The organism is Bizionia gelidisalsuginis (genome assembly GCF_008086185.1).
In the GTDB taxonomy this organism is placed as follows: domain Bacteria; phylum Bacteroidota; class Bacteroidia; order Flavobacteriales; family Flavobacteriaceae; genus Bizionia; species Bizionia saleffrena.
Genome location: NZ_VSKN01000006.1, coordinates 1 through 57,671, shown reverse-complemented (window position 1 = coordinate 57,671; position 57,671 = coordinate 1). Strand labels below are relative to the sequence as shown.

General features: G+C 34.2%; 60 protein-coding genes, 1 pseudogene and 1 riboswitch (1 of these 62 running past the window's edge). Of the genes and pseudogenes, 36 read left to right on the top strand and 25 right to left on the bottom strand.

Translation table 11 applies throughout. The features are described 5' to 3' along the window. From ES677_RS06235 to ES677_RS06220, 4 genes are all read right to left on the bottom strand, one after another. On the bottom strand, nucleotides 1-877 hold the 5' portion of the coding sequence (locus ES677_RS06235; protein WP_148380771.1) for an LLM class flavin-dependent oxidoreductase. Its footprint begins 131 nt before the window's first position; 877 of the gene's 1,008 nt are visible here — the first part of the coding sequence; the start codon lies at nucleotides 875-877; the stop codon falls past the left edge of the window. 239 nt (nucleotides 878-1,116) lie between these two features. Beyond that, nucleotides 1,117-2,307 carry a CynX/NimT family MFS transporter gene (locus tag ES677_RS06230; RefSeq protein WP_148380770.1) on the bottom strand — a complete coding sequence of 397 codons (1,191 nt, stop codon included), beginning with the start codon at nucleotides 2,305-2,307 and terminating at the stop codon, nucleotides 1,117-1,119. Nucleotides 2,308-3,032: 725 nt separating this feature from the next. Beyond that, nucleotides 3,033-5,141 (bottom strand): TonB-dependent receptor domain-containing protein, encoded by a 2,109-nt coding sequence (locus ES677_RS06225; RefSeq protein ID WP_148380769.1) that lies wholly within the window; start codon nucleotides 5,139-5,141, stop codon nucleotides 3,033-3,035. An 83-nt stretch (nucleotides 5,142-5,224) separates the two neighbouring features. Continuing rightward, nucleotides 5,225-5,590 (bottom strand): hypothetical protein, encoded by a 366-nt coding sequence (locus ES677_RS06220; protein ID WP_148380768.1) that lies wholly within the window; start codon nucleotides 5,588-5,590, stop codon nucleotides 5,225-5,227. A 337-nt stretch (nucleotides 5,591-5,927) separates the two neighbouring features. On the opposite strand from ES677_RS06220, the gene ES677_RS06215 reads away from it, so the two are divergent. The 15 genes from ES677_RS06215 to ES677_RS06145 all read left to right on the top strand — a co-directional run bounded on the left by ES677_RS06215 (nucleotide 5,928) and on the right by ES677_RS06145 (nucleotide 18,122). After that, entirely contained in the window at nucleotides 5,928-6,542 is a 615-nt protein-coding gene (locus ES677_RS06215; RefSeq protein ID WP_148368925.1) for a TetR/AcrR family transcriptional regulator, read from the top strand. Between the two features lies 1 nt (nucleotide 6,543). Next, nucleotides 6,544-7,794 carry a TolC family protein gene (locus tag ES677_RS06210; protein WP_148380767.1) on the top strand — a complete coding sequence of 417 codons (1,251 nt, stop codon included), beginning with the start codon at nucleotides 6,544-6,546 and terminating at the stop codon, nucleotides 7,792-7,794. Between the two features lie 73 nt (nucleotides 7,795-7,867). Then, on the top strand, nucleotides 7,868-8,776 hold the full coding sequence (locus tag ES677_RS06205; protein ID WP_148368929.1) for an HlyD family secretion protein: 909 nt from the start codon (nucleotides 7,868-7,870) through the stop codon (nucleotides 8,774-8,776). Between the two features lie 12 nt (nucleotides 8,777-8,788). Continuing rightward, nucleotides 8,789-9,283: a hypothetical protein gene (locus ES677_RS06200; RefSeq protein ID WP_148380766.1), complete on the top strand. Its 495-nt coding sequence runs from the start codon at nucleotides 8,789-8,791 to the stop codon at nucleotides 9,281-9,283. Between the two features lie 16 nt (nucleotides 9,284-9,299). Continuing rightward, on the top strand, nucleotides 9,300-9,758 hold the full coding sequence (locus ES677_RS06195; protein ID WP_148368931.1) for an OsmC family protein: 459 nt from the start codon (nucleotides 9,300-9,302) through the stop codon (nucleotides 9,756-9,758). A gap of 7 nt (nucleotides 9,759-9,765) precedes the next feature. Beyond that, nucleotides 9,766-10,668 carry an ABC transporter ATP-binding protein gene (locus tag ES677_RS06190; RefSeq protein ID WP_148380765.1) on the top strand — a complete coding sequence of 301 codons (903 nt, stop codon included), beginning with the start codon at nucleotides 9,766-9,768 and terminating at the stop codon, nucleotides 10,666-10,668. 80 nt (nucleotides 10,669-10,748) lie between these two features. Further along, entirely contained in the window at nucleotides 10,749-11,480 is a 732-nt protein-coding gene (locus ES677_RS06185; RefSeq protein WP_148368935.1) for an ABC transporter ATP-binding protein, read from the top strand. Nucleotides 11,481-11,662: 182 nt separating this feature from the next. Continuing rightward, complete coding sequence (locus tag ES677_RS06180) at nucleotides 11,663-12,769, top strand: ABC transporter permease (RefSeq protein ID WP_148368936.1); 1,107 nt, start codon at nucleotides 11,663-11,665, stop codon at nucleotides 12,767-12,769. 100 nt (nucleotides 12,770-12,869) lie between these two features. Then, nucleotides 12,870-13,991: an ABC transporter permease gene (locus ES677_RS06175; protein WP_148380764.1), complete on the top strand. Its 1,122-nt coding sequence runs from the start codon at nucleotides 12,870-12,872 to the stop codon at nucleotides 13,989-13,991. A gap of 10 nt (nucleotides 13,992-14,001) precedes the next feature. After that, complete coding sequence (locus ES677_RS06170) at nucleotides 14,002-14,766, top strand: LOG family protein (RefSeq protein ID WP_148380763.1); 765 nt, start codon at nucleotides 14,002-14,004, stop codon at nucleotides 14,764-14,766. Beyond that, a complete protein-coding gene (locus ES677_RS06165) occupies nucleotides 14,756-15,169 on the top strand; it encodes a hypothetical protein (protein ID WP_148380762.1) in 414 nt (137 codons plus the stop codon). The genes ES677_RS06170 and ES677_RS06165 overlap by 11 nt, the downstream gene beginning before the upstream one ends. Before the next feature lie 42 nt (nucleotides 15,170-15,211). Next, nucleotides 15,212-15,790: a cytochrome b/b6 domain-containing protein gene (locus tag ES677_RS06160; RefSeq protein ID WP_148368943.1), complete on the top strand. Its 579-nt coding sequence runs from the start codon at nucleotides 15,212-15,214 to the stop codon at nucleotides 15,788-15,790. A gap of 41 nt (nucleotides 15,791-15,831) precedes the next feature. Further along, entirely contained in the window at nucleotides 15,832-16,725 is an 894-nt protein-coding gene (locus ES677_RS06155; protein ID WP_246124384.1) for a hypothetical protein, read from the top strand. A gap of 13 nt (nucleotides 16,726-16,738) precedes the next feature. Then, complete coding sequence (locus tag ES677_RS06150; protein ID WP_148380761.1) at nucleotides 16,739-17,578, top strand: restriction endonuclease; 840 nt, start codon at nucleotides 16,739-16,741, stop codon at nucleotides 17,576-17,578. Between the two features lie 97 nt (nucleotides 17,579-17,675). Next, nucleotides 17,676-18,122, top strand: a complete 447-nt coding sequence (locus ES677_RS06145) for a TlpA family protein disulfide reductase (protein WP_148380760.1) — start codon at nucleotides 17,676-17,678, stop codon at nucleotides 18,120-18,122. 36 nt (nucleotides 18,123-18,158) lie between these two features. Here the strand turns inward: ES677_RS06145 and ES677_RS06140 are convergent, their stop codons facing one another. The 4 genes from ES677_RS06140 to ES677_RS06125 all read right to left on the bottom strand — a co-directional run bounded on the left by ES677_RS06140 (nucleotide 18,159) and on the right by ES677_RS06125 (nucleotide 21,740). Beyond that, nucleotides 18,159-18,668: a nucleoside deaminase gene (locus ES677_RS06140; RefSeq protein WP_148380759.1), complete on the bottom strand. Its 510-nt coding sequence runs from the start codon at nucleotides 18,666-18,668 to the stop codon at nucleotides 18,159-18,161. 2 nt (nucleotides 18,669-18,670) lie between these two features. After that, nucleotides 18,671-19,894 carry an amidohydrolase family protein gene (locus tag ES677_RS06135; protein WP_148380758.1) on the bottom strand — a complete coding sequence of 408 codons (1,224 nt, stop codon included), beginning with the start codon at nucleotides 19,892-19,894 and terminating at the stop codon, nucleotides 18,671-18,673. Nucleotides 19,895-19,907: 13 nt separating this feature from the next. After that, a complete protein-coding gene (uraH, locus tag ES677_RS06130; RefSeq protein ID WP_148380757.1) occupies nucleotides 19,908-20,324 on the bottom strand; it encodes a hydroxyisourate hydrolase in 417 nt (138 codons plus the stop codon). Nucleotides 20,325-20,468: 144 nt separating this feature from the next. Then, nucleotides 20,469-21,740: a DUF2130 domain-containing protein gene (locus tag ES677_RS06125; protein ID WP_148380756.1), complete on the bottom strand. Its 1,272-nt coding sequence runs from the start codon at nucleotides 21,738-21,740 to the stop codon at nucleotides 20,469-20,471. A 212-nt stretch (nucleotides 21,741-21,952) separates the two neighbouring features. Here ES677_RS06125 and ES677_RS06120 point away from each other — a divergent pair, with 212 nt between their 5' ends. The 4 genes from ES677_RS06120 to ES677_RS06105 all read left to right on the top strand — a co-directional run bounded on the left by ES677_RS06120 (nucleotide 21,953) and on the right by ES677_RS06105 (nucleotide 26,943). Further along, a complete protein-coding gene (locus ES677_RS06120; RefSeq protein WP_148368956.1) occupies nucleotides 21,953-22,387 on the top strand; it encodes an RrF2 family transcriptional regulator in 435 nt (144 codons plus the stop codon). Between the two features lie 68 nt (nucleotides 22,388-22,455). Continuing rightward, the gene (locus tag ES677_RS06115) at nucleotides 22,456-22,794 is read left to right on the top strand and encodes a cupin domain-containing protein (protein ID WP_148368958.1); all 339 of its coding nucleotides are present in this window, start codon (nucleotides 22,456-22,458) and stop codon (nucleotides 22,792-22,794) included. Between the two features lie 36 nt (nucleotides 22,795-22,830). Beyond that, nucleotides 22,831-25,056 (top strand): nitric-oxide reductase large subunit, encoded by a 2,226-nt coding sequence (locus ES677_RS06110; protein ID WP_148368959.1) that lies wholly within the window; start codon nucleotides 22,831-22,833, stop codon nucleotides 25,054-25,056. A 443-nt stretch (nucleotides 25,057-25,499) separates the two neighbouring features. Next, nucleotides 25,500-25,597, top strand: a riboswitch (SAM-I-IV-variant riboswitch). A 53-nt stretch (nucleotides 25,598-25,650) separates the two neighbouring features. Continuing rightward, a complete protein-coding gene (locus tag ES677_RS06105) occupies nucleotides 25,651-26,943 on the top strand; it encodes a Na+/H+ antiporter NhaC family protein (RefSeq protein ID WP_148380755.1) in 1,293 nt (430 codons plus the stop codon). Between the two features lie 17 nt (nucleotides 26,944-26,960). Here the strand turns inward: ES677_RS06105 and ES677_RS06100 are convergent, their stop codons facing one another. The 4 genes and pseudogenes from ES677_RS06100 to ES677_RS06085 form a co-directional block, all read right to left on the bottom strand. Beyond that, nucleotides 26,961-27,614 (bottom strand): SCO family protein, encoded by a 654-nt coding sequence (locus ES677_RS06100; RefSeq protein WP_211357864.1) that lies wholly within the window; start codon nucleotides 27,612-27,614, stop codon nucleotides 26,961-26,963. Next, the gene (locus ES677_RS06095; RefSeq protein ID WP_246124383.1) at nucleotides 27,601-28,110 is read right to left on the bottom strand and encodes a toxin-antitoxin system YwqK family antitoxin; all 510 of its coding nucleotides are present in this window, start codon (nucleotides 28,108-28,110) and stop codon (nucleotides 27,601-27,603) included. Before ES677_RS06095 ends, ES677_RS06100 begins: the two co-directional genes overlap by 14 nt. A 61-nt stretch (nucleotides 28,111-28,171) precedes the next feature. Further along, complete coding sequence (locus ES677_RS06090; RefSeq protein WP_148380753.1) at nucleotides 28,172-29,014, bottom strand: YHYH protein; 843 nt, start codon at nucleotides 29,012-29,014, stop codon at nucleotides 28,172-28,174. A gap of 22 nt (nucleotides 29,015-29,036) precedes the next feature. Continuing rightward, nucleotides 29,037-29,210, bottom strand: a pseudogene (locus ES677_RS06085) (EF-hand domain-containing protein); the annotation flags it as partial. Between the two features lie 314 nt (nucleotides 29,211-29,524). Between ES677_RS06085 and ES677_RS06080 the strand changes: the two are divergent. From ES677_RS06080 to ES677_RS06045, 8 genes are all read left to right on the top strand, one after another. After that, the gene (locus ES677_RS06080) at nucleotides 29,525-30,535 is read left to right on the top strand and encodes a sensor histidine kinase (protein WP_148380751.1); all 1,011 of its coding nucleotides are present in this window, start codon (nucleotides 29,525-29,527) and stop codon (nucleotides 30,533-30,535) included. Then, nucleotides 30,528-31,202, top strand: coding sequence for a LytR/AlgR family response regulator transcription factor (locus tag ES677_RS06075; RefSeq protein WP_148380750.1), 675 nt, complete (start codon nucleotides 30,528-30,530; stop codon nucleotides 31,200-31,202). The genes ES677_RS06080 and ES677_RS06075 overlap by 8 nt, the downstream gene beginning before the upstream one ends. Before the next feature lie 188 nt (nucleotides 31,203-31,390). Further along, nucleotides 31,391-31,975 carry a TetR/AcrR family transcriptional regulator gene (locus ES677_RS06070; protein ID WP_148380749.1) on the top strand — a complete coding sequence of 195 codons (585 nt, stop codon included), beginning with the start codon at nucleotides 31,391-31,393 and terminating at the stop codon, nucleotides 31,973-31,975. Between the two features lie 2 nt (nucleotides 31,976-31,977). Then, a complete protein-coding gene (locus ES677_RS06065; RefSeq protein WP_148380748.1) occupies nucleotides 31,978-32,640 on the top strand; it encodes an NAD(P)H-binding protein in 663 nt (220 codons plus the stop codon). 4 nt (nucleotides 32,641-32,644) lie between these two features. After that, a complete protein-coding gene (locus ES677_RS06060; RefSeq protein WP_148380747.1) occupies nucleotides 32,645-33,277 on the top strand; it encodes an NAD(P)H-dependent oxidoreductase in 633 nt (210 codons plus the stop codon). 11 nt (nucleotides 33,278-33,288) lie between these two features. Continuing rightward, nucleotides 33,289-34,287: an NADP-dependent oxidoreductase gene (locus ES677_RS06055; RefSeq protein ID WP_148380746.1), complete on the top strand. Its 999-nt coding sequence runs from the start codon at nucleotides 33,289-33,291 to the stop codon at nucleotides 34,285-34,287. Nucleotides 34,288-34,298: 11 nt separating this feature from the next. Next, on the top strand, nucleotides 34,299-35,459 hold the full coding sequence (locus ES677_RS06050) for an iron-containing alcohol dehydrogenase (RefSeq protein WP_148380745.1): 1,161 nt from the start codon (nucleotides 34,299-34,301) through the stop codon (nucleotides 35,457-35,459). Between the two features lie 2 nt (nucleotides 35,460-35,461). Next, complete coding sequence (locus ES677_RS06045) at nucleotides 35,462-36,268, top strand: type 1 glutamine amidotransferase domain-containing protein (protein WP_211357863.1); 807 nt, start codon at nucleotides 35,462-35,464, stop codon at nucleotides 36,266-36,268. A gap of 95 nt (nucleotides 36,269-36,363) precedes the next feature. On the opposite strand, the gene ES677_RS06040 is transcribed toward ES677_RS06045, so the two are convergent. From ES677_RS06040 to ES677_RS06015, 6 genes are all read right to left on the bottom strand, one after another. Then, entirely contained in the window at nucleotides 36,364-37,767 is a 1,404-nt protein-coding gene (locus tag ES677_RS06040; RefSeq protein ID WP_148380744.1) for an NAD-dependent succinate-semialdehyde dehydrogenase, read from the bottom strand. Nucleotides 37,768-38,494: 727 nt separating this feature from the next. Then, nucleotides 38,495-39,124, bottom strand: a complete 630-nt coding sequence (locus ES677_RS06035) for an NADPH-dependent F420 reductase (protein ID WP_148368977.1) — start codon at nucleotides 39,122-39,124, stop codon at nucleotides 38,495-38,497. 52 nt (nucleotides 39,125-39,176) lie between these two features. Further along, on the bottom strand, nucleotides 39,177-39,683 hold the full coding sequence (locus tag ES677_RS06030) for a peroxiredoxin-like family protein (protein ID WP_148380823.1): 507 nt from the start codon (nucleotides 39,681-39,683) through the stop codon (nucleotides 39,177-39,179). Nucleotides 39,684-39,735: 52 nt separating this feature from the next. After that, nucleotides 39,736-40,782: an NAD(P)-dependent alcohol dehydrogenase gene (locus ES677_RS06025; RefSeq protein ID WP_148380743.1), complete on the bottom strand. Its 1,047-nt coding sequence runs from the start codon at nucleotides 40,780-40,782 to the stop codon at nucleotides 39,736-39,738. 150 nt (nucleotides 40,783-40,932) lie between these two features. Next, nucleotides 40,933-41,877 (bottom strand): pyridoxal-phosphate dependent enzyme, encoded by a 945-nt coding sequence (locus ES677_RS06020; RefSeq protein ID WP_148380742.1) that lies wholly within the window; start codon nucleotides 41,875-41,877, stop codon nucleotides 40,933-40,935. Continuing rightward, complete coding sequence (locus ES677_RS06015) at nucleotides 41,874-42,740, bottom strand: YihY/virulence factor BrkB family protein (protein WP_148380741.1); 867 nt, start codon at nucleotides 42,738-42,740, stop codon at nucleotides 41,874-41,876. Before ES677_RS06015 ends, ES677_RS06020 begins: the two co-directional genes overlap by 4 nt. 187 nt (nucleotides 42,741-42,927) lie before the next feature. On the opposite strand from ES677_RS06015, the gene ES677_RS06010 reads away from it, so the two are divergent. After that, the gene (locus ES677_RS06010) at nucleotides 42,928-43,761 is read left to right on the top strand and encodes an alpha/beta fold hydrolase (RefSeq protein ID WP_148380740.1); all 834 of its coding nucleotides are present in this window, start codon (nucleotides 42,928-42,930) and stop codon (nucleotides 43,759-43,761) included. Between the two features lie 22 nt (nucleotides 43,762-43,783). After that, a complete protein-coding gene (locus tag ES677_RS06005) occupies nucleotides 43,784-43,939 on the top strand; it encodes a YqaE/Pmp3 family membrane protein (protein WP_148368991.1) in 156 nt (51 codons plus the stop codon). A gap of 43 nt (nucleotides 43,940-43,982) precedes the next feature. Here the strand turns inward: ES677_RS06005 and ES677_RS06000 are convergent, their stop codons facing one another. Together ES677_RS06000 and ES677_RS05995 are read right to left on the bottom strand one after the other, a co-directional pair. Beyond that, nucleotides 43,983-44,663, bottom strand: a complete 681-nt coding sequence (locus tag ES677_RS06000) for a hypothetical protein (RefSeq protein WP_148380739.1) — start codon at nucleotides 44,661-44,663, stop codon at nucleotides 43,983-43,985. Between the two features lie 21 nt (nucleotides 44,664-44,684). Then, complete coding sequence (locus ES677_RS05995; protein ID WP_246124382.1) at nucleotides 44,685-45,983, bottom strand: DEAD/DEAH box helicase; 1,299 nt, start codon at nucleotides 45,981-45,983, stop codon at nucleotides 44,685-44,687. Nucleotides 45,984-46,120: 137 nt separating this feature from the next. On the opposite strand from ES677_RS05995, the gene ES677_RS05990 reads away from it, so the two are divergent. From ES677_RS05990 to ES677_RS05980, 3 genes are all read left to right on the top strand, one after another. Then, nucleotides 46,121-46,405 (top strand): DUF3817 domain-containing protein, encoded by a 285-nt coding sequence (locus tag ES677_RS05990; protein ID WP_148368995.1) that lies wholly within the window; start codon nucleotides 46,121-46,123, stop codon nucleotides 46,403-46,405. A gap of 178 nt (nucleotides 46,406-46,583) precedes the next feature. Beyond that, nucleotides 46,584-49,493, top strand: a complete 2,910-nt coding sequence (locus tag ES677_RS05985; protein ID WP_148368996.1) for a PEP/pyruvate-binding domain-containing protein — start codon at nucleotides 46,584-46,586, stop codon at nucleotides 49,491-49,493. Between the two features lie 2 nt (nucleotides 49,494-49,495). Further along, nucleotides 49,496-50,815 (top strand): serine hydrolase, encoded by a 1,320-nt coding sequence (locus tag ES677_RS05980; protein ID WP_148368998.1) that lies wholly within the window; start codon nucleotides 49,496-49,498, stop codon nucleotides 50,813-50,815. Here the strand turns inward: ES677_RS05980 and ES677_RS05975 are convergent. The 5 genes from ES677_RS05975 to ES677_RS15645 form a co-directional block, all read right to left on the bottom strand. After that, nucleotides 50,812-53,646 carry an Npt1/Npt2 family nucleotide transporter gene (locus ES677_RS05975; RefSeq protein ID WP_148380737.1) on the bottom strand — a complete coding sequence of 945 codons (2,835 nt, stop codon included), beginning with the start codon at nucleotides 53,644-53,646 and terminating at the stop codon, nucleotides 50,812-50,814. The two genes, ES677_RS05980 and ES677_RS05975, sit on opposite strands and share 4 nt — an antisense overlap. A gap of 27 nt (nucleotides 53,647-53,673) precedes the next feature. Further along, nucleotides 53,674-54,582, bottom strand: coding sequence for a serine hydrolase (locus ES677_RS05970; RefSeq protein ID WP_148380736.1), 909 nt, complete (start codon nucleotides 54,580-54,582; stop codon nucleotides 53,674-53,676). A gap of 376 nt (nucleotides 54,583-54,958) precedes the next feature. Further along, nucleotides 54,959-55,225 carry a DUF72 domain-containing protein gene (locus ES677_RS15865; protein WP_394349291.1) on the bottom strand — a complete coding sequence of 89 codons (267 nt, stop codon included), beginning with the start codon at nucleotides 55,223-55,225 and terminating at the stop codon, nucleotides 54,959-54,961. A gap of 1 nt (nucleotide 55,226) precedes the next feature. Continuing rightward, a complete protein-coding gene (locus ES677_RS15650) occupies nucleotides 55,227-55,460 on the bottom strand; it encodes a DUF72 domain-containing protein (protein ID WP_246124381.1) in 234 nt (77 codons plus the stop codon). A gap of 63 nt (nucleotides 55,461-55,523) precedes the next feature. After that, nucleotides 55,524-55,679: a hypothetical protein gene (locus ES677_RS15645; RefSeq protein ID WP_246124380.1), complete on the bottom strand. Its 156-nt coding sequence runs from the start codon at nucleotides 55,677-55,679 to the stop codon at nucleotides 55,524-55,526. 114 nt (nucleotides 55,680-55,793) lie between these two features. Between ES677_RS15645 and ES677_RS05960 the strand changes: the two genes are divergently transcribed. From ES677_RS05960 to ES677_RS05945, 4 genes are all read left to right on the top strand, one after another. Beyond that, nucleotides 55,794-56,210 (top strand): glyoxalase, encoded by a 417-nt coding sequence (locus tag ES677_RS05960; protein ID WP_148380735.1) that lies wholly within the window; start codon nucleotides 55,794-55,796, stop codon nucleotides 56,208-56,210. A gap of 6 nt (nucleotides 56,211-56,216) precedes the next feature. Further along, on the top strand, nucleotides 56,217-56,660 hold the full coding sequence (locus ES677_RS05955; protein ID WP_148380734.1) for a hypothetical protein: 444 nt from the start codon (nucleotides 56,217-56,219) through the stop codon (nucleotides 56,658-56,660). Nucleotides 56,661-56,687: 27 nt separating this feature from the next. Further along, nucleotides 56,688-57,401, top strand: a complete 714-nt coding sequence (locus ES677_RS05950) for a class I SAM-dependent methyltransferase (RefSeq protein WP_148380733.1) — start codon at nucleotides 56,688-56,690, stop codon at nucleotides 57,399-57,401. A 106-nt stretch (nucleotides 57,402-57,507) separates the two neighbouring features. Further along, on the top strand, nucleotides 57,508-57,671 hold a 164-nt coding region (locus tag ES677_RS05945), incomplete at its 3' end, for a helix-turn-helix domain-containing protein (protein ID WP_148380732.1).

Sequence of the window (57,671 nt, the reverse complement as noted above, 5' to 3'; positions counted from 1 at the left end):
TTTTAACTGTAGCTTTACTTCCAATAAAAGAATACTTCAACATTTGATGAATCTGCGGATGCTGTAAAATTTCCTCATACTCTGCGGTCATAGCTGTTGGCGGCTGCACATAATCGCGTTTACCAGTTAATATTCCCAAAATCATACGGATCAGAGAGGTCGATAAACGATGGGCCTCTTCGTCGGTATCAGCAACTATAATATTCACACCAGCCATAACATACGGTGTTTCTAAATCGGCTGACGGCTTGAACTCTTTACGATAAATAGCGATAGCATCCCACAAATGGGTGGTTGCAAAATGACTCGCAAACGAATACGGTAATCCTTTTTTAGCCGCTAAATGTGCACTATCTGTACTCGATCCTAGAATATAAACAGGTACGTTTACGCCTTCTGCTACTGTGGCACGAACTTTAGAACTCGCGTTTTTAGTAGAAAAATACTGCTGAATCTTATCTAATTCTTTCGGAAAAGAGTGTGCTGCTTCCATAAAATCGGAGCGAATGGCTTGTGCTGTTTCCCTGTCTGTACCTGGCGCTCTTCCTAGACCTAAATCAATTCGGTTGGGATATAAAGCCCCTAAAGTACCAAATTGCTCCGCAACAATTAGCGGTGAATGATTGGGTAGCATAATACCACCAGAACCTATGCGAAGTGTTTTTGTGCCTTGGGCGACATAACCAATTAATACAGAGGTGGCACTACTTGCTATATTGGGCGCATTATGATGCTCTGCCAACCAGTAGCGCGTGTAACCAAAAGTTTCTGCATTTTGCGCCAATTTTAGAGCGTTGTTATAGGTTTGTTTAAGTGTATAACCTTCAGAAACTAATGCAAGGTCTAAAATGGAATAAGCGGTATGTTGCGTTTTCATAAAAATATAATGAGTTGTAAAATTTAGGGTGGAGATCGATTAAAACGAAAAATATAAAAGACTTCCAAGGTCTATTTTTATCTATTAATTACTGCTCTTTTTGACTACTAGAACACCAAAACAGAAGCCCCTTCTTAATTATTACAACAAATTTAAGGCTTTCGTTTGTTAATTTTTGCCAAGAGATCCTATAAAAAAATCAAAAATAACCGTGCGTATTTAGTCTTTAAATTAAAAGATTAAATCTTTCTGTTTTTTCCAGCAGCCACACCCATTAAAAGTTTAAAAAAGGCAAGCACTATTAATAAGATTAAAGCATAATTCCACTCTTTGGTAAGATCGTAAATAACACCAACAATAAAGGGGCCGGCTGCCGCAATAAAATAACCAATCGATTGGACAAATCCAGACAATTCGGCGGCTGTTTCAGCATCTTTAGAACGTAAAACAATAAGCAATAAAGCCAACCCAAATGTTCCACCAATCGCTATTCCTATCAACCCTGTCCATAGTTCAATCATTCCAACTCCCGGAATCATTAATCCAATTAAGGCAATGACTTCAACACCAACTAAAAAAGTAATAACTAAGCGCTGATCTTTTCTAGAACCCGCCCAAATAGGAATAAAAATAGCACCAATAATACCGGTTGCCTGAGATAAAGAAAGCATCCATCCTGAATACGATGCCTCAAATCCACGATCGATAAGTATAGCAGGTAACCACGCTAAAATAACGTAAAACGTTAAAGATTGAAGTCCCATATACAGCGCCAATTTCCAAACCAATAGCGAACCACTTAGTTTCTTCATTGCTTCTTTAAAGCTTCTGCGTGGTGGTGTGCGCTTAATGCGCTTAATATTAGGAATCCAAATAATTACAGCCATTACAGCCAACACCGCCCACACGGCAAGCGATCCTCTCCAGCCTAAGTTAAGCTCTTTTGCCAATGGAATACTTAATCCGGCCGCAAAAGCAGCACCCAAAGACATAATACCCGAGTATAAACTGGTAACTAATCCAGCTTTGTGTGGAAAGTTTCTTTTAATTAAAGCCGGAATTAACACATTTCCAAAGGCTATAGCGATTCCCAATAAAATGGTGCCCAAGTACAATTCAAAAACACTTCCTAAAGAGCGAACTATAATACCAGTCGTTAATAAAATCAGTGCACCTAAAAGCGTGTTTCCAATTCCGAACCGCTTAGTAAACAACGGTGTTATAGTTGATACAACACCAAAAGCAATTAAAGGCAAGCTTGTTAACAATCCTAGTAATGTGTCAGAAAGTCCAATATCTTGACGAATCATATCAATTAAGGGCCCAATACTAGAAAGTGCAGGTCGTAAATTTACAGCTACGAATAAAATTCCTAAAAGCAATAGCGTTCGTGAGGCTTTATTCAATCCATTTTCGTCTCGTTTTTCCATAATTTATAAACATAACAGACGTTCGTGCATCCAATTATTAGTTCGTTAACTGTCATTTACAGCCATTTCTCTTTGCTTTAAACGGTTTTAAATCTCAAGAGATAATTGCCATTAAACTTAAAAAGAAATGACGATACGTTTTTGAAACAATAGGCTCTAATACAACTAAGATTTAAAAGTAATTAGGTATAAAACGAGATGTTGGCAGAAAGCAGCAAAAGTAGTCGATTGTTTTGAGAAGAACTGAATTTTATTTCTTATTGTTTTGTGAAATTAATGCTAAAAATGAGAGCGTATTCACCATAGGAAATCACAATTTAAAGTAGTGTCGAGTACACCAAGCTATTGTGCTTCCTTACTAATAAAAATTAATGTTCTTTCATAATCATTGCTACTTCAGTACACAATAAAAAATGGTGTGGATAACGGCACAGGTTTCCCGACAACTTATTTCTTAAAATTTTTCTAATTGTTTCATAATAGAATTAAATAACAAACGTCTTTAGCACGTATTATTTAAGGTTTACTATTCTGTTTCACCGCCCTAAGTTCTCTAAATTGTAATCTATATTAACTATTAAACGATTTATTACAACTGTGTTTTTAGCTCGCTTAGCAGGCTCCTAGCTTTCCTCAAGAATAAAATTAGAATAATTTCTAAGATCCAATCATATTTAAAAATACTAAAAAGCCCTTTTGAAAATATCAAAAGGGCTTTTTTAAAGTTAAAATGCATATTGAACAAATGCTGAAAAGTTTCTACCAGGATCATTAATAGGAACTCGTGAAAAATCTTCCTGATTTGCAAATGAGAAATTTAAATGATTATTGTACGTTTCATCAAATACATTTAAAATAGCAAGTCCTATAGTAAAGTCTTGTAACGGTTTAAAACCAATACGAAAGTCTAAGGTTTCATAACCCGATGTTTCTTGTTCATTAAAACTCGTTGCTATCTCATCTTGTGCAGACGTAATTGTGTACTTAAGATTAGCCCAATAGTTATCTTTTTCAAAACCTAAATCAAACCGCGTTATAAATGGAGGCGTTAATGGTAATGATTCATTTAAGTCTTTATTTTTGGTATATACATAAGAGACGCTACTATTAAGATTAAAATAGGAAGCAAAATTTAGTCCTAAGTTAGCTTCGAAACCCATTTTATAAGCGTTATCTAAATTTATAAAACGTTTTACTTCTTGAGGTTGCGCATTTGGCATGAACTTACGTTCTAAAGCAGGATCTATAACTGGAACAATATAGTTCTCATACAACGAATAATACCCCGAGAATCCATAACTAAGTGCATCAATTCCTTCGGTAAACGTCTTTATGCCTTTAATTCCAATTTCAAACTGGTTATTAACCTCTGCATCGAGGTAAGGATTTCCCACGTACTCATAGGAATCTTGACCTACTGTAAAGTGATTTATGTAACGTTCTATCATATTCGCAGAGCGCACACCACGACCATAAGCTATTTCTAAATTTACGTAGTCTGAAATGTTGTGTTTAACAGATACTGTTGCCGAAATATTACGCTCTTCTCTCTGTTCCAAATTTGAATAAAGCTCTTGAAAATCAATCTCAGGATCTTGAATATCTGAAACCACAAGGTCATATCTAACTCCCGCAGTAAGCATTGTTTTATCTGTAATTGCATATTTGTTCTCTGCAAACACTCCAAAATCATTAACAGAAGCATCTTGCCACACCTTATCATTATACATAATAGGTTCTGGCAATTCCATTCCCATACCATTTCGTTTTATAAGTCTCGTTCTTCCTCCATCTCTAGAAATAAGCAGTGCATCTAACCCACTATAAAGCGTCCACTTCTCTGTAGGTTTCATCTGTAATTCTATTTTACCACCTTTTGTGGTGGCTTCAATTTGAGATACAGCGTCTGTCATTTTATAGGAAGGCCTGTTTATATTAGACATAATGTGGTCTACATAAGAATAATAGGCTTTTGCATTAACCTCTTTTATAAAACCAGTTAAGTCTGAAAGCTTATAATCTAAAGATAAAATAGAGCTATTGTCTTCATCAGTATCCATAGGCAGTCCTGCGTGCAAAACATCACGTCCAAAGGATTGTCTCCAATGCGCTTGAAGTCTCTGGTTGTCTTTAATAGTGTATCCTAGTCGTAAACCGTAATCTATACTTCTAAATGCCGAAGGAATTTCTGTGCCGTCACCATCCTTATAGTTTCCAAAGTCGCGATATCCTGCATTTGCAACAATATCGTATGTATCGGTTATTTGATGAAGCTTGACTGAGGACACTAACGAATTTCCGTTAGATTCGTAACCAGAATTTACACTACCGTGTAGACCCGAATCCATGGCCTGAGGTTTCTGGGTAACCAAATTAATAACACCTCCAAAGGTTGCGCCATAGCGCACTGTATAAGGCCCTTTAATCACTTCTATTCTTTCTATCTCTTCCGGAATGACGTGCGTAGTAATAGGATCCATCCGATTAGGACAAGCGTGCACCGCTTTTGTTCCGCCATCAAATTGAATGTTTAATTGTTCATATTGAGATGCCCTAAATGAAGGATCTATCGCATAATTTCCACGCTTAATTAATGAGAAACCATTAAAATCTTTAAACAAATCTGCTACATTTTTAGGTTGTACCACCTTTTTTGTAAGATTTGTTTTTACGGTGGTAAGCACGGGGTCTGTATTACCCCTACCCGTAACTATAGCTGTATTTAATTCTATAGGTTTTGTTTCAGTTGAATCTTGCGTTTTTGTTGTTAATTCTTGTGCAAATAAAGACACAGGTAATAGTGCGCATAAAAGCGCTATTCTTTTTATTTTCATTGTATATTTTTCAAAATTATTCCACAGTGATAAAGAGAAAATAGCATACAGCTTTTCCTCTAACTCTTAAAATTAAAGTGTAATTATACTTGTGGGGGATGAAAAATCGAATAGAAAAGTGTTGATTTATACAGTATGTTGTACTGGAAATTCTCTCGCTTTACAACGGGATATAAAGGTGCTTCGTTTAGGGTTAGTTCTGTTTGACAAAACACTAATTGATCCCACTTTAAATTAGGTAAGGTTTGTTTTTCTTGAGCCGAGTTATTTGCTGTAATTTCATTTAAATAGCACTTACCATTACATTTTAGTTCTGGCCTGTCTTTATTTTCGCAAAGTTCTTCAACGAAGCTTTCTATATCTAAAGCATACCACCCGTAAACAATAGATGTTTTAAAACTATTGTTTAAAAGCAAGAGGGATAATATCATCGTGACAAGAAGCTTCATAAGGCAAAAATAACCTTTTTTATGCAATTTGAAAGTGACTTATGTCACCTATCATTCAATCTTTTAAAGATATTTTCTTTTCCATCCCTTAAGTCATAAAAGATAGTATACCCAATGAGCTTATTATTAGTATTATATGTTAAATATAATTTATATAGTGAATTTCTCTATTGTTTGTATTGGTAACACAGAATATTAAATTATATACTTAATAAGCCAGTGGTCAACTTTTTTTGACTGTTTTTTTTACAAATTAGATAAATAGTGGAAAAGATAACAGCGTTTTAATTATTTAAGGTATATTTGTTAACCAAATGGTTAAACCGCATAGATGCAAATGGCTAAATCAAAAGACAAAAATACAGAAGAGCAAATACTTATTGCTGCAAAAAGCGTATTCCAATCTAAAGGTATGAATGGCGCGCGTATGCAAGAAATAGCAGACAATGCTGGAATAAACAAAGCGATGCTTCATTATTATTACAGAAGTAAACAATTACTTTTTGAGGCCGTTTTTAACCACGCATTTTCACTATTGGCACCGCAACTTAATGCCATTTTAAACGATGACGCTTCCATTGAAGAAAAGATTAAGAACTTCACTTTAAATTACACAACGTTTATGATGAAGCACCCTTATTTACCAAATTTTATTATTCAGGAATTAAATAGAAACGAAGATTTTATTGAAAAATTAAAGGAAAATACAGGCTTTCCTAATCTAGAAAAATTCAAAATAAATGTACAGGAAGAAATTAATCAAGGACTTATAAAGCCTATAGATGCCGACCAACTGTTTGTTAACATTATCGCGTTAAATATTTTTCCTTTTTTGGGGAAACCATTAATCAAAGCGCTTACAAATAAGGATGAAAAATCGTATAAAACATTCGTAGAAAGTCGTAAAAGTGACGTCGCTAATTTTATAATTAATTCAATAAAAAACACATAAAATGAAACGTTTCATCATCATTTTAATAGGATTATTTACTGCTTCTGTTTTCGGGCAACATACCATTACACTTCAAGAATGTTATGAATTAGCAATAAAAAATCATCCTTTAGCACAACAAACAGCACTGTTAGAGACACAAAGCAAATTAGATGCCGCTGTTATTTCTACAACAAAATTACCTCAAATTAATCTTGATGCTCAAGCGACCTATCAATCGGATGTGATTGAAGTTCCCATTCCAAATTCGACAATAGAAGCGTTGAATAAAGACCAATATCGCGCTACTTTATCTGTAAACCAGATCATCTATAATGGCGGAATTACCAAGGCCGCATTGCAATTAAAATCGGCGGAACTTAAAACGAAGCAAAAACAAGTTGAAGTTCATTTATATCAGTTAAAACAACAAATTAATCAACTCTATTTTTCTGTATTATTAGCCCAAGAATCTGAGTTATTACTAAACTCGAAACAATCACTAGTACAGGCAAAGCTTCACGAAGTGCGTTCTGGAATACAGTATGGACTAATTTTACCCTCTTCGGATAACGTTTTACAAGCCGAATTATTAAAAATTGATCAACAATTTCAAGAATTACAAAGCAATAAATCTGTTTTAGTTGAAACGTTATCACAACTCATAAAAAAATCTTTAACCGGTTCTACTCTATTTAAAAAACCATTGCTAGAAACCCAACTAAAAACTAATCTTACGCGACCAGAGTTAGAATGGTTTCAATTTAGAAAAGAGGAAATTAAAAATTCTGAAAAATTAATAGCCTCTCAAAACGCCCCTAAATTACTTGGTTTTGCAACTGGTGGCTATGGAAATCCGGGTTTAAATATGCTAGACAATTCATTTCAAACATTTTACACCGTTGGAATTAAATTAAGTTGGAATGTCTTCGACTGGAATTCTAATAAAAAGCAGCAACAATCTTTAGCAATTAATAACGAGATTATAGAATCAGAAGCTAAAAACTTCATTTTAAATACTAGTATTGAATTAAATAAATACGATTACGAAATCGGTAAAATTGAAGGTTTTATTGTATCAGATCTAGAGATTATTACCCTTAGAAAAGAAGTGCTTAAGTCGGCAGATTCACAACTTAAAAATGGTGTGATTACCTCTTCGGCCTATGTCACAGAGTTGACCAATTTATACGAAGATGAAAACAATTTAATTCAGCATAAAACACAATTACAATTGGCAAAAGCAAATTACAACGTTATAAAAGGACACTAAAATTAAGATCACTCAGATCTCGCAGAAAAATAAAATAATTAAACAAATCTGATGGAAATAAAAATACAAACAAATGAAAACAAATAGTAAACATATAGGATTTATCATTCTCATTTCTAGCTTAATGTCCTGTGGAAACGACAATGGGAAGGCGGATGGTTACGGTAATTTTGAAGCAACAGAAATAACGATTTCTGCCGAAAACAACGGGAAACTGATGCAATTTGATATCACGGAAGGTGACCAACTTACTAAAGGCCAATTTATAGGGTACATTGATACTATTCCGCTCGCTTTAAAACGCGAACAATTAGAAGTTTCTAAAGCTGTTATTAGTTCAAAATCTAAAGGCGTTTTGTCTCAAATTAATGTATTAAATGCTAAGTTAAAAACAGCAAATACTAACAAAAAACGAGCAGAAAACCTCATTGAAGATAACGCAGGAACTCAAAAACAATTAGATGATGTTACTGGAGAAATGGATGTTATTAAAAGCCAGATTAGAAGTGTAGAAATTCAAAATGCGCCTGTTGTTAACGAATTAAAATCTATAGATGTTCAGTTAAAACAAATTGACGATCAAATCCAAAAAAGTAAAATTACCAACCCAATAGCCGGAACAGTTTTAACTAAGTACGCCGAGCCGCATGAGATTACAGCTTTTGGAAAACCACTTTATAAAATAGCCAATTTAAAGACAATGCAATTGCGCGTATATATAAGCGAAACGCAATTAGCCACTATAAAAATCGGAGCAAACGTTGCTGTAAAAATAGATGCGGCAAATGCTATGAAATCCTACACAGGAACTGTGAGTTGGATTGCTTCGGAAGCAGAATTCACTCCTAAAATAATTCAAACTAAAGAAGAACGCGTGGCCTTAGTATATGCAGCTAAAATAGATGTTGCCAATGATGGTAGTATAAAAATAGGAATGCCTGCAGAACTATGGTTAGATAACGCGAGTATTAATAATAAATAAAAACCAAAAACAATGAAACATTTTATTTTTACTATGAGTCTATTGGCTATAGTTAGTTGCAAAGACAGTAAAACCGTTGATGAAAACCTAAAAACAGAGGCTATAGAGCAGACTGTTGAAGCGACAAACGACCATAACGACCACGAAATGACTAACGCATATGCCGAGGCTTGGAGCAATGACATTGAGTTAAATAACGGCAATAAATGGCAAGCTAATTTTGAAACCAATGATGGTGTAGAGCGAATGAAAAAAAGTATTAAAACACAATCTACTAATTCCTTAGAAGACTATAAAACATTAGCAAAACAACTCAGTGACGACAAAAATTACGTTGTAAAAAATTGTACAATGACCGGTGCTTCTCACGATAATCTACACATTTGGCTTTTGCCTTTAATGGCAAAGATTGACGCACTTTCTGAAGCTAAAACCACTAAAGAAGCTTCGCAATTAAAACACAGTATTGAGCAAAATGTAAATGCCTATAACACCTATTTTCAATAATTATTAAAAAAACACTATGGAACAACATAGCTATAACGTTACGATCACTTGGACAGAAGACCGAAAAGGACTGATATGCTCACCAGAGCTTCTTAATACTGAAACCAAGGATAAAAAATGTATAGAAGTGGCAACACCTCCAGAATTCCCAGGAGGTATGCCTAATATTTGGTCGCCAGAGCATTTGTTTACGGCAGCTGTGAGTAGTTGTTTAATGACAACTTTTTTAGCGATTGCTGATTTTTCGAAATTAGAATACGTTAGTTTTAAATGTAATTCGAAAGGTATTCTAGAAAAAGTAGATGGTAAGCTTGTAATAAGCGAAGTATTACTATTCCCAGAGGTTGTCATTACAGACGCGTCAAAACGCGATCGCACAGAACGTATTGTAGAAAAAGCAGAAAAAGCGTGCCTAATTTCAAATTCCATTACAGCTAAAGTGACTATGGAAACTAAAATAATCATCCAAAATTAAAAAAAAAGTGGGCATTTCCGTCAACCATATTAGTAAATCTTATAAAAATGTAAAAGCCTTGCAGGATATTTCTTTTGATGTAAAACCGAGCGAGCTTTTTGGACTTATTGGTCCAGATGGTGCTGGTAAAACAACGTTGTTTAGGGTTTTAACAACACTTTTAATAGCTAATGAAGGCACAGCGACCGTCGCAGGTTTTGATGTGGTTACAGATTACAAAAAAATTAGAAGCAATGTGGGCTATATGCCCGGTAAATTTTCACTCTATCAAGATTTAACCGTTGAAGAAAACTTGCATTTTTTTGCGACTATTTTTGGAACTACTATTGAAGAAAATTACGATTTAATAAAAGATATTTATGTCCAGATTGAACCTTTTAAAAATCGAAGAGCAGGGAAATTATCAGGAGGAATGAAACAAAAACTGGCGTTATGCTGTGCATTAATTCATAAACCTAAAGTATTGTTTTTAGATGAGCCCACTACAGGCGTAGATCCTGTGTCTAGAAAGGAATTCTGGGAAATGTTAAAACGCCTGCAACAAAAAGACATCACTATTTTGGTATCTACACCTTATATGGACGAAGCTGCTTTATGTGATAGAATTGCACTGATTCAAGAGGGGCAAATTCTGGAGATTGATACCCCTGAAGCGATTGTAAAACACTATCCCAAACAGATTTATAATGTACGTGCCAATAATATGTATCAGCTTATTAAAAGTTTAAATGACTATGAATACAACCATAGCGTATACCCTTTTGGCGAGTTTATACATTACACAGATAAACGTAAAGATTTTAATTCGGACCAATTACTGGTGTTTTTAAAATCAAATCAACTATCAAATATAGAAATTACTGAAACAGTAGCCACTATTGAAGATACCTTTATGGAATTGGCAAAATAACCTGCAAGGATTCAAAAACTTGTGGATATAGAAAAAAAGAGATAAATTATTAAGATTCCCCCCTTTCGTAGGAAATGAATATGGAAAAAAACAATAAGGTCATACAAGTCGAAGGATTAACTAAACTTTTCGGAGATTTTGCTGCGGTAAATGCTATTACATTCGACGTTGAGAAAGGCGAGATTTTTGGATTCTTGGGTGCCAATGGTGCAGGGAAAACCACAGCTATGAAAATGCTAATTGGTATTTCTAACCCTACGTCTGGCAAGGCCAAAGTTGCGGGTTTTGATGTCTTTACACAAGCCGAAGATATCAAAAAGAATATTGGTTATATGAGTCAGAAATTTGCATTATATGACGATTTAACCGTTAGGGAAAATATAACATTCTTTGGAGGTATTTATGGATTATCTAGAAAACGGATTAAAGAAAAATCGACCGTTTTAATTAATGAATTAGGGCTTGAAAAAGTTGCCAACACATTGGTTGGGGCTTTACCATTAGGCTGGAAACAGAAATTATCTTTTTCTGTATCTCTACTTCACGATCCTAAAATTGTGTTTTTAGATGAACCTACGGGAGGTGTAGATCCAATTACCAGGCGACAGTTTTGGGAAATGATTTACAAAGCAGCCAACCAGGGTATTACTGTATTTGTAACGACCCATTATATGGACGAAGCCGAATATTGCGATCGCGTTTCTATAATGGTTAATGGTAAAATAGAAGCTTTAGATACACCTAAGAAGCTTAAAGAACAATTTAATGCTAAAAATATGAACGATGTGTTTTTAAAATTAGCACGTGGATGAGAAAAACACCTCACAGATTTAGATGATGCACGTGGAAAAACACCACTATTAAGTGTGGTTCTCAAAAAATTCTGCGCTAGTCTGCGAGATCCGCGGGAAACAAAAGGTATTTAGAAGAAATAGAAGGGGTTATAAACACAAAAAAAACTGCGGGTAACACCGAAATCCGCAGACAATAAAATATGAAAAGATTTATAGGCTTTGTAAAAAAGGAGTTCTACCACATTTTTAGGGATAAACGCTCATTGTTTATACTCTTTGGAATGCCGATTGCACAAATTATGCTATTTGGGTTTGCGATTACCAACGAAATCAATAATGTAGATATTGCTATTTTAGACCATTCCAAAGATGCCACTACTACCGAAATAATTAATAAAATTTCAGCCTCAAAATATTTCAGTATCAAACAAATGGTAAATAGTGAAGCTGATATTGCTTCGGTTTTTAAAAAAGGACAAGTGAAAGCTGTTCTAACTTTTGAAAAAGAGTTTAGTAAAAACCTAATTAAAGACCACAAAGCAACGGTTCAGATTATTACCGATGCTACAGACCCAAATACAGCAAATACTATAAGTAATTATGTTAATGCTATTCTTCAAAAGTATCAAAAAGAATTAAACAAAGACCTTACTATTACTTATCAGATTGTGCCAAAAACACGTATGGTTTATAATCCAGAATTAAAAGGTGTTTATATGTTTGTTCCTGGTGTAATGACTATTATACTTATGTTAGTTTCTGCTATGATGACTTCTATTTCTATTACTAGGGAAAAGGAATTAGGGACTATGGAAATTCTTTTGGTATCGCCAATAAAACCATTGCAAGTTATTATAGGAAAAGTATTTCCCTATATATTTTTATCGGTAATAAATGCAGTTGTAATAGTTATGCTTAGCATCTTTATCTTTAATATGCCAGTGCAAGGAAGTTTCATTTTACTAGGTTTTGAAAGTGTTCTATTTATAATTAGCGCTTTAGCATTAGGTATCTTAATTTCAACCATCTCGGCAACACAACAAACAGCAATGATGATTTCTTTAATGGGCTTGATGCTTCCCGTAATTTTATTATCAGGGTTTATTTTTCCAATTTCAAGTATGCCAATGCCACTTCAAGTCATCAGTAATATTATTCCTGCTAAATGGTTTATCATTATTGTAAAAGGCATTATGCTTAAAGGTGTAGGACTACAAATTATATGGAAAGAAACTTTAATATTATTGGGAATGACGGTGTTTTTTATTGCACTAAGTGTAAAAAAATATAAAATTAGATTAGAGTAAGAAATAAACAATAGAGATTAGAAAAAAGACAGAACAGCGCTAAAGCATCTAAATGCTCTGCTCTATTTTCTTTTTTTAACCCCTTTATTCTTTTAAAAATATGAAAACAATACTATACATCATACAAAAAGAGTTTAAGCAAATCTTTAGAAATAAAGGGATGCTTCCTATCATTTTTGTTTTACCACTACTCCAACTCGTTATTTTATCTAACGCCGCTACTTTTGAAGTAAAAAACATAAAATTTGGTTATATTGATAACGACCATACAACGACATCAAGAGCATTAATAGAGAAATTTAATGCTTCGACCTATTTTGATGTATTAACAGATTTTTCGTCTGAAGGATTTGCCAAATCAGCAATGCTAAAAGGAGAAATAGATGTTGTTTTAGATATTCCAAACTATTTTGAACGCGATTTGCAAAAGGAAAAACACAATAGTTTAGGTATTACTATTAATGCTATAGATGGTGCGGCAGCTGGTGTAGAAAATATATATGTAAATGATATAGTACAAAACTTTAATCAACATTTAAAAGTTGATTTATTACCCCTTTCAAATCAACAAATACAGCCAACTAACATTGACACTATTCCTTTATTCTGGTATAACGAAACCTTAAATTATAAAACATTTATGGTACCTGGTATTCTCGTGTTATTGGTTTCTATGATTACCTTATTTCTGTCTGGAATGAATATTGTCCGAGAAAAAGAAATAGGGACTTTAGAGCAAATCAATGTAACTCCAATTAAAAAAAGCCAATTTATAATTGGGAAACTTTTTCCGTTTTGGGTAATAGGAATGGGTCTATTAACCGTTGGATTACTATTAGCTAGATTAATATTCAATGTGCCCATGCTTGGCAGTTTGGTACTTATGTATTTATACACCTCTATTTATATATTAGTAATCTTAGGAATTGGATTATTCATTTCAAATTTTACAGATACCCAACAACAAGCGATGTTTATAGCTTGGTTTTTTGTTGTTATTTTTATTTTAATGAGTGGTTTGTTCACGCCTATAGAAAGTATGCCTGGATGGGCTCAAATGGTTACAGAATTCAATCCCATAAAGTATTATGTTGAAGTGATGCGTATGGTAATGCTTAAAGGTTCTGGATTTACAGATATTCTTCCCCAGCTAATAAAAACAGTGCTATACGCAATTGTAATGAATGGTTTAGCGGTCTGGAGTTATAAAAAAACCAACTAAAACATAGGAAATGAACGTTGATAAAAGAATAAAACTGTCTAAAGAAGAATCCTTATTTGTTAGAGGGCCATTATCTCGTTATAGGGAATTTATTTTTGCTTTTAAAGTCTTTTTTAGTTTTCTAAAAGCCTTTAGAAGAATGCACTTTATAGGGCCTTGCGTTACTGTATTTGGCTCTGCACGATTTACAAAAGATTATGACCATTATAAAAATGCCGAAAAAATTGGTGCTTCTTTAGCAAAAACAGGTTTTACGGTAATGACAGGTGGTGGCCCGGGTATTATGGAAGCTGCCAATAAAGGGGCTTTTGAAGCGGGTGGATATTCTGTTGGCTGCAATATTATTCTACCCTTCGAGCAAAAACCAAATCCTTATCTTCATAAATGGATTAACATCCCCTATTTCTTTTTACGCAAAGTCATTCTTATAAAATATTCTTATGCTTTTGTTGTAATGCCGGGAGGAATTGGCACTTTAGATGAATTGTTTGAAGCGCTAACATTAATTCAAACGAAAGTAATTCAGAATTTTCCAGTTGTTATTTTCGATTCAGAATACCACAAGGAATTGTGTCAGCATATTCAAGTAATGGCAAAAAATGAAAGCATCAGCCCAGAAGATATGGAACAACTTTTTGTAACCGATTCTGTGGAGGATTTAATTACACATATTAAAACCCATTCCATTAAAAAATTCGGGTTAGTTAAAAAACAGGCCAAACTAAAATGGTGGCTGGCTGAATTCACTAATAAAACGGTATCAAATGAAAGTTAAAAATAGTATTAATACTATAAGTGCTATTATTTTAGCGCTGTTTGCATTGCTTACTTTATTTTTAAGTAGCGCTGTGATTTTTGATTGGTTTGGCATTAGAGCCAAAGAAGGAAACTACGTTTTGTTTATAGTTTGGGCAAATTTTATTTGTAGCATTTTATACCTATTTGCCGCTTATGGGTTTATAACAAAAGCGAAGTGGACTTTTTCGATGTTAATCGCCCCTTTGGTTATTTTAATTGTTGCTTTCATTGTGTTGCAGTTCTATATTAACAGTGGTGGTATTTATGAAACAAAAACAGTAAAAGCATTGATTTTTAGAATATTGGTAACGTTAACTTTTTCACTTGTGGCCTTTTTCAATATAAAAAACAGCAGGTTAAAAACGAAAACAAAAGTATAATTAGTAAACAAAGTTAATCATTAGAATAAAAAAACAAACAGTATGGAAAACACAAAGTATTCAAAAGTATATAGAATTATTCATTGGTCGATAGCCGTTTCATTTATGCTATTACTAATTACGATTTTTTTGCGACTAACGTGGATGAATAAATATAACGTGGCTGCTATTATTCAGGATTATTTGATTGGTACTGGCCAGAGCTTATCAGAAGACCAACTTATTACTTTAGCAAAAAAGATAAGGCAACCTATGTGGGATTGGCATATTTATATTGGTTATCTATTAGTCGGATTATTTAGTATTCGTTTCATACTTCCCGCCTTTGGAACTATGAAATTCCAAAACCCATTTGGTAAAAACCTATCTACAAAAATGAAATTTCAGAAATGGACATATATCCTATTTTATGTGTGTGTCATCATTTCACTTATTACAGGACTAATTATAGAATTAGGTCCAAAGGACTATAAAAAACCGATGGAAGAAATCCACGTACTTGGTATTTACTACCTAATTGCATTTATAACAATCCATCTAGCCGGTGTATTAATAGCAGAATTTACAGAACAAAAAGGAATTATTTCAAGAATAGTAAGTGGCGCAAAGAATAAAGATTAAAAGCTTGAAAGCACCATCAAAATAGAAATGAGGCATACACAATGAAAGTAAAATCTTACATAATATTTTCGTATTTATGTGTTACGCATTTCGCTTTTTCGCAAAAAGAGGTGAATGCCTCGCCACAGCTTGATTTGTTCAAAATAGCTTTAATTAATCAAACCGATAGCTATATAACCTTCCCAACGGATATTGGGAATATTGAACCTTTACTGTTTGAAGCCAACGTTAATCCGTCATTTGTTATTAGAGAACGAAAAGATTCCAAACTAATAGCGGTGTTAACACCGCAAATTACCATTAGGATGTATAACGAAAATTCGTATCCTGTGCGTACACCAAGTTATATTCCTCAGATTTCATTGTATTATCTCGCCAATAAAAAGGAAGCACTTAATTACTTGGTTTTATTTAGTAAAATAGCACATCACTCCAACGGTCAAGATGGTGATTTCTATAATGATGATAACACAATAAACCTACAGTCGGGAAATTTTGCGACTAATTTTTTTGAACTTGGTGTTCTTAAAACGTCATATAGTAAAACGCTTAAAGCCATTAAAACCATAAAAAGTTCCATTGAAATTCATCCAAAAAGCTGGATAAATCAAGAAATGAAAGGCAAATATAGTGGCGTAAGATGGCATAATTCATTTACATCGTTTAAATTACCTCTAAATACAGAAAATAACACAAGAGCTAATTTTTCATTGAAGGCTCAAACTACATTAATGCTAGATAATTATAATGATTTAGATGTTTTGGATTTAGAGAGAGTAAACGCAAGTCTTACTTTTTATTATCATCCAAAATTTTTAGAAGATATAGGTTTGTTTATTCAGTTTTATCACGGAATGGATTATTATAATATTTATTTTGAACGTCAACTCTCCATTATTCGATTTGGTATAATGACGGAAATTCTAAGATTTTAAACACTAAAATAGTATGGAAAAAGAAATTTATATTAAGAAAAGTAACGGTGAGATAGAACTTTTTTTATTTGAAAAATTAAAACAATCACTCCAATCTACTGGAGCATCTAAAGCAGTCATTAGCACTATTATAAATAAAATTAAAACCGATATTTACGATGGAATTTCTTCTGATGAAATATATAAGAAAGCCTTTGTTTTATTAAAAAAACACAACAAAATTTCTGCGTCGCGATACAGTTTAAAACGGGCTATTTTCGATTTAGGCCCAACAGGTTATCCTTTTGAGAGATTAGTAGGTGCGTTGCTAAAAGAAAAAGGATATAAAACCAAAGTAGGTGTTATTATAAAAGGTAAATGTGTAACTCACGAAATTGATGTACTGGCCGAGAAAGATGAAAACGTATATGCGATAGAATGTAAATTTCATTCTGATGCTAAAGCGGCTAGTAATGTGAAAATACCATTATATATTAATTCCAGATTTTTAGATATTCAAGAACATTGGAATACAAATTCAAAGAATAAAACCTATTTAAAACAAGGGTGGCTGGTAACCAATACTAGATTTACATCAGAGGCCATAAATTATGGAAAATGTGTGGGATTAACCTTGTTAAGTTGGGATTACCCGGAGAATAATGGGTTAAAAGCAAATATAGACACATTGGCTTTATATCCTGTAACCACTTTAACAACCTTAACTAAGAGAGAAAAACATCAACTTATAGAAAAAAATATTGTGTTAGTGAAAGAATTAGCTAAGGCAACGGAGATAATGAAGTCTATTGGAATCTCAGACCATAAAATAAAACGTGTTTTAACTGAAGTCAATGAGTTATGTCAATTTTAATTTTTAATGACTTATAGAAACACTCCTAAAGGGAAAACATAAAAGTTCACCATTTTCAAACTAAATTTGTAAACATTAAAAAAACGAAATACTTAAAATGATTAACACTATAAAATCCATAACAGTTAAAGATTTAGAAGGCGTTGCTGTCGATTTAATGGCCAAATATAAAGACCAAGTGTTGCTATTTATTATTTATAATAATGATTGTTTGGGTTGTACTGGGCGAGCGATTCCTTTGGCGTATGAGTTTCAACAGAAATACCCTACGATTCAAGTGGCGGGTATTCATTCGGACTTTGTAAACCGAGAAGGAACTAAAGCTTCAATTAAAAGTATTTTTACAAGCGGAGAGAATCCGTTTCCTATATATATAGACGAGCATCACAAAGTTTACGATCAGTTCACTGCTGAAGGTACACCACAATGGCTATTAATTTCCAAAAAAGGCGAGCTGTTTCGTTCTGTTTTTGGGTCTCAAGATAATGCGCAGAACAGATTATACTATGCGTTAGAAAGCCTTATTAAAGATAATGATAAATAATAGTTGTTGCAGACTTTTAAAGATAGTGCCTGTTTTCTATTCACAATTATAGCGTTTATGCAATGCCTTAATAGCTTCTAACACAACACCACTCCCTGGCCCCTTAATGTCTATGTGTTTTATAATTTCTCGACTTGCCACAAAGTGAATTGGCGCTTCATTGGCTCCAAATTCTTGTAACCACTCTCCTAATTGTTCTGCTGAACTAAGGTAAACCAATGGACCTATTTCCGCCCAGCCATGCGCAGCCGCACACATGGGGCAATGTTCTCCAGTGGTGTACATCGTCGTGCTTTTACGCTCTTCCGTACTCAAGTTTTCTAACGCCCAATATGCTAATTCTATTTCAGGGTGTGACAATACATTTTCAGCATTAACTTTATTTCTTGCTGTGGCAATGATTTCATTTTTTGCATTTACCAAAATAGAACCAAAAGGCTCATCACCTGCATTTAAAGCGTCTTCGGCAAGTGCTACACAAATCTCTAAATACTTATAGTCTTTAAAGGATAATTCGGAAATAGTGTCTGTCTCTTCAGTTTTCATAATTAAGGAAAATTAATTGTGGCTTGGGTGTTAGAAAATGTTTGGATACCATTTTTAAAACCCGCTAAAGGTTGCGCAATCGTACGAATAACATCAATAGCGGTTACAGCTTCTAAAACAACAAAATTCGCTGGTGAGCCTAATTTAATTTCAGTTTGTTTTGAAAGTAATTTTGCAGCGTTTTTAGTGATCATATTATACACCTCTTGGATCGCAGAGTCTTTAGACAATTGTGCAATATTAGCGTACATATTCGCCATTCTAACTAGGGAAGCATCACCATAAGGCGTAAAGGCATTAAGGATATTATTGCTAGAAATAGTTGTGGTAATCCCTTTTTCACTCAAGGCATTTGCATTTACCATTCCCCGTGGTATTAACGATTCGTAGTCACGGCCGTTTAAAAAAACATCTGTTGCAGGCAAAACGGTTAATGCAATATCAGCCTCTTTTAAAAGCATTGCCATTTCTAGACGCTGCGTTCTGGGCATTGCAGACAATTTGGTAACGTGACCAATAGACACGCGCCCTTCATAGTTTCTGTTTTTAGTTTCTTCAGCTATTTTTGGGATACTAGAATTGTTAGGATCCAAGTCGAAATCCAAATGAAAATCGACATTTACGTCAAATTCTTCCGCTAAATCAAAAATTATTTCAATATGTTCATAGGGGTTTTCATCTTTATAAGGGCAGCCTCCAACCAAATCGGCTCCATTTTGTAAAGCTTTTCTCAGCAAACGCTGGGTTTGCTTTTCTGTGGTTAATCCTTCCTGTGCAAATGCACAAATTTCCATATCGATAGCAAAAGCGTATCGTTTTCTTACTCTTTTAATAGCTTCAAAAGCACGTAATTCTGTTTTTGGGTCCGTTTCTACAAAAGTTCGTAATCCCATCGTTCCTTTCTTAATGGCCATTTCAACCACGCGACGCGCTCTTTCAAAGACATCTTCTTCAGTAAACTCTTTTTTTGCGTTTCCAGTTTCTGAAACCGCCTCCGCTAATGTCCCTTCCGCAATCGTACAACGCTCTAAGATACATGCTTTATCTAAATGAATATGACTCTCGTAAAAACCAGAACATACAAAATGATCATTAGCATCATAAATTATTTCTGCGTCACTATTAATAATCGCCTCTATACAAGTAATTATTCCGTTTGTAACACCAATAGAAACCGGCGTCTCATAACCTTCAATTCTTGCGTTTTTAATCAATAAATCTAACATATATTATAAAGATTTAATTTCCGCGGTACGTTGAATACCCATAAGCAGATAACGTAATTGGAACGTGATAATGAGTATTTTCCTTAATGTCGAAAACGACTTCTATAAACGGATAAAAAGATTCTTTGCCATTTTTTTTAAAGTAATCGGCCGTTAAAAAAGTAAACCGGTACACACCATTATTTTCGTTTTCTAAAGGCAAGAAATCATTTATTCTACCTTTTTCTGAAGTTTCTTTTTGCCCGATAAACTCCCATTTTTTTGTTTCGGTGTTCATTTTTTCTAACTTAATAGAAACATTGGCTACCGGAAGTCCTTCTGAAACGTCTAATATATGAGTTGATAATTGGTATTGCTTTTGTTGCGCACAAGAGAAATTGGTCACCGCTAAAAACACAATAACCAGAATGGAAGATTTAAATAGTTTCATTTTGTTCTACTTTTTTATTAAACTCGAAAATAAAAATACTACATCAAGTTCAATTAGCTCCTCAATTAGCTCCTCAATTAGCTATAAATCTTAGTTAAAGTGTATTCTAACAAAACATTCTTTTTGTCTTAAACGACCTTACTACTAAGTGTCTAACTCTAAAGTCTCGTCAGTCTCGTCATACAATTCCAACGATTTAATAGTACCCACGGCGCTTCCGGCAATACCTTTTATAGACGCGTGCATATCGATGGTATTAGCCGTGACTTTTTCAATTTGCTTTTCGCGTTCTTTCCAAAGACGCCCCATCGCGCGTTTTTCTTTATCTAGAGCCGTTTTCATCGATGTAAATCCTTCAACAATCGCTTCAATTTGCATTTTAAACTGATTGCTGGTTAAATAATCGTACAGCATATGCATTTTATCACCTTTATTTTCCTGACTGCTAATTGCCAAATTAACTTTTACAATCGATTCGCGTAACACGTTACAAAGACCTTTAAACTCATCGTAATTACAAATCCAAATACCATCTCTTAATCCCATTCGGTCCATATCCGACGGCATTACTTCGGTGACTAATACCCCTATATTTGCCCCTTTTTCTCGAATATCATTTTTAAATTTTTCAATCCACGTCGGCTGAAAATCCTTTGTGCGCTTACTTTCGTAATAAATTTTACCGCAGTTTTGCTCGGTGCGCGTATTTACAATCTGTATACAATCGCCGCCACGTGCTCCTTTTTTAATCTCCTCAATTGTATCTAAAGGAAATTTTGCCGCTAACCACTCTTCAATTGCTAATTCCTGAACCTCCCCTTGCAACTGCATCGAGCCTTGCTCCTGCTTGCGCTTCATTTCTTCAGTCAGTTTTTTTTGATCTTCCAACTGCTTTTGCATTTCTTTAAAACGCAATTCGTTTTTGTCTTCTTCGGCTTTTCTTATTTTTTCCTTTTCAGAAATTAAAGTGGCATTGAGGTTTTTCTGCGCTTCCGCTTCCGCTGCTTCTTTTAATTCGCCTTTTTCACGTTTTAATTTTTCAATTTCGGCTTTCGATCTATTCAACTCTTTTACCTGCTCAGATTTTTCGTTTAATTCCGTTTGAAGGGCTTTAAACTGCTCAGATTGTTCTTCAGTTAATTTAGACTTTATCTTGTGTTCAAGAATTTTGCTTCTTTCCTTCATCTGAAGTTCTAAACGCTCTTGAAATATTTCGTTTTCTTGTTTTTTCTTTTGCTCGAAACGTAGTTTTTCTTCCTTCAGCTTTACCTCTTGCGCTTCGTACTTCTTTTTTTCTAAAGCAATTTCAGATTGGTATTTTTGTTTTATTTCTTCTTCTAATTGGTGCGATAAAATATCTTGAACATCTATCGAGGTGCCACAATTTGGACATTTTATTTGGGTTTCGTTAATCATAGGTTGTATTTCTTAAAACTAATAACAATACCAGAAGGTACATCTTACTGATATCAAAACTATAGGAAACAGTGCTAAATGACAACTTAAAAACACTTTAAATTATGAAGGAGTTTAATTATTAAAATTTTACGCCCTTTTTACTAAAAATAATAAAAGATATCATTGTCTTTTATGTTTTTTGATTTACTTTTGCAGTCTAAATAATAATTATGTTTTCAAAATCTTGTGAATACGGACTGCGAGCGACTATTTTTATAGGCCAGCAATCGCATTTAGGAACAAAAGTGAGTTTAACTACTATTTCTGAAGCTATAGATTCTCCACAAGCTTTTACAGCTAAAATATTACAACAGCTAACTAAAAACAATATAGTGAACTCTATTAAAGGGCCACACGGTGGATTTTTTATCGAAACTGAAGCAATGAAAACATTAAATTTAAGTGCTATAGTAGAGGTTTTAGACGGCGATTCTATTTACACCGGTTGCGGTTTAGGACTTAAGCAATGCAACGATAAGAAACCTTGCCCACTACACTTTAAGTTTGTGGCCATAAGAGAAGAACTTAAAAATATGTTGCAAAACACGACGCTTTTAATGTTAGTGAATGATATGGAATTAGATATCTTCCACTTAAAAACATAACCTATTTAAGCTTATAAAGGATAAAAAGACCTTTTTATATAACAATTAATAATTCAATCCCAATATTTATGAAAACAGCATCAATAACAGACCAATTGGTCTACAACACTGATAAACCTGCCATTAGCGTGCTTCTCGACACCGATCACTCTAAAGAAATTAGAATCGTCATGCGCAAAGGACAAACAATGAAAGAGCACAAAGCGCCCGCACCTATTGTTGTCGCCATTTTTCAAGGTGCAATAGACTTCGGTGTAAAAGGCGAAAAACTATCACTTAAAAAAGGAGATTTAATTGCCCTAGAAGCTAATGTACCTCACGATTTAAACTGCACTGAAGATTGTATTATACGCCTATCCTTGTCTAAAAATGACAGCGTAGATCGCGTAAAAAGTGTTGTAAACTAACTACTCCCCCCAAAAAAAAACTAAATATAAAAAACCATGAGAAAAATATGGATCGCTTTTATAAGCGTTGTCGTACTGTCATTTATAGTATTAATATGGATTGGTACCGAGGTGTACCAAACACAACCTCCCATTCCAGAACAAGTAATAATTAAAGAAACTAACGAACGCGTTTACACCAAAGCCGATATACAAATCGGACAGAATGTATGGGAATCGATCGGTGGTATGGAAGTGGGCTCTATTTGGGGACACGGAAGTTACGTTGCTCCAGACTGGACAGCCGATTGGATACATAAAGAAGCCGTTTATATGCTAGAGCATTGGGCGCAAACCGATTTTAATACTGCTTACAACGATTTAGATGTCGAGAAAAAAGCAGCCATTAAAGCCCGCTTAATTAAAGACATTAAAACTAATACGTTTAATGCCGACACTAAAACCATTACCATTTCGCAAATTCGTTGGGATGCGATTTCAGCAAACATAAAACATTATAGTTCTATTTTTTCTGATGGTCACGAACAATACGCCATTCCAAAAGGCGCATTAACCGACAAAGTGAAGCTTGAACAACTAAATGCATTCTTATTTTGGACCTCTTGGGCGGCAAGTACAAACCGACCAGAAAAGGATTATACGTATACGTCTAACTGGCCACACGAACCGTTAATTGATAACCTAATTACAGACGATTCGTTAATCTGGTCTGGATTATCTATCGTTTTACTGTTACTATTTATTGGGATGTTGACCTACTATTATTTAAGAAACCATGAAAAAGGTGAAGTTTTAGAAAAACCAAATAGCGATCCCTTAGCGAAATTGCAATTGGTATCGTCTCAAAAAGCAGTATTAAAGTACTTTATTGTTATTTCTTTACTTATCGCTTTACAAGTTGTCTTAGGTATTATAACCGTGCATTACACCGTTGAAGGTCAGGCGTTTTTTGGTTTCGACTTATCTAGTATTTTGCCCTATTCAATCACACGAACATGGCACACACAATTAGCTATTTTTTGGATTGCCGCAACATGGTTAGCGACAGGATTATTTTTAGCTCCTATGATTTCTGGTAAAGAAATGAAATACCAAGTATTTGGTATTAACTTCCTGTTTATTGCCTTAATAATTATCGTTTTAGGCTCTATGCTTGGCGAATGGCTTGGTGTACACCAATTCTTAGATTTAACGACCAACTTTTTCTTTGGTCACCAAGGGTATGAGTATATGGATTTAGGACGTTTTTGGCAAATATTTCTAGCAATAGGCCTCGTTTTATGGGTTATTATGGTCAGCAGACACCTAATATTTGCTATTAGAAAAAATGACGAGTCCAAGCACTTAATTATCATTTTATTAATCTCTGTTATGGCGATTGGTATGTTCTTTTTCTCCGGCTTAATGTATGGCGAAAACAGTAGTTTACCCGTTATTAATTACTGGAGATGGTGGCTAGTTCACTTATGGGTAGAAGGTTTCTTCGAAGTTTTTGCGACGGTAGTTATCGCTTTTATTTTTTCTAGAATGAAAGTTATTTCCCCTAAAACTGCTGGTCGCGTATCGGTAGCATCGGCAGCGATATTTTTAGCAGGTGGAATTATAGGAACACTACACCATTTATACTATTCAGGAACTCCCGTACAAGCCATCGCTTTAGGAGCCACATTTAGTGCTTTAGAAGTGGTACCATTAACTTTAATGGGCTTCGAAATTAGAGAAAACTGGAATTTATTAAAAAGTAAAGATTGGATTCAGAAATACAAATGGCCTATATTTTTCTTTATCGCTGTAGCATTCTGGAATTTCATCGGGGCTGGTGTATTCGGTTTTTTAATTAATCCGCCAATTGCATTGTACTATATTCAAGGTTTAAATACTACTGCAGTGCACGCTCACACCGCTTTATTCGGGGTGTACGGAATGTTAGGAATGGGTTTCATTATTATCTGTCTTCGTTTTTATTCAGATCGCGTGTGGCAAAACACTAAACTTAAGCGTGCCTTTTGGTTACTAAATATCGGGTTGACAGCAATGGTTTTGTTTAGTTTATTACCCATAGGAATCATTCAGGCGTATACGTCTATCACCAAAGGATACTCGTATGCTAGAGAAGCCGAATTACTCTATTCTCCAGTGGTTCAAACCCTTAAATGGATGCGTATGATTGGTGATATCATTTTCTCTGCCGGAATCTTCTATTTCTGTTGGTTCACGATTGATGAAACCTTATACAATTTCCGAAGAAAAAATATAGAATAGTTTTTAACAATTAAAGAGTTTTTTAAGAGGTCGACATAGTTATGTCGACCTCTTTTTTTTTACTTTTATATTAGTGACACGATTAAAAACAGATTCGTTTTTTAAATAGTTAAAATTTAGTCTTGCGTCTTTTATGAGACAATACTGTTTCTTTTTCTATTGTTTTCTGCGGAATAGCTCTAGTTTCAATGGTCGTAAATTATTTTTTTTCAACTTTAACCCCTCTTCAAGTTTTCTTCACCCTAATGCTATTACCGACTGAAAATCAATTCATTATTATAAATTCACCCGAAACAGTGCACTTTTATATTTTTATTTTATTTGATGATTGCCTGTGTTTATAACTGTTTTAAGCTCTCAAATTTCAGTTACACGTTTAAAATCTTTCTAAAAAATAACAAAGCTTTAAGTTTTAGTAATCAAAAATGATTTAGTTTTGTGCACTTAATTATCAAGAATCTCAAAAAGAGATAGCAACCTGCAGTAACGAGCAAGGTGCTACAAATGATAAGCCAAATACTTTGGAAAAAACGTTAACTCAATTCCCCTTTATTTGCTGTTATTTTATTATTGCGATTCTGCAACAACAGACTAATGACTCAGATTAAATCTATTACCCCAAGCTTTAAGGCGTTACTACCTTTTTTTGTATTTATCATCACTTTTTTAAGTGTCGGGCTCATTCAAAATGATTTCTATGCACTACCCGCTCCTATAGCCGTAATTGCAGGAATTCTTGCAGCATTCCTTATATTTAAACAGTCTGTAAATTCAAAAATCGGTACGCTTTTAAAAGGTTGTGGAGACGATAAAATACTAACGATGTGTTTAATCTATTTACTAGCAGGCGCTTTTGCTGCAGTAACCAAAGCCACCGGAAGTGTAGATACCATTGTTAACTTAGGGTTAGATGTTATAAACATTCAATATATTTATTTTGGCGTCTTTATTATTGCCGCTTTTTTGTCGGTTTCTACAGGAACTTCCGTTGGTGCTATTGTAGCTTTAGCCCCTATTGTTATTGGGTTTACAGATAAAGGGGATCTGTCTTTGGGTATTTTATGTGGTGCTCTATTGGGGGGGGCTATGTTTGGCGATAATTTATCGGTAATCTCCGATACCACAATAGCTGCCACACAGTCTTTGGGGGTTAGAATGAGTGACAAGTTTAAAGAAAATATTAAAATAGCTTTACCAGCTGCTATTTTTACAATCGGGATTCTTATTTATCAAGGCTTAAGTCTAGGGACTAATACACCGGAAACTTTAGATTACACCTATTCCATACTTAAGATAGCCCCGTATTTAATTGTTATAATTTTATCTCTTATCGGTATCAATGTATTCGTAACTTTAGTTTTAGGTGTACTCTCCGCGGGGGTTTTAGGACTGTATTATAACGATTTTTCAATTATCGAATTTACGCGTATCGCCTACTCAGGCTTTACCAATATGACCGAAATATTCCTACTCTCGCTATTAACCGGTGGTTTAGCAGCTTTGGTTGCTAAAAATGGTGGCATTGCGTTTATTTTGCAGAAAATAAAAACCCTAATAAAAAATAAGAAAACAGCGCAGTTCGGGATTGCCGCGTTAGTCTCGAGTATTAATGTCGCCATCGCAAATAATACGGTTGCTATTATTATTTCTGGATCTATAGCAAAATCAATTAATGACGAATACGACTTAGATAACAAAAAAACAGCATCCATTCTAGATGTTTTTGCATGTATTAGTCAGGGTATTTTGCCATACGGCGCTCAAGTATTAATGATTTTGAGTTTCGCTAACGGAAAAATAGGCTACCTCGGTTTACTCTCTAATACCTGGTACCTACTTTTACTTTTTGTGTCGACAGCATTGTTTATAGGCTTAAAAAGGGAATAATGCAATAAACTTAAAACTTAATTTTCTAGCTTCAATGTTTTAACATCGTCTATAAGTTGTTGTATTGCCGTAGCATTTACCCCATTATAAATACCTCTAATATGCTTGTTTGTATCTATCAACACGAAGTTTTCTGTATGTAAAAAGTCGTCATCTGTTTTCATTTCACCGAGATCTTCTTCAACAAAATAAAAGTGTCTGCCCAAATCATATATTGTTTTACGTTCTCCTGTTACTAAATGCCATTTATCACTATTAACGCCTTTTTTATCGGCATACTGTTTTAATACTGAAACAGAATCGGTTTCTGGAGTTACAGAATGCGATAATAACATAATGCTGTCATTATTTAAAAATTCATCTTGTAATATAGACATATTAGCTGTCATTTTAGGGCAGATTCCAGGGCAGGTTGTAAAAAAGAAATCGGTAATATAAATTTTATCATTAAACGTTTTTTGAGTAACCGTTTCTCCATTCTGATTTGTTAAACTAAAGTCTTTAATTTTATGAAACGTTTGTAATACTTCACTATCTAGAGCTAACCAATGTGGTGTAAAACTAGCTTCGCTATAATAAGGCAATGCAGCCATTTTACTTATTTTATCTTCTTTATTTTTGCAACTTATTAATGTAATAAGAATTAAAAGTAATACACTATATTTTTTCATATTGGATAATTTCATTGTCTAATTGATAACATAGATTGGCACGTTTCAATCCGAAAACACGACCGTTTTTGGCTTCGTAATTATTGTAAATCTTTCCGTTTTTTCTCCAAGCACGTTGTAAACCTTGCTCTTTACCATTTAGCAAATTAATTTCTTTAAACTTAGCACCATTAGTATACCATTGTGTTTGTTTCCCATTAGCAATGCCATTTGTGTAAATAGATTCTGATCGCAAATTTCCATTACGCCACCATGTTTTTGCCTCACCTTTGTGTGCTCCGTTTTTATAGAGCGCATGAAAACTTAATAAACCAGATTCGAACCATTTTTTAGAATAACCATTTTTCTTTCCGTTGGTATATTCTATACGTTCTGCAATTGTGTCAGAGGAATAAAAAGCTTCAGAAACACCTGTAAAGGGCTTGTTATTATAATATACAAGCCCTTTATTTGGTATTAAGACTAATTCTGTTTTATTAACTGTAATTGAAATCAAAGGCCCTTCAGCTTTAATAGTATTAACATTTTGATTACAACTTATTAATACTAAAAACAAGCTATTGTATAGCGCTAGGCGTCCCTTGGTAATCACCTGGAAATAATATGTAAAATTGATTAAGAAAAACTTCATTTTGTATGTGATAATGGTATTCTGCGTCTGTTGTATGTTGAGTTGTGCTTGTATGGCCTCCTGAAGCATCTAAATCTGCTGGATAATCGCCTGTAGAATTACATTTCCTTCCATAAAGGAAAAAACCATCTGCCATAACACCAATTAAATTATTATCGTCGTTAGACCACGCTTTAGTTTCTAAATGATAGTGATAGCTCTGAGGGCCAGTATGTGCTGCAGTATAATCTAAAGAACCTACTGCATTATTTAAAGGAACGTTAGGTCCTTCTTCATCATTATAAATCATTGCACCACTAATAGCAATACCAATTGGCCCCAAACCTGTAGCGCTAGAACTAGATGCTAATGTTGGGTTTGCAGGTACCGTTAAAGAATATTCCCCATTAAAATTATCTATATTTCCAGGTGCCATTTGCTCGTAGGAAGTTACGGTTGGTTCTACAAATAATACGTGATTCTCTGAAGCAGCAGGAGTTACTAATTCATTTCCCATAGGATCGGTTGCCACACGCTCTGTAGTATTAGACCAGTATGGAGAGGTATGATTAGGCATTCCGTTAGATTCTATAACGACACTGTTACCATCAAGTAACACGGTTACATTCTCCGGACTAAACTCACTATAAGCCAAGTGCAATTCATCTGTTATAGAAACATCTGTTTCACTTGTACTAGATGGATCACTAGTGTTTTCATCGCTGCTACAGCCTAAAAAAACGATAACTATACTTGCAATAGCTAACTTTGTACTAAAATAATTTTTCATTTGTTTTAAATTTTAAAGGTTATTATTTTCTTTTTGATGGTTGGTGCCCTTTAGGTTTTGGTGCTTTATTTAATTCTTCCGTTGTTATATAGCTATCACCGTTTGTGTCTACTTTACTAAAATCATCTTTTAAAGGCACTTTAATCTCGCTTTTAGATAATTTACCGTCTTTGTTTGCATCCATTAGTTTTATTAATTCTTTATTACCAAGCGGTTAAGAGTGATCACAATTTTCTTGAGATTGCGCATTTACTATTGTTACTTTAAATATTGAAAAGGCAATGCAAAAGGCAGCTGTTTCTATTGTGTTCAAATTCATACTTTTTTTATTTAACTTCCATAATTACTAACACAAAGGTTGTAAAAAGAAGTTTACTTATTTTTAGTTTTATGTGAATGCACCATACTATTCTGTAAATGCCTTTTTATAGTCTGTAAAACCTAATTTGCAGCAATTAAAAGGAATGTTTTTTAGCCTTTTATTGATTTTTTATTTACTTTATTTGTACTATGAATACAACTAAACGCTTTTTATTACAAGTCTTATTTTGGCTATTTATCTGGATTGTACTTTGGGCTCAACAGTCTTGGAGCATCTCCTTTTTCTTAGAGAATATTTATGTTTTTACCGCTCAAATAATACTTATAGCGATTATAGTTTTTTATACATCTCCCAAGTTTTTATTAACCAAAAAATATTTAATATTTATACTCCTATCTCTATCTAGTTTATTACTTCTCGCCTATCTTTCTACTTTTTTTATAGAAACAAAACCACCACATCCACTACATTTAGAAAAACCACTTCGTAGACCACCTTTTTATTTATTACCGTTTACATTATTTTTATTGATAGCCTATAGTTTAGCAACTATTATAGAGGTTTTTATGTATGCTAAAAAGAAAGAAGCAGAAATAGTTTTAAGTAAAAATGAAACCCTTCAAACAGAACTAAAGCTATTAAAGTCGCAAATTAACCCTCATTTTTTATTCAATGCTTTAAATAATATTTATGCATTATCGGTTATAGATTCTAATAAAACACAAGAAAGTATTAGTTATTTATCTAATATGCTTCGTTATGTATTATATGACTGCGAACAGCGTTTTGTATTGCTTAAAAATGAAATAAATTATATCGAAGATTATATTAAGTTGTTTTCGTTAAAAAGCACTAAAAACTTTCCTATTACAATTCATTTTGAGGTTAATAATCCTGAAATAAAAATAGCTCCTATGCTATTAATTCCGTTTGTTGAAAATGCATTGAAACATAGTAATATTGAAAAAATTAAAGATACTTTTATATCAATTTCTATAATTGAAACCACTGATTTTATAGTGTGCTCCATTAAAAATAGTATAGCAAAAGAAGCCGTAATTAAAGACAAAATTGGTGGTATTGGTTTAGATAATGTTAAAAAACGACTTTCTATACTTTATCCAGAACAACATAAGATGAAGATTTCTGAAAATAATTTTATTTTTAATGTGGAACTAAAACTTAAAAAAAATGTATAAATGCCTAATTATAGACGATGAGCAATTAGCAAGACAATTACTTAAGGTTTATGTAGAAAAATTAGATTTCTTAGAGCTTATTGCCGATTTTGAAAATCCTCTTGATGCCATTGCTACAATAAAATCTCAAACAATAGATCTTGTTTTTTTAGATATACAAATGCCGGAATTAAAAGGAACAGACTTTGCTAAAATGATTCCCAGTCATACTAAGGTCATCTTTACTACTGCTTATTCTGAGTATGCTTTACAAGGCTTTGAGCTTAATGCTTTAGACTATTTATTAAAGCCAATTACTTTTAATAGATTTTTGACGTCTGTGAATAAACTAAAAAGAGATATAACTACTTCTATTTCTTATAATGATACAATTACTGTGAAATCTGGCTACGATTTATTCAAAATTAAATTAAATACCATTACACATATTAAAAGTGATAGTGAATATGTTCTTTTCTTCACTGCAAACAAAAAAATAATGAGTCATCAAACATTAAAATCTTTAGAGAAAACTTTAAACTCCAAACAATTCATAAGAGTTCACCGCTCTTATATAATTAATAAAGAAAAAGTAACAGGGCTAAAAGGGCGCGATTTATTAATTGGCGATTTAAAAATCCCTGTAAGCGATACTTATTATGAAACAATAAAGAGAACGCTGTTTTAATAATCTCATATTTTTAATACACATCATATTTATCCTTCACCCCTTATTTAATAAATTGAAATACAGTTAATTATCACCTTAAATTAATAATTAGAACTCAGTTTATGTTAATTAAATATTAAACCAGTCTAAAAAAAGAATGAACGTTCATTTTTTATATATATTTGTACTCTATTAGAGAAAACAATATGGCTAAACTGCAAAAAAGCATTGAAAAAAGGGACGCATTAGTGCAAGCTACAATCGATTTGGTTAACAACCACGGGTTCCACGCTACGCCAATTTCTAAAATAGCAAAACTAGCAAGCGTGTCTCCTGCCACCATTTATTTGTATTTTGATAACAAGCAAGATTTGGTAAATAAGGTATATGTAGAGGTTAAAGCAACATTTACAGACTATGCTTTTAAAACCTATTCACCAACAATGCCTGTGGCCGAAGGTTTCGAATTGATTTGGAAACGCATCGCTGATTTTAAACTCAATCAATGTCGCGAGTCGTTGTTTTTAGCCCAATGCGACAACGCTCCAATTATAGACGAAACAAGTCGCCAGGAAGGTATTAGTCACCTTAAACCCTTACTCGACTTGTGGCAACGTGGTAAAACGGAAGGTGTTATTAATCCTGTTTCGGACTTCTTATTATATGCCTACACGATTAATCCGTTGTCATTTTTAATGATAATGCAACAACGTGGCGTTTTTAAAATAGAGAAATCGCATATTGAAGAGGCCTTTCAAGCAGCTTGGAATAGCATAAAAAAAGGCAATTAATTATGAAAAAAACAGCTATTATTTTAGGGGCTTCGGGACTTACGGGTTCTTATCTGCTTGAAAAAATTATTAAAGATGGCGCGTTTAATAAAATTAAACTGTTCTCGCGTTCAAAAATTGAAGGCTTGCCAACCTACGTGGAGCAATACATTGGTGATCTTTTAAAATTAGAAGATTTTAAAGCCGATTTTACTGCAGACGTCGTGTTTTGCTGCATTGGCACAACAGCAAGTAAGACACCAGACAAAGCACTATATAAAGCTATAGATTATGGTATTCCAGTAGCGGCAGCGAAATTATGTAAATCAAATAACATCCCAGCGTTTATGGTAATATCTGCACTGGGTGCCGACAAAAATAGCAGTGTTTTTTACAATAAAACAAAAGGTGAAATGGAAGCCGTTGTCATCACACAAAATCTTCGCCAGACTTCTATTTTTAGACCATCACTTATTGACGGACCTAGGAATGAAAAGCGTTTTTTAGAAAATATAGATTTATTTATCCTAAAAGCTATTCAACCTCTATTTATTGGGAACTTAAAAAAATATAAAATCATTCACGCAGAGCGTATTGCGCAAGCACTTTTAAACACTTCAAAACACTCAAATATAGGTGTCACTATAATACCGCCGCAAACAATTCAAGAATTAGCAAATAAGTAAAACTATGGAGTTATTAGATAAATTAAACTGGAGATACGCTGCCAAAGCAATGAACGGCGAAAAAGTAGATCAAGAAAAAATAGACCGCATTATCGAAGCGGCTCGCTTAGCTCCAACCTCAAGCGGTTTGCAACCTTTCGAGATATTCGTTATAAAAAATCAAGAGATTAAAGAAAAAATAAGACCCATAGCCTGGAATCAGTCGGTTATTACAGATTGCTCTCACCTACTCGTTTTCGCGGCTTGGGATACCTATACCGAAGATCGTATTAACTATATGTTCGATTTAACAAACGAGGTACGCGGTTTTAAAAACGAAGGTTGGGAAAATTACCGCCAAATGTTATTAAGCTCTTATCCGCAACAAGACGCTGAGGTTAACTTTAATCACGCGGCAAAACAAGCCTACATTGCTTTTTCTCAAGCAATCACAGCTGCAGCATTCGAAGAAGTTGATGCCACTCCTATTGAAGGATTCGATCCAGAGGCCGTAGACGCTATTTTAGGCTTACGAGAAAAAGGATTATGTAGCGCTGTTTTATTACCATTAGGCTATAGAAAGACAGAGGACGATTGGTTAGCGAACCTAGTTAAAGTAAGAAAAAGCACCGAAGATTTAGTAACAGTAATTGATTAAAATACAGCATTATGATTCAAACAATAGTATTAAAAAATAGACCTGAAGGCAAACCTACAGTTTCAGATTTTGAGTTTTTAACAGATGAATCGGATATCACGATTAAAAAAGGAGAAATACTTTTAGAAACCGTTTATGTTTCCGTAGATCCTTATTTAAGAGGAAGAATGAGCGACGCCAAATCTTACATTCCTTCTTTTGAATTAAACAAACCCGTGCATTCGGGTGTTATCGCCAAAGTACTTGAGTCTGAAAACGAAAAATTCAAAGTAGGAGAATTCGTATCCGGAATGTTAGATTGGAAAACGAAGCAAGTTTCTAACGGCGAAGGCCTTTTAAAAGTAGATGAAAACAAAGCACCTTTAAGCGCCTATTTAGGAATTCTAGGAATGACAGGATTAACAGCATTTCTAGGATTAACACAAATAGGAAAACCGAAAGCAGGAGAAACACTTGTTGTTTCTGGAGCTGCTGGAGCCGTTGGTAGTGTTGTAGGGCAAATAGGAAAACTCTTAGGACTCACAGTAATTGGTATTGCAGGAACGGATGAAAAAATTGAAATGCTAAAAACAAAATTTGGGTTTGATGCAGGTATCAATTACAACACCAGTAAAGACATCAAAGCAGCGATAGCGAAAGCTGCGCCAAACGGTGTAGATATTTATTTTGATAATGTGGGGGGTTCAATATCTGATGCTGTTCTATTCAATATTAACAAATTTGCTAGACTAATTATTTGCGGTGCAATTTCTCTATATAACAGTATAGAATTACCCCAAAGTGTTAGCGTGCAACCCTTTTTAATTAAAAACAGTGCTTTAATGCAAGGTTTTATTGTTTCTAATTATGCTGATAAATTTCCAGAAGCAATGAAAGAATTATCTACGTGGTTAGCAGAAGATAAATTAGCATACACAGAAACCGTGGTTAACGGATTTGAAAATATCCCCACTGCTTTTATCGATTTATTCGAAGGAAAGAACAAAGGTAAAATGATAGTTAAAATTTAAAAATAAAAACAATGAATAATTTTGAATATAAAAACCCTACTAAAATCATATTTGGTAAGGACACCATAGAAAAACTGACGAACGAAATACCTAAAAACGCCAAAGTGTTACTACTTTACGGCGGTGGGAGTATTAAGAAAAATGGTATCTATGAGCAAGTAAAAACAGCCTTAAAAACTGTTGAGGTTATTGAGTTTGGAGGTATTCCTGCAAACCCTGAATACGCTGTGTTAATGGAGGCGCTAAACGTAATTAAAAACGAAAATATCACCTACTTATTAGCAGTTGGTGGTGGATCTGTAATCGATGGTACAAAATTTTTATCGGCTGCTGCGGTTTACGACGGAGACACGCCTTGGGATATTTTAAAGAATAGTATTCGCACGCAAAAAGGAATGCCTTTTGGAACGGTTTTAACCTTGCCAGCTACAGGTTCCGAAATGAATTCTGGCGCTGTAATTACTAGAAAAGAAACGAAAGAGAAACTGTCAATGGGCGGACCTGGATTATTCCCTGAGTTTTCAATTTTAGACCCTAAAGTGATTACTTCTATTCCAGAACGTCAATTAGCCAATGGTTTAACGGATGCCTTTACACACGTTTTAGAACAATACATGACCTATCCTGTGGGCGGTTTATTACAAGACCGTTTTGCCGAAAGTATTTTACAAACTTTAATAGAAATTGCTCCAAAAGTTATGGAAGATCCTACAGATCATGAGGCAGCGTCGAACTTTATGTGGAGTTGTACAATGGCTTTAAACGGTTTAATACAACAAGGTGTTCCTGGCGATTGGGCAGTGCACATGATGGGGCACGAACTGACTGCATTATTTGGTATCGATCATGCGAGAACGTTAGCCATTGTAATGCCGAGTCATTATATTTATAATTTTGAAGCTAAAAAAGAAAAATTAGCGCAATATGGAGAACGCGTTTGGAATATAACTGAAGGGACGCAAGACGAAAAAGCTAAAGCAGCGATTGCAAAAACGGAAGCTTTTTTCCATCAATTGGGAATTGATACAAAATTATCTGAGTATATTAAAGATTACGAAGGAACAGCTCAAGAAATTTCAAAACGTTTCACTAATCGTGGTTGGACAGGTATAGGAGAACACAAGTCTCTAACACCAAAAGATGCTGAAAACATTGTAAAAATGGCATATTAATTATGAAAATCATTCACACAGTATCACTAGCGTTAACTCTTATTATGGCGTCAAGTTGCAATAATAAAAGTAACACAACACCTTCTGAAACCGTTTTAGAAGACAACATAGAAACCAAAACAGAACAGAAAATGAATATACTATTTGTATTAACGTCTCACGATAAATTAGGAGACACAGGAAAGAAAACAGGATTTTGGATTGAAGAATTTGCAAATCCGTATTACAGTTTATTAGACAAAGGAGCAACCATTACTCTAGCGACACCAAAAGGGGGCGCTGCACCAATAGACCCGAGTAGTGATACACCAGATGCAAGCACAGAAGCTACAGAGCGTTATAAAAAGGATGCTACAGCTCAAGATAAGATTAAAAACACAAAAGTGTTAAGTACTATTGATGCTAAAGATTTCGATGCCGTATTTTATCCAGGTGGTCACGGGCCGTTATGGGATTTAGCAAATGACAAGACTTCGATTGCTTTAATTGAAGCGTTTAATGCGCAACAAAAACCGATTGCTTTTGTTTGTCACGCGCCAGCAGCCTTAAAAAGCGTAAAAGGTACCGATGGACAGCCGTTAGTAAAAGGTAAGAAAGTAACAGGATTTACAAATTCTGAGGAAGCAGCAGTGCAATTAACGGAGGTCGTACCGTTTTTAGTTGAAGATATGCTCAGTGAAAATGGCGGTATTTATTCTAAGAAAGAAGATTGGGCGGCTTACGCAATTCAAGACGGTAATTTAATTACCGGGCAAAACCCAGCGTCTTCAGAGTTGGTAGCTGATAAACTTTTGGATGCTTTAAAATAGTTGAGATAACCACTAATTTCAACACTTAAAAAAAGCCTGTAAATAAATTGTTTACAGGCTTTCTTGTGTTTAAAATTCTATTTAGTATTTATAAATTATTTCTTATTATTAGCTATATAAATCGCTTTTGTATTTACAAATTCTCGAATTCCAAATCCACCGTGTTCTCTACCATAACCCGATTGTTTTACACCTCCAAACGGAAGGTTTGGATGCGCTAATCCGTAGCAATTAATATTTACCATTCCCGTATCAAAATGATTTTTAGCTAACGCAATCGCTTTTTCTTCATCTTTACTAAAGATTCCTCCACCTAATCCAAACTTACTGTCATTTGCTATGCGCATAGCATCTTCATTGTCTTTAGCTCTGATTAAAGCAGCTACAGGTCCAAAAAGCTCATCGCTATAAGCGACTTGTCCGGGTTTTACATCTTCTAAAACAGTTGCTGGATAGAAATATCCTTTTTGTTTAGGCACTTCTCCACCGCAAGCTAATTTAGAACCTTGTTTTATGCTTTCTTGTACTTGTTCGTGTAATTTATCGCGTAAATCTTCTCTAGCCATTGGTCCAATTTTTGACGCTTTATCGGTAGGATCTCCAAATTTTAAATTCTCCATCGCTTTTACAAAAGCCGTTTTAAAGTCATCGTAAACCGAATCTACCACAACAAAACGTTTTGCTGCGACACAAGTTTCTCCGTTGTTATATATCCGTGCCATTACACAGGTTTTTACTGCCAAGTCAATATCGGCGTCGTCTAGTACCAAGTAGGCATCGTTGCTCCCTAATTCTAAGACTGTTTTCTTTAATACTTCAGCCGATTTTTTAGCGACGTATTTCCCTGCTTCCGAGCTTCCTGTTAAAGTTACCGCTCGCACTAAATCGTGTGCTATAATAGCATCTGAAACCTCGTGACTAATAACTAAGACTGTAAATACATCTTTTGGCAGACCGGCGTCTTCAAATATTTTCTTTAATTTTAATGCGCTTCCAGTAACGTTTTTTGCGTGTTTTAATAATACACCATTACCCGCCATTAAATTGGTGATTGCGTAACGTATTACTTGATAAGTTGGAAAATTCCAAGGTTGAATACCATATAAAACACCTATTGGTGCTTGTTGAATAATTCCCTTTCCGCCATCTGGCATTTCTCTTACTTCATCTTCTAACTGCTTTTTACCATCGGTTGCCGTAAATTCGCAAATACCCGCACTTAAATCAATTTCTTGGTAACTATGCTTCAATAATTTCCCCATTTCTGAAGTCATTAATTGTGATAATTCCTCTTTATTATCTTGTAACGCTTTACCTATTGCTTTTATAATTTTCGCGCGCTCATCTAGGCTTTTTATTTTCCAATTAGTAAACGCTTTATGACACTTTTCTACAGCTTCGATAGCTTCATCCTTCGTCATATAATTGTATTGCGCTAGCGTTTCTTCTGTTGTTGGATTAATAGTTTCAAATCCTTTATCATTTTTTTCAGTACTCATGTTGTTCTCTTTAAATTAATTTATGAATTATCCTGATTCAATTTTTGTCCGAATTAAATAGATGTTACTCATTTTAATTTCAGATTTAAAGTATTAGCACACCTTCATTGAATCATTTAAAGTTAACTAACATCTTACTCATTACCAATGGGTTTAAGAATATCTTATGATAACTCTTCCAGCTAAAAAGCCCTAAAATCAAAAGAGTCATAATAGAGTTGAATTTCAGAAATAATTAACATAGCAGTTTCTAAATGGATTACTTTTTTTATGAAAAAGAGCAAAGGTCGTTTTAGAAAAATTTTGAAGTGTCTATGAAAAAAAACGAACCTAAAACGTGATGATTCTGAAGAAGGATAAAAAAGAAGAAAAATACAATCCGAAAATTACTGGAGATTACAAACACGCTTTAAGCGCAAGAAATGAAAATGTGCGCTCTTAAACTGCTTAAAAACAGATGTAGAGAGGTCGTTTTTACGGGTAATAATTTAGATGTACCCGGTAGGAAATTTCCAAAAGTTAAATTAAATTCATCTTTAAAAAATCAAGAAAACCAATTGTATTCTCAACGAGGAAATGGCAATGAAAATTTAGAACGCAATAGAGACCACAGACAGTAATTGCATTAATTTGAGTTGCCAAACAGCGCACAGCATTAAATATTAAAACAAAAAAAGCAGCCTTCATAAATTGAAGGCTGCTTTGTAATATTTATTATAAAAATTAATTAAGACTTAATAAGTTGCTCTAACTCCTGTCTTCCAACCGATTTACCATAAATTTTCTGTTCGGGATCCATAATTTTTGTCTGCTGTAAATCTCCTATATAAACGGCATCGAAACCGATATCTTCAATTAATTGCTGGGTTTTCGCTCGACTATCTTCATCTTGAGCGGCAAATGGAATTGCAATTTTATCTTGAGTACGCCACGCGTAATCGCGTAAATGTTCGGCTTTTATACTATTAAAAGCTTTAGCGGTTTTCGCCGTACCAAATTTCATCGCCGTGTATTCTGACGCATTTCTATTACTATCTCTCACGTCTTGCGCCATTTCTCCATCGCGTTCTGGGTATGGGTTTGTCGCATCAATAATCACTTTATTACCGTATTCTCCGGCATACAACTCTGCCAATTTATCGATTGCTTTAAATGGCGTTGCTAGTAAATACACATCGGCGTTTGCCTCAAATGCTTTTTCGACACTTACCGCTTGCGCATTATTTCCTGCTTCGCGAGCTAAATCTTTTAATTCTTCGGGATGTCTAGAACTAAAGAGTACTTGGTGGCCACCTTTGGCCCAGTGTTTACCTAAATTCCCTCCAATGTTCCCACTTCCAATAATTCCTATTTTCATCGTTTTTATATTTAAGTTAATAATTAATTATTTCTACTAAACTTGAAGCAATTTAAGACTCCCCTCTAGCCGGATAATCTGCTTTTAGAATATAATCAATACCGTTTAAAACGTCTTTAAATTCAGGGCGGCCAAAGGGCATGGATTGAATAGACTCCCAATACACCGTAGACTCTGGTGTTAAAATAAATAAGCCAGGTTCTGTAAAGTGCTCTGGTTCTTTTTTTATCCCCTTAGAAATAAACAGTCCCCATTTTCTGGCCTCTTCGATTGGAAAACCAAAACCTAAAGGAATATCTTTAATATCCCATTCTTTATGGGTTTGTTTCGCTACCTCTTCGGTATCAGAACTTATCGCGACGACATTAATACCACGTTCTGTAAATTTACTTAATGACGATTGCAGTTCTTCTAATTGCTTTTTACACACTGGGCAATGTTTTCCTCTATAAAAAAGAAGCATTGTAAAGTTTTTCGGCGATTGCTCGCTTAACTTCCAAGTGGTATCATTTACTAATTGTATATTTAAATCTGGTGTTTTCTCTCTTGGTTTTATCATCATTTTTAATTTAGATGTTACTATTAATCTTTAAAGTTGTACTTCTATACTCTTATTTCAAACTCTTCATATCTATAACAAAACGGTATTTTACATCGTTACTCGTTACTCTCTCAAAAGCGGTATTTATCTCTTGCATATCGATCATTTCTATATCACTAACAATGTTATGTTTTCCGCAGAAATCTAACATTTCTTGAGTTTCTTTTATGCCCCCTATTAAAGACCCAGCAACGCGCTTTCTTCCTAAAATAAGTTGTCCGCCATTCATTGGTTCTAAAGGTTCAATAGCACCAACAAGGACCATAGTGGCATCTCTTTTTAATAGTTGTATATAAGGATTAATATCGTGTTTTACAGGAACAGTGTTTAAAAGGAAGTCGAAAGTTCCATTCTGTTTCGTCATATCCTCTTCATTGGTAGAAATTAAAACCGAATCTGCCCCTAGATCTTTAGCACTTTCTGCTTTATTTGGAGAGGTGGTAATCATTATCGTTTCGGCTCCCATAGCGTGGGCAAATTTAATACCCATATGGCCTAACCCTCCTAGACCAATAACACCGACTTTATCTCCTTTTTTAATTTTCCAGTGATTTAAAGGGGAGAATGATGTGATTCCTGCACACAATAGTGGTGCTACAGCTTTGATTTCTAGATTTTCCGGGATACTTAATACGAATTCTTCTTTTACAACGATGCTTGTAGAGTAACCTCCAAAGGTTTGTTTACCAGTGTGCTTATCTTTACCATTATAGGTGCCAACCATTCCATTTTCGCAATATTGTTCTAAATCTTCAGCACAAGAGCTACAGTCTTGGCAAGAATCGACCATACAGCCAACACCAACTAAATCACCTTCTTTATATTTTTTAACAGCATTCCCCACCTTGGTTACACGACCAACAATTTCGTGTCCTGGAACTAACGGATACTTTGTACCTCCCCAATCGTTATGTGCCGAATGAATATCACTATGGCAAACACCACAAAATAAAATATCGATATCTACATCGTTATCTAATAATTCGCGACGCTCGATGGTTAAAGGTTTTAATTTGGCATTTTTGTCTTCTGTACCGTATGCTTGAATTTGTTTCATTTAATTAATTTTTGTATAAAATATTACAAACCAACAAATTGTGCTGGTTCATTTAGAGATAGCTTTAAAGCTATTGATTTTTTAAGATATAAAAAAAACAAGACTATAATTGTCAATTTAACAGACTATAACTTGAATTTAACAGAAAAGTTAAGAAAAAGAGAGCGTATCTAAATTTACATTACCACCAGATAGTATAATTCCTACATTCTGGCTTTTAAAGGGCTCCTTTTCTTTAATTACAGCCGCCAAAGCCACAGCACTAGACGGTTCTATAACGATTTTTAAATATTGAAAAACAAGGCGCATAGCCGATATAATTTCGGATTCTTCAACGCGAATAATGCCATCGACGTACTTTTGGATAATAGGAAAGTTAATTGACCCTAAGTGTGTTCTCAGTCCGTCGGCAATAGTATTATTATTATTATTATGAACATTCATTTCTATTTTACCGCTCAATAACGAGCGATAGGCATCGTCTACTTGCATAGGCTCTGCACCAATAACAGAACTTGATGAGAAGTGATGTGCTGCTAATGCTGTTCCAGCTAATAACCCACCACCACCAACGGGAGCTACAATAATATCTAAGTGATGCGTTTGATCGAGTAATTCTAAGGTAGCCGTACTATGTCCTAAAATAACATTTTTATTGTTTGAAGGATGAATAAACGTTGCACCTATTTCATTCTCGATTTTGGCTGCTGATTTTTCTCGTGCGGTGTTACCAGGTTCGCATTCTGTAATAAATCCGTCGTATTCTAAAACGGCGTCTTTTTTAACTTGTGGCGCATTTTTGGGCATTACAATGTGTGCTTTTACGCCTAATCCTTTTGCTGCTAAGGCTAAAGCTTGAGCAAAGTTTCCAGACGAATGCGTTACTACTCCTCTACTTTTTTGCGCTGCTGTTAATTGCTGAATAGCATACGTTGCACCACGAAATTTAAAGGAACCTGTTTTCTGAAAATTCTCACATTTAAATTGAAGATTAACACCTATTATTTTGTTTAATAACGAAGACGTTATAACCGGCGTACAATGAATATAGGAAGCTAATCCTTTCTGAATAGTTATAAAATCCTTTGCTATCATTCTTCTTTAGTTAAATAATTATCAGAATAGACCTTTGTAAACTGTGCTCCGAAAAACAAAATTAAACTGGTGTACGACACCCACAACATTATTAATATCACCGATCCTGCTGCACCGTAGGTAGAACCGGGTTCCATTTCATTAAAATAAATGGCTAACAAATATTTACCTATTGTAAAAAGTATGGCAGTTAAAGCCGCCCCTATTTTCACGGCTCTCCACGGGATACTTGAATTCGGCAACACCTTAAACATTGCTGCAAATAAAAAATAAATAAAAGTTAAGGAAATAGCGATATCAATAATAAAAACAAAATCGATTAAGTTTTCTGGTAACAAATTTTGTAATCGTTTGCTAAAGGTACTCAACAGGGAGGTCATTACAAAGCTTACTAAAAGTAAAAACCCTATAATTAAGATGAAACCGAAGCTTTTAACACGACTAAAAATAGAAGCCAATATACCGTTAGAAAAACGTGGTTTTGCTTTCCAAATACCGTCTAATGCATTTTCTAATTGATAAAACACTCCTGTCGCACCATATAGTAAAGTAAAAATACCAATAGTCGTTGCAAAAAAGGACGTTGGTTTATCGCCTTTATCTACTAACATAACACGAATACTTTCGGCAGCTTCAACACCAATAGCATTAGAAATTTCATCTAGTACCTCCCCCTGTACAATTTCTCTACCCCACAAATTGCCGACAACATTAAAAATGATAATTAATAATGCTGGTAATGACAAAATAGCGTAATACGCCACAACAGCGCTTAATTTAAAAGGTTCACTATTATACCATGCTTTGGCTGTTTCTAAAAGTAACTTCGGGAGGTGTTGTATTTTGAATTGCTTTATTTTCAAATATCAAATTTATTGGTGTCTAACAAAACTAAGGTTTGAAATCATTTAAAACGAGTTTTTAACAAATTCTGTTAATTAATATCTGGTTAGCATTTGAATTAATAACTTTATGAGTATAATTAGTCTTAATTTTAAAGATCATTATAATTCAAAATAAGGAGTGTTAACAGTATTAACAATTCAAAATATGCCATTTATAACAAATAAAACAACTCAAGAACACGTAGATATTCATTATAAAGATTACGGTAACGGACAACCCGTTATTTTAATCCACGGGTGGCCTTTAAGCCACCAAGCTTGGGAAGGACAAATTAGTGCTATCGTCGCTGCTGGATATCGATGCATCGCCTACGATCGTCGGGGATTCGGAATCTCCTCTGCGCCTTGGGACTCCTTCGACTACTCAACATTAGCATCAGATTTAAATACCCTGATAACCGACCTTAAATTAGAAAAAGCAGTATTGGTTGGTTTCTCTATGGGAGGTGGCGAAGTAATTCGTTATTTAACGGATTTCGGAACAGATAAAATCGATAAAATTGCTTTAATCGCTTCCATTATTCCTTTAGTAAAGAAAAAAGAAGATAATCCTGAGGGCGTTCCCGAAGACGGATTAAATGCTATTATGGACGCGTTACAAACCGATCGCGTGGGATTTCTAAAAGACTTCCACAAGAATTTTTATAATTTCGACGATAACAAAGGCGACCGCATAAGCACAGCGCAGTTAGACTACGATTTTACAATTGCTTCATTTGCGTCGCCAAGAGCGACTTTACAAACGGCAAGAGCTTGGGCAAATACCGATTTTAGATCCGAATTAAAAAATGTTACGGTACCTGCTCTAATTGTACACGGTGACTCTGATAATATTGTACCTATTGAAACTTCTGGAAATCAAGCGGCTAAAGGGATTAAAAACAACACTTACAAAGTTCTTAAAAATGCACCTCATGGATTGAATGTGACTCACAGAAAGGAATTAAACACCATTTTATTAGACTTTTTAAAACAATAAACAACCTCAAAAACCCAAAACAATGTCAGTACTAAATATTATAATTACTATCCTTTTACCGCCACTCGGTGTGTTTTTAAAGCACGGATTAGGTGGCAAATTTCTAATCAATATATTATTAACCTTGTTAGGTTGGCTTCCCGGCGTTATCCACGCTTTCTATGTAAACCAAGATTAAAAAGTAAAAGCGAGATTGTAAAATCTCGCTTTTTTTAGGTCAATTAATTCCTATCCAAAGCTGCAAACTCATAACATACCGTTCCATCTGTTTGTTCGTTGAGATAAAGAATATCTACAAGCTTTGACTTATAAACAAAAAACGGATAGTTGTCGTGGTGTTTTACTGCATGAATGTACTGACTATAAATAAGGGCTTTGGCTTGAAAATTTACGCGTAATAAATTATCTGACGCTCTGCCAAACGGGCAATGAATTACGAATAACCGGTTTTGAATATTATCGCGAATGCCTCGACTTTGTTTGGTGTAGAAGAAATTTATTATCGCTTCCGCGGAAGGGCTTTCGGTAGGATTCAACCGTTGTTTAATAGCCTTTGGGATTACCGTCCCTTTTAAATCGAATTGTAAACGTTTCTCTCCAAAAAATTCGAAATCCCAATTTTGATCTTTCCTGTCTGGGTTTTTTAAAACATCGGTATGTTTATAGAATAAATATTCATCACATTGGGCGCATTTCCATAGAAACCAACGTTTTTTGAAATAGGTTTTTACACCATCATCAAAAGGTTTTAAAGCAATTTCTAAAGCTTCGAATGACGCATAGCGAAACATATTAATTTTCGCATCGCTTTTATCATTCTGTATCGCTCCCCATCGTTCTGGAACATGAGGAGCAATAGCCTCCAAGTGTAGCGCTAAAACTTTAAATTCTTGTGCCGTCATAGCACAATTTAGCAAATAAATTTATACTAAAGTAATTCTTACTTTTTTCTTTTTTAAACGGGTGTTATTCGTTTTTGCAATCACAGCTTCAGCTTTATAGCGTGGCACAGCAACGAAGGCACAATCTTGTTTTAATTCTATAATTCCTAATTCGTCTTTGTTTAATTCGCCTTGTTTAAACAATAATCCGGCGATATCTCCTTTCGAAATTTTATCTTTCCGACCTCCAGAAATAAATAATGTCGACCAATCTGTTGGCTTTGGTACTCTATTATTTTCTAATTGCTGTACGCCATCAGTGTGTATAAATTCTGGTAATGGTTCTTCCTCCCATTGTAACACATAAGCCGTTCCTTGGCTATTCATTCGCGCTGTTCTACCATTTCTGTGTGTAAACTCTTCTTCCTTTAATGGCAATTGATAATGGATAATAAAATTTAACTCATTAATATCTAAACCTCTTGCTGCCAAATCGGTTGCTATAATAATTTGGTGCGTACCATTTCTAAATTTTATTAGTGCGCGTTCTCTTTCAATCTGTTCTAATCCGCCATAAAAACAACCGTGAGCAATCTTATTATCAGTTAAAAAGTCACTAACAAATTGGATGGTATCTTTGAAATTACAAAAAATGATACCAGGTTTATTACCAATGTGACACAATAAATCGACTAACGTTTGAATTTTATTTTTATCGGGAGAAAGTACCGCTTTAACTTCCAACTTAGACACTACAGTATCTGAATAATCAATAACCAATTCATTTTGTAACCCCACAAATTTAGGCACTTCTATACTTTGAGTTGCCGAGGTAAGAATGCGTTTTTCTATATGTGGTAATGCGAAAATAATTTCACTCATTTCGCCTTCAAATCCTGCTTCTAGTGACTTATCGAATTCATCTAAGACTAACGTTCTAATATTTTTTATACTAATTGTTTCACGGCGTAAATGATCGGCCACTCGCCCGGGTGTACCTACTAGAATTGTTGGTGCGTGACTTAATTCTATTTTATCTTTAGAAAATGGTCTTCCTCCATAAACGGCATTTACTTTAAACCCTGCTCCCATTTCCCGAACTACTTGTTCAATTTGAATTGCAAGCTCTCGAGACGGTACTAAAATTAAGACCTGAATACCTTCCACATCCTCTTGTAGCGCATTAATAATAGGCAATAAAAAAGCGACCGTTTTCCCCGTACCCGTTGGTGAAAGTAAAATAACATTATCTGCTGCTGTTATTGCTAAATTCGCCTCTTCTTGCATTGCATTTAATGCGGTAATCCCTAATTTATTAAGTATTCGCTCTTGTCGTTTCATAACTAAATTTAAGCTACAAAAATACAGTTTCATTTATAGAAAATTCTTTTTATTTACAATTTTAAACAAATTGAAAAACAACTTAAAAACACTTGCCCCAATCAGTCGATATGATTAAATTTGAAAAAACTTTTTTTATGCTTAGCACGTTTAGAATTATTGCACTTTTAGAGGGATTATCTTACATCCTGCTGTTATTTATAGCAACGCCCTTAAAATACTTTGCAGAAGATCCGCAATACGTTAAATTATTAGGTATGCCACACGGTTTACTATTTGTTGCTTACGTGGCTTTGGCTATTTTTTTACGTTCTAAGTACAAATGGAATAATACGTCATTTTTCATTATTTTGTTGTGCTCTTTATTGCCGTTTGGAACATTTTACGCAGACGTTAAATATTTCAAGCCTTTAGCACACTAATATACAGTGTCTTTAAAATATTAACAATTAAGTAGAACGTATTACAGGAATTTATTAGGTCTCGGTGCTCTCTTTTTAGTAAAAGAGTTAATAATTAACGCATTTGTAATATTCCCATATATTTATATCGTTTAATATTGTATTTTTAATACAAATACTAACCGTTATAATGCTTTCTATGAATACTGTTAAATTAGTAGTACTCCTTTTCATTTTTAATTGTTATCCGTCTTTCACGTATTCTCAAGAATTGCCGCCTCAAGAGGTGTCAAAGCTCATTACCTCTTACAAAAATGATCTGCGCGGGCCTTACCATCGCATTAAATGGTTTTGTGAAGATGGAACCGAAAGAGAGCCTAAAGATCCGTGTCCAGATGGCATTGGAGGCGGTATACAGCACGCCAGTTTTAAAGCGTCTGCCCTTCAACTAAGACGTGCTAATCATTTGTTTTTTGGTGAGATTTTAGGTGGTTTAAAACCGAATGACTTTTTAGATCGTAATGCCAATTATAGCCGCTTAAAGCAATATCAAATCGGTAATTATTTAAGTAGTGTCGATAATGGTTGGGTGTTACGTAAAGCACAATATTATCGTGGTGCCATTCAATCTGAGGATGAAGAAGCCTGGGGTAAAGACTTCTTTATTAACATAGTAGCGGATGATGAATTTATTATTCAAAATTACTATTTGTTACGCCAAAGTTTAAAAGATATTCCGCACAATGGCGATGATAATATCGCACAATTAATGCGAAGTCAGTCGAAAATTTTATCGGAAGACCATCCTTCTTTTATGGATATTAGAATTAAAATTCACGGGCAACCACAAGCCTCAGATATTAGACTCGTTAATAATTATCTTCAATCTAAAAAGACATCATTTACTGAAGAAGCATCCTTGGCCTTTGAAGATTTAGTTAAAACTATGCATACCTTTTATGCGCCAATCGATTTTAAAGATTTGAAAAGTGATTTATCTCAAATTACCGAGCAAAATGAGGCAACGGCTAGTCTTTCAGAATTTCTAAAAAACTATTCAAAAGACGCTACACCCGACCAATTAACATCGGCACTTTCTAATGTGTTATACGCTATTAGAACACATATCACCGATTTTAAGTACAGCAAAAATAGACTGGCTATTTTAGACCTCTCCAATCAATTAGAAAACATTTTATTAAAAGAAGCGCAAAAATGGGACACCACAAATTTAAGTGATAACCTTTATAAAATAAACACACTGGCTTGTGCGACTTTAGGTTCCGGTCTTATTGAAGAGTGGGAATACTATGCAATCGCCTCTCAATTTACTTTAACTACTTCAGGAAATACTACTAATTTAAAACAACTAAATGCGATACTCAATACGAGTCGCAGTATTGTGGAGTGGACGACTACAATGGTTAAAGCCAATTACCAAGATGAGGTAAATATCTATACTAAATTCGAGCCGCTTGCTTATGGTTTTATAGACGATAGAGTACGCAGTAGTATTTCTTTAAATCTAGGAGAAGAGGTGAGTAAACTGGGCGTTCTAATCGCTAAAGTTTCTAATATTAACAATGCTGTGGTAGACCTTAAAAACCAAACCACTATTCGTGGGTTAAATCCAGGATATGCGTTCGGTAAACTAGTGGTTGTCGATGGCAACCCTGAAGATGTAAGCGTACACTCCAATAACATCTATATATTTGAAAAACCACCATCAGATTTAAAACCAATAGCAGGAATTATGACGGTTTCTGAAGGTAATTTAGTATCTCACGTACAATTATTAGCTAGAAATTTGGGCATACCAAATGCGGTGTTATCGTACGAGAATTTAAAAGATTTAAAAGCATACGACGGTAAAAAAGTGTTTTATGCGGTGTCCAATCAGGGGCACGTTATCTTAAAATTTGAAGACGATATGACTTCGGAAGAAAAAGACCTGTTTTTTAAAAAAGAAAGTACAAAAAATAGAATTGCGGTGCCTGTCGAGAACATTAAATTAGATACAAACGAAGTATTAAATATGCGGGCGGTGAGAGCTGTTAATTCGGGGGAAATTTGCGGTCCAAAGGCCGCTAATTTAGGAGAACTGAAACATTTATTCCCTGAGCAAGTTGTAGAAGGTTTGGTGATTCCGTTTGGTGTTTTTAGAGCTCATATGGACCAACAAATGCCCGGCGAAAATAAAAGTTATTGGTCGTATTTAAATGAAACGTTTAATAAAGCTGAAGCGCTGCGCACAGAAAATAGTGATGAAGAAACGGTTGAAGCTTTTCAATTAGAGAACTTGAGAATATTACATAAAGCTATTATAAATATGCAGCTAAGCGCCACTTTTGAGAAGGATTTAAAAGCTAATTTTAAAGACGCTTTTAAAGGAAGCATTGGTACTGTCCCTGTTTTTTTAAGAAGTGATACCAATATGGAAGATCTTAAGGAGTTTACAGGCGCTGGGTTAAACTTAACTTTATTTAATATCCTCTTGGAAGATGGTATATTAAAAGGTATTAAACAGGTATGGGCTTCGGCCTATACCGAGCGTAGTTTTAAGTGGAGACAAAAGTATTTATTGAATCCTGAAAATGTATTTCCTTCTATTTTAATTATTCCTAGTGTCGATGTTGATTATTCTGGAGTAATGATTACAAAAGGAATCAATTCTGGAAACACTAGCGATGTAACGGTTGCATTTAGTCGTGGCGCTGGTGGAGCTGTCGACGGACAATTGGCAGAAACACGTTTAATTACTGAAGACGCTTCAGAATTATTAGCACCTGCCAGACAGCCTAACTACATCCGTTTACCTGAAAATGGCGGCACAAAGACCTACTACACATCGTACAATGCGCCTATTCTAAATGATAAAAACATAGAAGATATTAAAGCTTTAGCTAAAAGCATTAGAAAAACAATGGATCCTAACTCGGTTTCGGAGCACGCTTTTGATGTCGAATTTGGCTTTAAAAACAATGAATTATGGTTGTTTCAAATCCGTCCGTTTGTAGAAAATAAACAAGCTAAAAGTTCAGAGTACTTAATTTCGATTTCACCACGTACTAATGTAGACAGAAACATAGCACTAACCACAGCACTTTAATTATGAAAAACCTTTTTTATATTACTATTACACTTTGCATCGTTATATCATTTGGTTTTATATCCTACCCTATCGATGGTTATGAGTCTACCGGAATATCCAGATTATATCACTTACGAAAAATGCAAGTGGATAGTGTACCCTACAAACGCATTCCTGCGGGTGCGTATTTAAATTTAGAAGACATTAAACTCAATTTAAAATCGCGATCGAAAGACAGCATTAACACATTGCTAAAAGAAGACGATGCGTTTACAAAAGAAATGCGCGCACTATTTCCTGGTAGCGGGTATTCGGCAGCAATCTTAGATATGAGTAATCCTGGCAAATTGCGTTATGCTGCTTTTCGCGAAGATGTAGGTTACCAGCCAGGAAGTGTTGGTAAATTAGCGGTTCTCGTGGCCTTAATGACCGAGCTTAGTAAACTGTGCCCCGATTCTTGGGATCAACGTGCATTTTACTTGCAACATACGCGCGTAACCTCTGGATATTGGGGAACAGGAGACCATCACACAATTCCTGTTTACGATATTGAAAAAGACAAACTCACGAAAAGACGTGTGGTTGCTAGCGATGAATTTTCTCTTTACGAATGGTTAGATCACATGGCGTCTGTTAGCAATAATGGCGCAGCGAGCGTCGTGTATAGAGAAGCTATGCTAATGCGCGCATTTGGATCTGACTACTTTTTTTTAAATCAGGAAAAAACGGAGGCTTTTTTTAAAGAAACACCCCGAGATTCCTTAACAAACTTAGCTAATATGGTCGTTAACCAACCATTGCGTGATATGGGAATTAGCGAAGACGATTGGAGATTGGGTGGCCTTTTTACACGTGGCCCTGAAAAATATGTAGGTCGCAAAGGGGGCAGTATTGGCACCCCTAAAGGGCTAATGACTTTCTTAGTAAAACTAGAACAAGGCGAAATTGTAGATCACGAAACAAGTTTAGAGATGAAACGTCTTTTATATAGTACCGACAGACGTATTAGGTATGCAAGATCGCCCCGTTTAGACAGTGCTGCAGTTTATTTTAAATCGGGAAGTTTTTACAAATGCGACCGTAATAAAAATCCGAATTGTAGTGATTATGCCGGAAACGTTTTCAATTATATGAACTCTGTGATTATTGTAGAACACCCCAACGGCACGAAATATATTGTGTGTTTAATGTCTAATGTTTTGAATAAAAATTCTGCCGGAGCACATATGTATTTAGCTAGTAAAATTGATGATATTATCAATAAAAATAATATAGAAAGCAAAACGGAAGTTAGAGAAGAGGTTTATAAAGAAGATGCAGAGGAAAGTGGTACTAATTAATTTCTAGTGTTCTCTAAACTTTGTATGGTATCGTAAGCAAAAAACTTAACCTCTTCATTTCTATGTTTTTTATACGGAAGAATTACTGGGAGATAACTAACATCTTCCAGTTGCTTAATAAGGTTTAAAATCTCTAATTTCATTTTCTTTCCCCTACTCTTCAGAAGCCTATTTATATATGTTTTTTCTGGAATACGTTTCAAATTTAACACAGAAGCATCAAACGCTGCTTCATCTATAACAAAATGCTCTATTAAAGGAAACAGCTTACGCTTTAAATCGCTTTGTATTAGGTTATCTAAAAACTCCAAAGCATTAACTCTGGCCTCTTTAACATTGCTTAATAATCCGGAATAGGTGACTTCAATATCTTCCTCATAATAGGCCAAACTCAACAATTTAAATATACATTTCAAACTGTGCTGTTGTTGCTGTTTAAGTAACGCTTCAATGCTTTGTCGCGCTAATAAAATTTCGGTGCCTTTATCGCTAAAATCGAGAGTCTTTGAACTTTCATCTATAGTATATCGCACAGAAATCATCGCGTTTAAGGTAGACTTATAGTACTTACTTTCTTTAATAATAAGGCTTTTAAGCTGGCGTTTATTAAAGTACAGTTTACTATTCTTATTTTTTAATTTGATTAATGATTTCGAGGCCTCTAAACGGATAACAATATCGCGACTTCGCATTAATCTAAATAATACTTTCACCGCATCCTGGGTTTTGAATGCTTCAATAACGCGTGGCAAATGTTGTTTAATATTATCTTTAAGCGTTTCATTTTGCTCAAGTTCTAAAATGGTCTCAATTATTTTAGGACCAAATTCTATTAAAGCTTTTATGGCATTTTTTCGTTGCTCTACATCATCAATAAACTCTAATAATGTGTCAATATATTTTTGATTACTTGTTATTCCCGCGGCTTCAATAGCGCGCGCTACAATAAAAGGATCGCGATTGTTTAAATGCACCGATATAAACGGATAATATTTTTGCAAACCAGAATAAGCAATAGTAATTAAAAGTTCTCCGACCGCTTCTTTTCTACTGAAACCTTCGGGTGAATTTAAAAGTCTTACCCTATATTGTATTCTTGATTCTAACTGATATTTATTGGCTAGATGTTGGTTGTTTGAAGCTTCTTTTGCTAAACAAAGTAAAGCGGCACTCGCTATATAATCACTTCCATTATTCAAATATTTATTAAAAAAATGCTCTTCGGTAAATGACGAATGATTTAATATATATTCTAAAGCAGTCAAGACTAAAGCGTCGTCCTTAATGTAAACTAACTGTTGTACTTTATTTAAAGCTGTTCCTTTATCGTAGTCATATAAATGTTTAATCGCTTCCATTTTTATGGCAGTTGAAGAATGTTCTAATAAGTGAATTACATTCGACTTTAAACTCTTTAATTTATAACTACTTAAGTGTTTTAATAAAGACGAAATATCTTCTTCACTTCCATTATTCAAAATATCTAAAGCAACACTCAAGGTTGTATCCCCTTTCTGCATTTTTTTGTCATTAGATTCTTGGGATAAATTTCTTTGAATATTCTCTCTGAAGGATTCGTAATACGCTTCACGTAGTCTGTAAATTAAAATAATCCAAACAAAGACAAAGAGCAATACAATAACAGTAATATAAGAACTATTTAAATCTAGCCTTCTAATTAAAAACAATAACATTAATCCCGAAACACCTGTAGCAATGCTATCTACAACTACATCGATAAAAGATTTGGCCTGGTTTTTAATAAGCAGCGGAATTGGTAAAACCGATAATTCTACGGCTGCTTTATTTAGTGACTGCTTAAAGCTACCATCAATACCTTTAATTATTATTAGCACCCACAGCTCTGGAAAAGTCAAGAATAACAAACACCCTAAAGCAATACCTAAAGGTAAAATAAGCAATGTTGAAGACACGCCTAATTTACTCAGTACGCGATTGGTTAAAAACAACTGAAAAACCAGAGCGATAACATTAAACGTCGAAAACCAAAACCCAAAAAAGGTCGCCAACTCATCAGGGTCACTAATGGCTTTATAGGCAAAATCACTAAATTGAAAATCGACCAACTTAGCAATGATTACCCCTATACCTGTTATTAAGGCTAAATAGGTTAAATGTTTCGATTTTGATATTAAAATGATGGAAGAGTCTTCAGGCATTGTTTTATCTACTTTACGTTGTTTACGAACATAGATATTCATTTTACGAATACGCAGCTTCCATATTTTTTTCAAAATAGGAATACAAAACAGGATTAAAACACCCGCTAACAAAACCACTATTTTATTACCAAAATTCGAGACAATAATACTGGTTAAATAGCCTCCAAAAATACCACCCGCTATAGCACCTGCGCCAATAAAGCCAAATAATCGTTTGGCTTCTCGCGCATTATAAACCATATTGGCCAAAATCCAGAATTGTGAGGTAGCAATAACAGCAAAAAGGGAAACCCCGAGATAATACACATATAAAAGCGCATTATTTAACAACGAAAATTGGATAAATAAACTCAGCAAAAGAAAGCTAACACTAAAGCTTATTAATGAAATGATGGTGATGTTAAGTATTGAGAATTTTCTTAACGCTTTGTTGTAAAAATAGGAGGTTGCTACGGCAACACCAGCGACTAGCAAGTAACCGTAAGGCAGGTGCTCGGCACCTAAACGCGAAAGAAAAAGGGCGTTTACAGTAGGCTTTACAATGAGTAAAACCGTGATAATTAAAAACACATACAATTGCATTAAAAAAGAGATGTATATTTCACCATCTCTTAATCCAAATGTCTTGTTTATTAATTGTTTAAACACGTATTGCTAATTTACTGTTGGAGTTTCTTACAGTAAATAACGTGATTTTTTTAAAACTTTATCCAATGGTTCAACCAAATTTCTAATAATTTGTTCGCCAAAATTGTCATCTATTAATGCGACAATAATGTATTTTCTGTTGGGCCCCCAAACTAAAGCAGAATCTGAATGGAAATTTTTCCAAGAACCCGATTTTCTATAGACGTTTGCTGTTGGCGCAATACGATCTAAAGTATTTACAAATTTATGGTGTAACGCTGGGTCTTTCATAATATCTAACATTTCCTTAGAGCGTTTTGTATTTACTAAATTGCCCAATGCCAATTGGTAGTAAAAACTACACACTTGCTTAGTTGTAGCCGCGTGGCTTAACCCTTTCATTGGTTCTGGGTGACGCTTTCCAGAAGCTGCATACCGTTTACCAACCCATAGACCACCACCAACATTCTCGTCGTACAGTTTAGTTTCTGGCGCTCTTAAAACAGCTTCAATTTTGTCGTAACCTAAACGATCAATCATTCGTGTTGAGGCTTGATTATTTGATTTGCTAATCATTAATCGCAAATCGTTTCTTACGTCTTTAGTGTCTTTAAGCTCACCTTTATCAATCGCATCCATTGCCGCTAGCAAGATAGCTATTTTAGGTAAACTCGCAGCGTACATCATATCTTCATCGTTAATACCAGCGTACCTAATATTAGTTTCATCACTTAAATCTACAATACCAATAGACATTTTCTTAGCGTCTATTAGATGTCTCCATTTAGCGTTAGAATTAATTTCGATATTTAAAATATCTTGGAGAGAGGTGTCTTGTAATTGTGAAATATTCTCTATACCATTTAAACAGTCTATTGGCAATTTTTGTTGAGAAAATCCGGAAAAACTTAGAGAAAGAAGTAGCAATAGAAAGCTACATTTGATGTGTTTATTCATATACTATAAATTTGTTATATTAAATTAAAATTTATTTGTTGTTTCTTAAAACGGTGCAATATACAACTAAATCATAAACTATTAAAAATCAAGTCGTTAAAGTTGCATTATAGTTTATCGTTCCTTTTAATTGAAAAATAACGCCGTTTTCAAAATTAAATTGTGCTTGTTTTTTATTTTACCTTAATTAATCTAATCTTTAGAATTAATCTAAAAAAGAGAGGTTTGGTTACTGCCGCCATTAGGCATTTTTAATTGACCCCCTATAGCCTTATTTATCTCTGCCATAAAATAGGTCGCTAACAGTGCAGTTTCTTTTTCTATATTTTGATGATTAAAAAATTTACGTCTTGAACCCCTTCAGTTTTCCATTGTGTTAAACTACTACACCATCGTTTAATCGTTGATAATCAGAAGAATGAGTTACACTAACAAAACGGATAAATGCAGATGAATTAGTCAACTGCATATGCAGAATATTGCGCCTACCAACAGTATCTACAATTATATTGGAGATAGTATGTGCCTCTAAAAGTTGATAAAATGCCTCAGAAACGTGTGGATTATTGTACCTGTCAGTATGTCTAAATTCGATTACTAAAGGAATCTCTTTCGACCATTTGTAAACGAAATCACGTACCAAGTTAAATTACTTGGCGTAAAATTAGTGTGCATTTGCAAGAAAAAGAACCTAACTTTTCTTTTAAATTTGACGCATTATATAAAAAGTCTTCAACCTCTACTTCTACTCCATTTAATCTTTTTGAATGACTAATATCCTGAAATAATTTTGCGAAGAATTTAAAATTTGCCAGCGTATTATCATACCAATTTGTAAACTGTGCAGCAGAAAAAATTTTATAATACGTTGTATTCAATTCAACGAAATTAAACTGAGACGAATAATACGCCAATTCGTCTTTTGTTCCTTTGGGGTAAAGTCATTTTAAATCGGCTTTGCTTAATTTTGGACGACTCACGTGTACTTTAAGAGCAATATTATTTCTGGTGGAAGCCAATGTTTTCGCCGTATCGCTATGTCCTCTAGGGAGTATAAAATCAATGTTTTCTGGATTGTTGACGCTTCCAATCTTCATTTTTAATAATTTTTCTATAAATATAATTGTTCATAAACCAGTTAACAAGTTAATCTTATTACAAATTATTGAGATCTCTTTGTGAGTACTTTTATATAAAATGATTTAGAAATTATGAGCACACGTAAAGAGCAATTATTAGCGATAAGACCAGTGATATCATCAATTAAAATCACTAAAAATATGAGTAGTGGCGAACGCTTTCAAAATGAAACACTTCGTCCCATCATAAAACTTCAAAGTGAATTGTTTACGGAAGTTTTTAGAAATTACATTGCGAAACATAAAAATGTATTTTATGAATTAACACTAGAAAAGCGTCTACATTATATTGAAAACGCGCTGCAAAAAGATATGAAATTACGAAATGCCTTAAAAGGGATAGTAATTGGCCTATTTACAGTGGAAGAATATGCTAATTATATTAAAAATTCTTCAGCTTTAAATAAACGCTTAATCAATATAGTAAGAGAACGCTTACAAAGTAACATACAATTATTCGAGAAATCGCAAACTTTATCTGCTGTTTAATTAGTAATGACGACAAAAAAACTCCTATTACAAGCTTGTAAAGATAATGTTGAAAAACGCATTACGGATTACAGAAATGAAATGGCATTACTTGCTGAAGCCATTGAAAATAACGACAAAGAATCTGAAGATGGAGATGGTGGCAACGGGAAATTATTAAATGATCTCGAAAAGAATGCTGGCTATTTAAATGAAGCCCTTAAAACCCGTGATTTTTTGGCGCAAATAAACCCTAATAGCACGCACACAACTGCAGCTTTAGGAAGCATCGTTAAAACCGAATCTATTGTTTTTTACTTATCTACTAGTGTAGGCCAAATTGAAATTGAAAACGAAATCTATTATGCCATTTCGTTGCAATCCCCTATCGGTATGCTATTAAAAGGAAAATCTAAAACGGACAGCTTTACATTTAATGACAAAAAGTATACGGTTGTAGATATTTTATAAGCGGCTCTTTTTTAACACACTTCTGTAATGATAGACATTTATGAGCCTAAATTTGTTGAAAAGCTTTTTGATAAAATGAGCACGTCGTATTCTAAAATGAATTACATAACTTCCTTTGGGTTTAGCGAGCGATGGCGAAAGCAATGTGTTGAAGAAATTAACATCGAAAAAGGAAAAACGACCGTCGATTTAATGACGGGTATGGGAGAATGTTGGAAACATATTTTAAAAAATAGCGACAATACTTCTAAACTCATTGCTATAGATTTCTCTACGGAAATGATTAACCGTGCCAGAAAAAAGAAACTCAAGTATAAAGGTTATAATATAGATGTTTTAAAAGAAAATATTTTTCAAAACTCTATTCCCAACAACTCTGCCGATTACGTGATTTCTGGTTTTGGTTTAAAAACATTTAATAACAAGCAGCTTGAAAAATTAGCTATTGAAATTAATAGAATTTTAAAGCCAGGTGGAAAATTTTCACTAATCGACGTTTCTGTGCCAAATAGGACGCTGCTAACTCCTTTTTATATGTTTTATCTTAAAAAAATGGTTCCTGTTTTTGGAAAACTATTTTTAGGAAATCCGGAAACTTATAAACTGCTTGGCGTTTATACTGAAGCCTTTAAGAACTCTGGTGCCGTACATAATATTTTTAGAAATTCGAAATTTGAAGTCGAAAATGTCGATTATTTTTATGGGTGTGCCACTGGTATAAAAGGTTATAAAATAAAATAAGAACACTATTTAATTTGTAAGTTCAAGTCATAAGTGCAACACGGATATTTAAAATAGATGGGGCTAGCCCCATCTATTTTAGGCTCAATATTTATATTCGTTTTGAATGAAACATTATAAACAATTGACCTTGTCACAAAGTTACCAAATCTCTGCATTATTAGAGACAGAAATAACTATTACAGAAATATCGAAAATTATTGGTGTCAATAAGAGTACGGTATCAAGAGAGTTAAAAAGGAACACGCCAAGTAGAGGAAGGACAGCTGG

What these genes read in the sequence shown, in the direction of transcription:
- ES677_RS06230 (WP_148380770.1), bottom strand. Translation starts at nt 2,307, where the DNA reads ATGGAAAAACGAGACGAAAATGGATTGAATAAAGCCTCACGAACGCTA.
- ES677_RS06225 (WP_148380769.1), bottom strand. Translation starts at nt 5,141, where the DNA reads ATGAAAATAAAAAGAATAGCGCTTTTATGCGCACTATTACCTGTGTCT.
- ES677_RS06220 (WP_148380768.1), bottom strand. Translation starts at nt 5,590, where the DNA reads ATGAAGCTTCTTGTCACGATGATATTATCCCTCTTGCTTTTAAACAAT.
- ES677_RS06215 (WP_148368925.1), top strand. Translation starts at nt 5,928, where the DNA reads ATGGCTAAATCAAAAGACAAAAATACAGAAGAGCAAATACTTATTGCT.
- ES677_RS06210 (WP_148380767.1), top strand. Translation starts at nt 6,544, where the DNA reads ATGAAACGTTTCATCATCATTTTAATAGGATTATTTACTGCTTCTGTT.
- ES677_RS06205 (WP_148368929.1), top strand. Translation starts at nt 7,868, where the DNA reads ATGAAAACAAATAGTAAACATATAGGATTTATCATTCTCATTTCTAGC.
- ES677_RS06200 (WP_148380766.1), top strand. Translation starts at nt 8,789, where the DNA reads ATGAAACATTTTATTTTTACTATGAGTCTATTGGCTATAGTTAGTTGC.
- ES677_RS06195 (WP_148368931.1), top strand. Translation starts at nt 9,300, where the DNA reads ATGGAACAACATAGCTATAACGTTACGATCACTTGGACAGAAGACCGA.
- ES677_RS06185 (WP_148368935.1), top strand. Translation starts at nt 10,749, where the DNA reads ATGGAAAAAAACAATAAGGTCATACAAGTCGAAGGATTAACTAAACTT.
- ES677_RS06180 (WP_148368936.1), top strand. Translation starts at nt 11,663, where the DNA reads ATGAAAAGATTTATAGGCTTTGTAAAAAAGGAGTTCTACCACATTTTT.
- ES677_RS06175 (WP_148380764.1), top strand. Translation starts at nt 12,870, where the DNA reads ATGAAAACAATACTATACATCATACAAAAAGAGTTTAAGCAAATCTTT.
- ES677_RS06170 (WP_148380763.1), top strand. Translation starts at nt 14,002, where the DNA reads ATGAACGTTGATAAAAGAATAAAACTGTCTAAAGAAGAATCCTTATTT.
- ES677_RS06165 (WP_148380762.1), top strand. Translation starts at nt 14,756, where the DNA reads ATGAAAGTTAAAAATAGTATTAATACTATAAGTGCTATTATTTTAGCG.
- ES677_RS06160 (WP_148368943.1), top strand. Translation starts at nt 15,212, where the DNA reads ATGGAAAACACAAAGTATTCAAAAGTATATAGAATTATTCATTGGTCG.
- ES677_RS06155 (WP_246124384.1), top strand. Translation starts at nt 15,832, where the DNA reads ATGAAAGTAAAATCTTACATAATATTTTCGTATTTATGTGTTACGCAT.
- ES677_RS06150 (WP_148380761.1), top strand. Translation starts at nt 16,739, where the DNA reads ATGGAAAAAGAAATTTATATTAAGAAAAGTAACGGTGAGATAGAACTT.
- ES677_RS06145 (WP_148380760.1), top strand. Translation starts at nt 17,676, where the DNA reads ATGATTAACACTATAAAATCCATAACAGTTAAAGATTTAGAAGGCGTT.
- ES677_RS06140 (WP_148380759.1), bottom strand. Translation starts at nt 18,668, where the DNA reads ATGAAAACTGAAGAGACAGACACTATTTCCGAATTATCCTTTAAAGAC.
- ES677_RS06135 (WP_148380758.1), bottom strand. Translation starts at nt 19,894, where the DNA reads ATGTTAGATTTATTGATTAAAAACGCAAGAATTGAAGGTTATGAGACG.
- uraH (WP_148380757.1), bottom strand. Translation starts at nt 20,324, where the DNA reads ATGAAACTATTTAAATCTTCCATTCTGGTTATTGTGTTTTTAGCGGTG.
- ES677_RS06125 (WP_148380756.1), bottom strand. Translation starts at nt 21,740, where the DNA reads ATGATTAACGAAACCCAAATAAAATGTCCAAATTGTGGCACCTCGATA.
- ES677_RS06120 (WP_148368956.1), top strand. Translation starts at nt 21,953, where the DNA reads ATGTTTTCAAAATCTTGTGAATACGGACTGCGAGCGACTATTTTTATA.
- ES677_RS06115 (WP_148368958.1), top strand. Translation starts at nt 22,456, where the DNA reads ATGAAAACAGCATCAATAACAGACCAATTGGTCTACAACACTGATAAA.
- ES677_RS06110 (WP_148368959.1), top strand. Translation starts at nt 22,831, where the DNA reads ATGAGAAAAATATGGATCGCTTTTATAAGCGTTGTCGTACTGTCATTT.
- ES677_RS06105 (WP_148380755.1), top strand. Translation starts at nt 25,651, where the DNA reads ATGACTCAGATTAAATCTATTACCCCAAGCTTTAAGGCGTTACTACCT.
- ES677_RS06100 (WP_211357864.1), bottom strand. Translation starts at nt 27,614, where the DNA reads ATGAAAAAATATAGTGTATTACTTTTAATTCTTATTACATTAATAAGT.
- ES677_RS06090 (WP_148380753.1), bottom strand. Translation starts at nt 29,014, where the DNA reads ATGAAAAATTATTTTAGTACAAAGTTAGCTATTGCAAGTATAGTTATC.
- ES677_RS06080 (WP_148380751.1), top strand. Translation starts at nt 29,525, where the DNA reads ATGAATACAACTAAACGCTTTTTATTACAAGTCTTATTTTGGCTATTT.
- ES677_RS06075 (WP_148380750.1), top strand. Translation starts at nt 30,528, where the DNA reads ATGTATAAATGCCTAATTATAGACGATGAGCAATTAGCAAGACAATTA.
- ES677_RS06070 (WP_148380749.1), top strand. Translation starts at nt 31,391, where the DNA reads ATGGCTAAACTGCAAAAAAGCATTGAAAAAAGGGACGCATTAGTGCAA.
- ES677_RS06065 (WP_148380748.1), top strand. Translation starts at nt 31,978, where the DNA reads ATGAAAAAAACAGCTATTATTTTAGGGGCTTCGGGACTTACGGGTTCT.
- ES677_RS06060 (WP_148380747.1), top strand. Translation starts at nt 32,645, where the DNA reads ATGGAGTTATTAGATAAATTAAACTGGAGATACGCTGCCAAAGCAATG.
- ES677_RS06055 (WP_148380746.1), top strand. Translation starts at nt 33,289, where the DNA reads ATGATTCAAACAATAGTATTAAAAAATAGACCTGAAGGCAAACCTACA.
- ES677_RS06050 (WP_148380745.1), top strand. Translation starts at nt 34,299, where the DNA reads ATGAATAATTTTGAATATAAAAACCCTACTAAAATCATATTTGGTAAG.
- ES677_RS06045 (WP_211357863.1), top strand. Translation starts at nt 35,462, where the DNA reads ATGAAAATCATTCACACAGTATCACTAGCGTTAACTCTTATTATGGCG.
- ES677_RS06040 (WP_148380744.1), bottom strand. Translation starts at nt 37,767, where the DNA reads ATGAGTACTGAAAAAAATGATAAAGGATTTGAAACTATTAATCCAACA.
- ES677_RS06035 (WP_148368977.1), bottom strand. Translation starts at nt 39,124, where the DNA reads ATGAAAATAGGAATTATTGGAAGTGGGAACATTGGAGGGAATTTAGGT.
- ES677_RS06030 (WP_148380823.1), bottom strand. Translation starts at nt 39,683, where the DNA reads ATGATAAAACCAAGAGAGAAAACACCAGATTTAAATATACAATTAGTA.
- ES677_RS06025 (WP_148380743.1), bottom strand. Translation starts at nt 40,782, where the DNA reads ATGAAACAAATTCAAGCATACGGTACAGAAGACAAAAATGCCAAATTA.
- ES677_RS06020 (WP_148380742.1), bottom strand. Translation starts at nt 41,877, where the DNA reads ATGATAGCAAAGGATTTTATAACTATTCAGAAAGGATTAGCTTCCTAT.
- ES677_RS06010 (WP_148380740.1), top strand. Translation starts at nt 42,928, where the DNA reads ATGCCATTTATAACAAATAAAACAACTCAAGAACACGTAGATATTCAT.
- ES677_RS06005 (WP_148368991.1), top strand. Translation starts at nt 43,784, where the DNA reads ATGTCAGTACTAAATATTATAATTACTATCCTTTTACCGCCACTCGGT.
- ES677_RS06000 (WP_148380739.1), bottom strand. Translation starts at nt 44,663, where the DNA reads ATGACGGCACAAGAATTTAAAGTTTTAGCGCTACACTTGGAGGCTATT.
- ES677_RS05995 (WP_246124382.1), bottom strand. Translation starts at nt 45,983, where the DNA reads ATGAAACGACAAGAGCGAATACTTAATAAATTAGGGATTACCGCATTA.
- ES677_RS05990 (WP_148368995.1), top strand. Translation starts at nt 46,121, where the DNA reads ATGCTTAGCACGTTTAGAATTATTGCACTTTTAGAGGGATTATCTTAC.
- ES677_RS05985 (WP_148368996.1), top strand. Translation starts at nt 46,584, where the DNA reads ATGAATACTGTTAAATTAGTAGTACTCCTTTTCATTTTTAATTGTTAT.
- ES677_RS05980 (WP_148368998.1), top strand. Translation starts at nt 49,496, where the DNA reads ATGAAAAACCTTTTTTATATTACTATTACACTTTGCATCGTTATATCA.
- ES677_RS05970 (WP_148380736.1), bottom strand. Translation starts at nt 54,582, where the DNA reads ATGAATAAACACATCAAATGTAGCTTTCTATTGCTACTTCTTTCTCTA.
- ES677_RS15645 (WP_246124380.1), bottom strand. Translation starts at nt 55,679, where the DNA reads ATGAAGATTGGAAGCGTCAACAATCCAGAAAACATTGATTTTATACTC.
- ES677_RS05960 (WP_148380735.1), top strand. Translation starts at nt 55,794, where the DNA reads ATGAGCACACGTAAAGAGCAATTATTAGCGATAAGACCAGTGATATCA.
- ES677_RS05955 (WP_148380734.1), top strand. Translation starts at nt 56,217, where the DNA reads ATGACGACAAAAAAACTCCTATTACAAGCTTGTAAAGATAATGTTGAA.
- ES677_RS05950 (WP_148380733.1), top strand. Translation starts at nt 56,688, where the DNA reads ATGATAGACATTTATGAGCCTAAATTTGTTGAAAAGCTTTTTGATAAA.